Source organism: Terrihabitans aquatilis (genome assembly GCF_052542005.1).
In genome coordinates this window covers 111392-166861 of record NZ_JBOCUO010000001.1, presented here as the reverse complement: position 1 = coordinate 166861, position 55470 = coordinate 111392, and the positions used below count along the sequence as shown (strand labels likewise).

55 protein-coding genes and 2 tRNA genes (2 of these 57 only partly in view) are annotated in these 55470 nt (G+C 64.0%); 20 read left to right on the top strand and 37 right to left on the bottom strand.

What is annotated here, in order from left to right; translation table 11 throughout:
- Positions 1 to 108, bottom strand: the 5' end (the start) of a protein-coding gene (gene murJ / locus ACQ6S1_RS00840; RefSeq protein ID WP_445039282.1) for a murein biosynthesis integral membrane protein MurJ. Its footprint begins 1425 nt before the window's first position; 108 of the gene's 1533 nt are visible here — the first part of the coding sequence; its start codon is at positions 106 to 108; its stop codon lies off the left edge, out of view.
- A 343-nt stretch (positions 109 to 451) separates the two neighbouring features.
- On the opposite strand from murJ, the gene ACQ6S1_RS00835 reads away from it, so the two are divergent.
- Both ACQ6S1_RS00835 and ACQ6S1_RS00830 read left to right on the top strand, forming a co-directional pair.
- Positions 452 to 1645 (top strand): porin, encoded by a 1194-nt coding sequence (locus ACQ6S1_RS00835; RefSeq protein ID WP_445039281.1) that lies wholly within the window; start codon positions 452 to 454, stop codon positions 1643 to 1645.
- A gap of 244 nt (positions 1646 to 1889) precedes the next feature.
- Positions 1890 to 1967: transfer RNA gene (locus ACQ6S1_RS00830), tRNA-Pro, on the top strand.
- A 314-nt stretch (positions 1968 to 2281) separates the two neighbouring features.
- On the opposite strand, the gene ACQ6S1_RS00825 is transcribed toward ACQ6S1_RS00830, so the two are convergent.
- The 8 genes from ACQ6S1_RS00825 to ACQ6S1_RS00790 all read right to left on the bottom strand — a co-directional run bounded on the left by ACQ6S1_RS00825 (position 2282) and on the right by ACQ6S1_RS00790 (position 8722).
- Positions 2282 to 3100, bottom strand: coding sequence for a prephenate dehydrogenase/arogenate dehydrogenase family protein (locus tag ACQ6S1_RS00825; RefSeq protein WP_445039280.1), 819 nt, complete (start codon positions 3098 to 3100; stop codon positions 2282 to 2284).
- A 200-nt stretch (positions 3101 to 3300) separates the two neighbouring features.
- A complete protein-coding gene (locus tag ACQ6S1_RS00820) occupies positions 3301 to 4362 on the bottom strand; it encodes a DUF1963 domain-containing protein (RefSeq protein ID WP_445039279.1) in 1062 nt (353 codons plus the stop codon).
- A 27-nt stretch (positions 4363 to 4389) separates the two neighbouring features.
- A complete protein-coding gene (locus tag ACQ6S1_RS00815) occupies positions 4390 to 5058 on the bottom strand; it encodes a MerR family transcriptional regulator (protein WP_445039278.1) in 669 nt (222 codons plus the stop codon).
- 32 nt (positions 5059 to 5090) lie between these two features.
- The gene (locus ACQ6S1_RS00810) at positions 5091 to 5402 is read right to left on the bottom strand and encodes an integration host factor subunit alpha (RefSeq protein WP_445039277.1); all 312 of its coding nucleotides are present in this window, start codon (positions 5400 to 5402) and stop codon (positions 5091 to 5093) included.
- 82 nt (positions 5403 to 5484) lie between these two features.
- Positions 5485 to 6465, bottom strand: a complete 981-nt coding sequence (locus ACQ6S1_RS00805; protein WP_445039276.1) for a beta-ketoacyl-ACP synthase III — start codon at positions 6463 to 6465, stop codon at positions 5485 to 5487.
- On the bottom strand, positions 6462 to 7526 hold the full coding sequence (gene plsX, locus ACQ6S1_RS00800) for a phosphate acyltransferase PlsX (RefSeq protein WP_445039275.1): 1065 nt from the start codon (positions 7524 to 7526) through the stop codon (positions 6462 to 6464). The genes ACQ6S1_RS00805 and plsX overlap by 4 nt, the downstream gene beginning before the upstream one ends.
- A 96-nt stretch (positions 7527 to 7622) precedes the next feature.
- A complete protein-coding gene (locus ACQ6S1_RS00795) occupies positions 7623 to 8177 on the bottom strand; it encodes a YceD family protein (protein WP_445039274.1) in 555 nt (184 codons plus the stop codon).
- On the bottom strand, positions 8174 to 8722 hold the full coding sequence (locus ACQ6S1_RS00790) for a ubiquinol-cytochrome C chaperone family protein (RefSeq protein ID WP_445039273.1): 549 nt from the start codon (positions 8720 to 8722) through the stop codon (positions 8174 to 8176). Before ACQ6S1_RS00790 ends, ACQ6S1_RS00795 begins: the two co-directional genes overlap by 4 nt.
- 106 nt (positions 8723 to 8828) lie before the next feature.
- Between ACQ6S1_RS00790 and ACQ6S1_RS00785 the strand changes: the two genes are divergently transcribed.
- Positions 8829 to 9275, top strand: coding sequence for an outer membrane protein assembly factor BamE (locus ACQ6S1_RS00785; RefSeq protein WP_445039272.1), 447 nt, complete (start codon positions 8829 to 8831; stop codon positions 9273 to 9275).
- Between the two features lie 80 nt (positions 9276 to 9355).
- The gene (locus ACQ6S1_RS00780) at positions 9356 to 10282 is read left to right on the top strand and encodes a YiiG family protein (RefSeq protein WP_445039271.1); all 927 of its coding nucleotides are present in this window, start codon (positions 9356 to 9358) and stop codon (positions 10280 to 10282) included.
- Positions 10283 to 10344: 62 nt separating this feature from the next.
- On the opposite strand, the gene ACQ6S1_RS00775 is transcribed toward ACQ6S1_RS00780, so the two are convergent.
- From ACQ6S1_RS00775 to ACQ6S1_RS00735, 9 genes are all read right to left on the bottom strand, one after another.
- Positions 10345 to 12471 (bottom strand): sodium-translocating pyrophosphatase, encoded by a 2127-nt coding sequence (locus ACQ6S1_RS00775; protein WP_445039270.1) that lies wholly within the window; start codon positions 12469 to 12471, stop codon positions 10345 to 10347.
- A 113-nt stretch (positions 12472 to 12584) separates the two neighbouring features.
- On the bottom strand, positions 12585 to 13586 hold the full coding sequence (gene thiL, locus ACQ6S1_RS00770; protein ID WP_445039269.1) for a thiamine-phosphate kinase: 1002 nt from the start codon (positions 13584 to 13586) through the stop codon (positions 12585 to 12587).
- Complete coding sequence (nusB, locus tag ACQ6S1_RS00765; RefSeq protein ID WP_445039268.1) at positions 13583 to 14065, bottom strand: transcription antitermination factor NusB; 483 nt, start codon at positions 14063 to 14065, stop codon at positions 13583 to 13585. Before nusB ends, thiL begins: the two co-directional genes overlap by 4 nt.
- A 3-nt stretch (positions 14066 to 14068) precedes the next feature.
- On the bottom strand, positions 14069 to 14566 hold the full coding sequence (ribH, locus tag ACQ6S1_RS00760; RefSeq protein ID WP_445039267.1) for a 6,7-dimethyl-8-ribityllumazine synthase: 498 nt from the start codon (positions 14564 to 14566) through the stop codon (positions 14069 to 14071).
- Between the two features lie 28 nt (positions 14567 to 14594).
- Entirely contained in the window at positions 14595 to 15209 is a 615-nt protein-coding gene (locus tag ACQ6S1_RS00755) for a riboflavin synthase (RefSeq protein WP_445039266.1), read from the bottom strand.
- A gap of 1 nt (position 15210) precedes the next feature.
- Positions 15211 to 16308 carry a bifunctional diaminohydroxyphosphoribosylaminopyrimidine deaminase/5-amino-6-(5-phosphoribosylamino)uracil reductase RibD gene (ribD, locus tag ACQ6S1_RS00750; RefSeq protein ID WP_445039265.1) on the bottom strand — a complete coding sequence of 366 codons (1098 nt, stop codon included), beginning with the start codon at positions 16306 to 16308 and terminating at the stop codon, positions 15211 to 15213.
- Positions 16305 to 16778 carry a transcriptional regulator NrdR gene (gene nrdR, locus ACQ6S1_RS00745; protein ID WP_445039264.1) on the bottom strand — a complete coding sequence of 158 codons (474 nt, stop codon included), beginning with the start codon at positions 16776 to 16778 and terminating at the stop codon, positions 16305 to 16307. The genes ribD and nrdR overlap by 4 nt, the downstream gene beginning before the upstream one ends.
- Positions 16779 to 16804: 26 nt before the next feature.
- Complete coding sequence (gene glyA / locus ACQ6S1_RS00740) at positions 16805 to 18109, bottom strand: serine hydroxymethyltransferase (protein WP_445039263.1); 1305 nt, start codon at positions 18107 to 18109, stop codon at positions 16805 to 16807.
- A gap of 154 nt (positions 18110 to 18263) precedes the next feature.
- The gene (locus ACQ6S1_RS00735) at positions 18264 to 19577 is read right to left on the bottom strand and encodes a L,D-transpeptidase family protein (protein ID WP_445039262.1); all 1314 of its coding nucleotides are present in this window, start codon (positions 19575 to 19577) and stop codon (positions 18264 to 18266) included.
- A gap of 191 nt (positions 19578 to 19768) precedes the next feature.
- Here ACQ6S1_RS00735 and ACQ6S1_RS00730 point away from each other — a divergent pair, with 191 nt between their 5' ends.
- Both ACQ6S1_RS00730 and ACQ6S1_RS00725 read left to right on the top strand, forming a co-directional pair.
- On the top strand, positions 19769 to 20662 hold the full coding sequence (locus ACQ6S1_RS00730) for a TIGR02587 family membrane protein (RefSeq protein ID WP_445039261.1): 894 nt from the start codon (positions 19769 to 19771) through the stop codon (positions 20660 to 20662).
- An 8-nt stretch (positions 20663 to 20670) separates the two neighbouring features.
- Complete coding sequence (locus tag ACQ6S1_RS00725) at positions 20671 to 21087, top strand: hypothetical protein (RefSeq protein WP_445039260.1); 417 nt, start codon at positions 20671 to 20673, stop codon at positions 21085 to 21087.
- Positions 21088 to 21097: 10 nt separating this feature from the next.
- On the opposite strand, the gene ldtR is transcribed toward ACQ6S1_RS00725, so the two are convergent.
- Both ldtR and ACQ6S1_RS00715 read right to left on the bottom strand, forming a co-directional pair.
- Positions 21098 to 21610, bottom strand: coding sequence for a transcriptional regulator LdtR (gene ldtR / locus ACQ6S1_RS00720; RefSeq protein WP_445039259.1), 513 nt, complete (start codon positions 21608 to 21610; stop codon positions 21098 to 21100).
- 188 nt (positions 21611 to 21798) lie between these two features.
- Positions 21799 to 22215: a DUF6163 family protein gene (locus tag ACQ6S1_RS00715; RefSeq protein ID WP_445039258.1), complete on the bottom strand. Its 417-nt coding sequence runs from the start codon at positions 22213 to 22215 to the stop codon at positions 21799 to 21801.
- Between the two features lie 167 nt (positions 22216 to 22382).
- Here ACQ6S1_RS00715 and hemB point away from each other — a divergent pair, with 167 nt between their 5' ends.
- The 3 genes from hemB to ACQ6S1_RS00700 all read left to right on the top strand — a co-directional run bounded on the left by hemB (position 22383) and on the right by ACQ6S1_RS00700 (position 25441).
- The gene (gene hemB, locus ACQ6S1_RS00710) at positions 22383 to 23435 is read left to right on the top strand and encodes a porphobilinogen synthase (protein WP_445039257.1); all 1053 of its coding nucleotides are present in this window, start codon (positions 22383 to 22385) and stop codon (positions 23433 to 23435) included.
- 90 nt (positions 23436 to 23525) lie between these two features.
- Positions 23526 to 24788 carry a threonine ammonia-lyase gene (locus ACQ6S1_RS00705; RefSeq protein ID WP_445039256.1) on the top strand — a complete coding sequence of 421 codons (1263 nt, stop codon included), beginning with the start codon at positions 23526 to 23528 and terminating at the stop codon, positions 24786 to 24788.
- Entirely contained in the window at positions 24785 to 25441 is a 657-nt protein-coding gene (locus ACQ6S1_RS00700) for a 5'-methylthioadenosine/S-adenosylhomocysteine nucleosidase (protein WP_445039255.1), read from the top strand. Before ACQ6S1_RS00705 ends, ACQ6S1_RS00700 begins: the two co-directional genes overlap by 4 nt.
- A gap of 42 nt (positions 25442 to 25483) precedes the next feature.
- On the opposite strand, the gene ACQ6S1_RS00695 is transcribed toward ACQ6S1_RS00700, so the two are convergent.
- The gene (locus ACQ6S1_RS00695) at positions 25484 to 25747 is read right to left on the bottom strand and encodes a hypothetical protein (protein WP_445039254.1); all 264 of its coding nucleotides are present in this window, start codon (positions 25745 to 25747) and stop codon (positions 25484 to 25486) included.
- A gap of 236 nt (positions 25748 to 25983) precedes the next feature.
- Here ACQ6S1_RS00695 and ACQ6S1_RS00690 point away from each other — a divergent pair, with 236 nt between their 5' ends.
- Together ACQ6S1_RS00690 and ACQ6S1_RS00685 are read left to right on the top strand one after the other, a co-directional pair.
- Positions 25984 to 26421, top strand: coding sequence for an RDD family protein (locus tag ACQ6S1_RS00690; protein ID WP_445039253.1), 438 nt, complete (start codon positions 25984 to 25986; stop codon positions 26419 to 26421).
- Between the two features lie 64 nt (positions 26422 to 26485).
- Entirely contained in the window at positions 26486 to 27229 is a 744-nt protein-coding gene (locus ACQ6S1_RS00685) for an arginyltransferase (protein ID WP_445039252.1), read from the top strand.
- Here ACQ6S1_RS00685 and parC read toward each other — a convergent pair whose 3' ends face one another.
- From parC to rpoZ, 11 genes are all read right to left on the bottom strand, one after another.
- The gene (parC, locus tag ACQ6S1_RS00680) at positions 27230 to 29482 is read right to left on the bottom strand and encodes a DNA topoisomerase IV subunit A (RefSeq protein ID WP_445040223.1); all 2253 of its coding nucleotides are present in this window, start codon (positions 29480 to 29482) and stop codon (positions 27230 to 27232) included.
- A 31-nt stretch (positions 29483 to 29513) separates the two neighbouring features.
- Positions 29514 to 30269 (bottom strand): DNA repair protein RecO, encoded by a 756-nt coding sequence (gene recO / locus ACQ6S1_RS00675; RefSeq protein ID WP_445039251.1) that lies wholly within the window; start codon positions 30267 to 30269, stop codon positions 29514 to 29516.
- A complete protein-coding gene (gene era / locus ACQ6S1_RS00670) occupies positions 30270 to 31190 on the bottom strand; it encodes a GTPase Era (protein WP_445039250.1) in 921 nt (306 codons plus the stop codon).
- Positions 31177 to 31941 (bottom strand): ribonuclease III, encoded by a 765-nt coding sequence (gene rnc / locus ACQ6S1_RS00665; RefSeq protein WP_445039249.1) that lies wholly within the window; start codon positions 31939 to 31941, stop codon positions 31177 to 31179. Before rnc ends, era begins: the two co-directional genes overlap by 14 nt.
- Positions 31893 to 32648: a signal peptidase I gene (gene lepB, locus ACQ6S1_RS00660; RefSeq protein ID WP_445039248.1), complete on the bottom strand. Its 756-nt coding sequence runs from the start codon at positions 32646 to 32648 to the stop codon at positions 31893 to 31895. The genes rnc and lepB overlap by 49 nt, the downstream gene beginning before the upstream one ends.
- A gap of 94 nt (positions 32649 to 32742) precedes the next feature.
- On the bottom strand, positions 32743 to 33156 hold the full coding sequence (gene acpS / locus ACQ6S1_RS00655; protein WP_445039247.1) for a holo-ACP synthase: 414 nt from the start codon (positions 33154 to 33156) through the stop codon (positions 32743 to 32745).
- Positions 33153 to 33902, bottom strand: a complete 750-nt coding sequence (locus ACQ6S1_RS00650) for a pyridoxine 5'-phosphate synthase (RefSeq protein ID WP_445039246.1) — start codon at positions 33900 to 33902, stop codon at positions 33153 to 33155. The genes acpS and ACQ6S1_RS00650 overlap by 4 nt, the downstream gene beginning before the upstream one ends.
- Positions 33899 to 34441 (bottom strand): DUF2062 domain-containing protein, encoded by a 543-nt coding sequence (locus ACQ6S1_RS00645; RefSeq protein ID WP_445039245.1) that lies wholly within the window; start codon positions 34439 to 34441, stop codon positions 33899 to 33901. Before ACQ6S1_RS00645 ends, ACQ6S1_RS00650 begins: the two co-directional genes overlap by 4 nt.
- Before the next feature lie 31 nt (positions 34442 to 34472).
- On the bottom strand, positions 34473 to 35066 hold the full coding sequence (gene pyrE / locus ACQ6S1_RS00640) for an orotate phosphoribosyltransferase (RefSeq protein ID WP_445039244.1): 594 nt from the start codon (positions 35064 to 35066) through the stop codon (positions 34473 to 34475).
- A 35-nt stretch (positions 35067 to 35101) separates the two neighbouring features.
- Positions 35102 to 37303 carry a RelA/SpoT family protein gene (locus ACQ6S1_RS00635; RefSeq protein ID WP_445039243.1) on the bottom strand — a complete coding sequence of 734 codons (2202 nt, stop codon included), beginning with the start codon at positions 37301 to 37303 and terminating at the stop codon, positions 35102 to 35104.
- Between the two features lie 131 nt (positions 37304 to 37434).
- Entirely contained in the window at positions 37435 to 37815 is a 381-nt protein-coding gene (gene rpoZ, locus ACQ6S1_RS00630; RefSeq protein WP_445039242.1) for a DNA-directed RNA polymerase subunit omega, read from the bottom strand.
- 226 nt (positions 37816 to 38041) lie between these two features.
- On the opposite strand from rpoZ, the gene ACQ6S1_RS00625 reads away from it, so the two are divergent.
- Together ACQ6S1_RS00625 and ACQ6S1_RS00620 are read left to right on the top strand one after the other, a co-directional pair.
- Positions 38042 to 38650 (top strand): LabA-like NYN domain-containing protein, encoded by a 609-nt coding sequence (locus ACQ6S1_RS00625; protein ID WP_445040222.1) that lies wholly within the window; start codon positions 38042 to 38044, stop codon positions 38648 to 38650.
- 7 nt (positions 38651 to 38657) lie between these two features.
- Entirely contained in the window at positions 38658 to 39293 is a 636-nt protein-coding gene (locus ACQ6S1_RS00620; RefSeq protein ID WP_445039241.1) for a uracil-DNA glycosylase, read from the top strand.
- Here the strand turns inward: ACQ6S1_RS00620 and smpB are convergent.
- Positions 39290 to 39766, bottom strand: a complete 477-nt coding sequence (smpB, locus tag ACQ6S1_RS00615; protein WP_445039240.1) for an SsrA-binding protein SmpB — start codon at positions 39764 to 39766, stop codon at positions 39290 to 39292. The two genes, ACQ6S1_RS00620 and smpB, sit on opposite strands and share 4 nt — an antisense overlap.
- On the bottom strand, positions 39763 to 40656 hold the full coding sequence (gene dapA, locus ACQ6S1_RS00610; RefSeq protein WP_445039239.1) for a 4-hydroxy-tetrahydrodipicolinate synthase: 894 nt from the start codon (positions 40654 to 40656) through the stop codon (positions 39763 to 39765). Before dapA ends, smpB begins: the two co-directional genes overlap by 4 nt.
- Before the next feature lie 203 nt (positions 40657 to 40859).
- Between dapA and ACQ6S1_RS00605 the strand changes: the two genes are divergently transcribed.
- A complete protein-coding gene (locus ACQ6S1_RS00605) occupies positions 40860 to 42983 on the top strand; it encodes a lytic transglycosylase domain-containing protein (protein ID WP_445040221.1) in 2124 nt (707 codons plus the stop codon).
- A 108-nt stretch (positions 42984 to 43091) separates the two neighbouring features.
- Here the strand turns inward: ACQ6S1_RS00605 and ACQ6S1_RS00600 are convergent, their stop codons facing one another.
- From ACQ6S1_RS00600 to ACQ6S1_RS00590, 3 genes are all read right to left on the bottom strand, one after another.
- Positions 43092 to 44285: a porin gene (locus ACQ6S1_RS00600; RefSeq protein ID WP_445039238.1), complete on the bottom strand. Its 1194-nt coding sequence runs from the start codon at positions 44283 to 44285 to the stop codon at positions 43092 to 43094.
- Between the two features lie 291 nt (positions 44286 to 44576).
- Positions 44577 to 47651, bottom strand: coding sequence for an efflux RND transporter permease subunit (locus ACQ6S1_RS00595; protein WP_445039237.1), 3075 nt, complete (start codon positions 47649 to 47651; stop codon positions 44577 to 44579).
- A gap of 2 nt (positions 47652 to 47653) precedes the next feature.
- Positions 47654 to 48751 (bottom strand): efflux RND transporter periplasmic adaptor subunit, encoded by a 1098-nt coding sequence (locus ACQ6S1_RS00590; RefSeq protein WP_445039236.1) that lies wholly within the window; start codon positions 48749 to 48751, stop codon positions 47654 to 47656.
- Positions 48752 to 49024: 273 nt separating this feature from the next.
- Between ACQ6S1_RS00590 and ACQ6S1_RS00585 the strand changes: the two genes are divergently transcribed.
- The 6 genes from ACQ6S1_RS00585 to ACQ6S1_RS00560 all read left to right on the top strand — a co-directional run.
- Positions 49025 to 49098, top strand: a tRNA-Gln gene (locus tag ACQ6S1_RS00585).
- A gap of 175 nt (positions 49099 to 49273) precedes the next feature.
- Positions 49274 to 50296: an LLM class flavin-dependent oxidoreductase gene (locus ACQ6S1_RS00580; protein WP_445039235.1), complete on the top strand. Its 1023-nt coding sequence runs from the start codon at positions 49274 to 49276 to the stop codon at positions 50294 to 50296.
- A gap of 377 nt (positions 50297 to 50673) precedes the next feature.
- Positions 50674 to 52419 carry a type I secretion system permease/ATPase gene (locus ACQ6S1_RS00575; protein ID WP_445039234.1) on the top strand — a complete coding sequence of 582 codons (1746 nt, stop codon included), beginning with the start codon at positions 50674 to 50676 and terminating at the stop codon, positions 52417 to 52419.
- A 13-nt stretch (positions 52420 to 52432) separates the two neighbouring features.
- Positions 52433 to 53878, top strand: coding sequence for an HlyD family type I secretion periplasmic adaptor subunit (locus ACQ6S1_RS00570; protein WP_445039233.1), 1446 nt, complete (start codon positions 52433 to 52435; stop codon positions 53876 to 53878).
- An 18-nt stretch (positions 53879 to 53896) separates the two neighbouring features.
- Positions 53897 to 54166 (top strand): hypothetical protein, encoded by a 270-nt coding sequence (locus tag ACQ6S1_RS00565; RefSeq protein ID WP_445039232.1) that lies wholly within the window; start codon positions 53897 to 53899, stop codon positions 54164 to 54166.
- 575 nt (positions 54167 to 54741) lie between these two features.
- Positions 54742 to 55470, top strand: partial view of a coiled-coil domain-containing protein gene (locus ACQ6S1_RS00560; protein ID WP_445039231.1) — the beginning only. It continues 2109 nt past the right edge of the window; 729 of the gene's 2838 nt are visible here — the first part of the coding sequence; it begins with the start codon at positions 54742 to 54744; the stop codon falls past the right edge of the window.

The following is a 55470-nucleotide window of genomic DNA, read 5'->3' as shown; positions in this document are numbered from 1 at the left end:
GGCCAAGGGCCCCGCCCCCAGCATCGCCGCCATCAATACGTCGCGCACGAACCCGAACAGGCGCGACAACAAGGTAAGTCCCGCCACAGAGGCCGCATTCCGCCACACGCCATTCTCTCCCGCCGCGACTGCACGGTCATAAACGCTCGCGAGAGGTTGGTATATGCGCCTTGCCGGCACGGACTTCTGGAACGCACGCTATATTAGAGCGTCTAAAATGTTGCCGAAAATCAACACTGTTTTATTCGAACACCGTTGCGGCGCGATTGTGGCAGAAGTGTCGTGCTCCACCTGTAGACACGCCTCCAGCGTCATTCTAGAGAATTGAGAGTGACTCGACGGGGGCCTTTCGGCGGTTCAATTGCCGGATCGGCCACGTTTCGCGGGTGCATCGCATCCGGTGGGGAAGAAAGAACGGGTCTGTTCTTTCTGGGGTTAAATGGAGACGGGTATGATCAACTATAAGAGCTTAATCCTCGGCGCTGGCCTGGCCGGTGTTGCGGTGTCCGGTTCGTTCGCTGCGGACCTTCCGCTCGCTGAGCCGGTCGAATACGTCAAGGTTTGCGACACCTACGGCAAGGGATATTTCTACATCCCCGGCACTGACACCTGCCTGAAGGTTGGCGGCCTGGTTCGTATGGACCTGCGTTTCGAGCAGGACGATGCTGACGAAGCCGATGACAACTTCATCACCGACGTTCGCGCCCGCATCCAGTTCGACGCTCGCTCCGAGACCGAATGGGGCACGCTCCGCAGCTTCATCGAGTTCGAAGGCCGTTCGGACGGCCTGCAGGGCGGCTACGACGACGGCGCCAGCGCCACCACCGTCCGTCAGGCGTTCGTGCAGTTCGCCGGCATCACCGCCGGTCGCCTGTCGCGCTCGCTCTATGACTTCGTTCAGCAGAAGTCGATCGGCGACTTCTTCTCCGATGAAGGCGTGAACACCCTCGCCTACACGGCTTCGTTCGGTGGTGGCTTCGACGCCACGATCGGCATCGAAGACAAGTACTTCCGCGCTATGCCTTTCGATGAGACCCTCGATCAGAGCTGGCCGAACGTGATCGCCGCTCTTGCTGTGAAGCAGGCTTGGGGTGATGTGAAGATCTCTGCCGCTATCCAGGATAACGCAGGTGATCTCGAAGACATCTTCGTTGGCTTCGATCAGGAAGACGAAATCGGCTGGGCGGTTCAGGCCGGTGTCGGCATCAACCTGCCGGGCGGCGCCAAGGGCTCCAAGGTTTGGGTCCAGGGTGCGTACACCGAGGGTGCGCTTTCCTACATCGGTGGCGAAGAGCTCCCGAGCCTGCGTAACTTCGACCTCCAGGACGACCTGTTCGACCAGGAAATCAACGCTGACGGCGCTCTTGAGAACGTCTCGGCCTTCTCCGTGGGCGGTGGTATCGCCTGGTTCTGGAACGAGCGTTGGAACTCCCACCTGTCCGCGATCTACTACGACTTCGATCGTCCGACCGCCGGTGACCTGAGCTACCTGTTCGTCGAAGCCAGCACCTTCTGGTCGCCGGTCAGCAACCTCGACCTCGGCCTGGCCCTGCAGTACGGCTCGCTCGACGGCGACGATCTGGACCTGACGGACGACGAGGAAGATCAGTTCGCTGTTGTGGGTCGTATCGCCCGCACCTTCTAATCCAACCGATCAGACAGCTTCATGATGGAAACCCCGGCGAGCAATCGCCGGGGTTTTTCTTCGTCAGGATGCCGGTGTGCCGTTGGCAGCGAGAGCATTGGCGCACGGTCGCGATGCCCATTCCGACCTACTAGATCGGTGCTATTGTTCATGGCTACAGACGGCAAACTTCCGCCAGCTTTTCCAAGGAAAGCGCCCTTCCCCACTTGCCCGAACCGGCGAGATCGCCTAGGGAGTTTCTCGTCGGAGCGTAGCGCAGCCCGGTTAGCGCACTAGTCTGGGGGACTAGGGGTCGGAGGTTCAAATCCTCTCGCTCCGACCAGTTTTTCTCTGAGATCAGAGGATTTTGTTTCTTGCTGCATGTGCATCACGCCGCAGAAAGAAACGAGAGGCAAACAAAGCCCGTTAGGCGCCGGAAGCCTCTACAAAATCTCCCACAGCGATTTACCTTCCTGCGCGCCGAACTGCGAGTGCCAGCCATGCGCCCAAGGGGGTTCGGGGGGATTCGCTCTCTTCTCGTGAGGCGAGCACGCCTCGGAATGTCTCCTGTAGTCCACATATATTCGGACGCCAGACTATCCTATGCGCTTGCGCGTCAGTCCGCCCGGCGAATGTGGGCGGCCTATCCGGCAATTGTCATGCCGAGGTGCCGCAGAGATCCAGCACCTCCGATCCAGTCTTGCTGCCGGTTTCCGGCTCGGGCGCGGCTGAAATCGCGAACTCACGATCTACCGCCTGGGCATGACTTAAGAAGGTGTCGCGCACTGCCCGCGAAAAGGGGTTGGCCGTTTCGATCGCTGTGGTGACCTCGGGCGCGTCATCACGAACCATTTCTATCGCCTCCTGGATGAGGTCGAAGCTGCGTGTGGTCATGCGCGTCGGCAGGTTTTCCATCCGAAACAATATCTTCGCGATCAGGTGGGTCAGCCCCTGCGCCAAGGCCGCCTCCCGATCATGTTCTTCCGGTGTTGCGAGAATGACGTTCAGCCCCAACGCGCCCTCAAGAAATCGCCCGACCGCCTTCTCACCTGCCCCGCGAAGCGGACAGAGCACGATCTTCAGCCCCCTTATGCCTTGGCGCGCGCTCATCGGCCCGAACATCGGGTGTGTCGCGATGATCCGCACATCCTGCGGCAAGCCTTCGAGCATCTCGCGGGCCGGCTCCATCTTCACGGAGCCGACATCCAGGACGAGCGCGCCCTTCGTCAGGAACGGCGCAATGGCCTGTATGACCGAACGTAGTGCGCTGACGGGCACGGCCAGAATGACGATGGGCGAGGATGCGACCGTTTGCAGATCGGCGAAATCGACATCGAGGCCGGCGCAGATATCGGCTCCCCCGATATCGAAGACCCGAATGCGAAAGAACGGGCTGAGATGGTGAGCGGCCAGACGACCGAAGGCACCGAAACCGATGATTCCCAGCGGGCCACCGGGGTTTGTAAAGCGTCGCATTGACCTGTTCCGCATCTCGGCCGCGAAACAGAGGATCGCCTACAAAAGAACCGCTGTTTTCGCAGCGGTTGAAGGACACAAAGAACCCACCGCTAAAGATGCGGCGCGTAATAGCTTCCGAAGAGGGCCGGGTTCCTGTTCATGGGGACGCCTTAACGCCCCCACCGAATGGTGTCAATTTTGGCAGTGTTTCCGGAGCCTCAGGTCTGCTGATAAACGACCAGTACGGCGTCAAACCTGCGTTGTCGTAGGTCGTTCTTACGGATCAGAAAGAACACGCTGCCTTCGACGAATCTCGCCTGCATCCAGTCTGCCACGTCGATCTGCAGGAGAAGCTGCCAGTTCGCGGCCTGCGCCTTGATACGGGGATAATTACTTCGCCATTCCTCCGACGGGAGGTGCTGCTGGCCGAATTCGGAGACGACCACAGCGTCGAGGCGAGGATCGCCCTGCTCCGGCTGCGGGCTGCCCAGCACTTGCTGCCGCCGCCACCGCGCTTTCGTATCGGCGTCGTGATGTTCTTCCAGCGCCTCTTCGTAATTCGTACGGAAATCTTCGGTGTCGTCGGCGGCCTCGCCTGAACCCGCGCCCGGCTGAAACTCCGCAAGCCTCTCAATCTCAAGGGACGCCGAATGCGGCATTCTCAATATTGGAGTCAGCACCATGTCGCGCTTCGGCGCACCGTAGATCGTGCCCTCCTCGCCTGAATCGGACCAGGTTTCTCCAAACTCCGCCCGCACAGAGGCCATCTCCTCGGCCTCGCGGCGCGCAGCTTCCTTCAAGTCGTCCGGCATTTCCAGCGGAGCAAGATTCGCGCCCGGAGAATTCTCCCAGATGACGCGCGCGGTTCGGGAGCCGGTGTCCCATGGCCCAACCGCATGATCGTAGAAGAACAGAAGCCGGCCCTCCGAGGGCAGATCTCGCGCCACGTTGCCGAGCCGGGACGCCTCTTCCAGATCGATCTGCGCGATGAAGGCATAGGGGAGATTGGCCTCTATATGAGCCAGCATCGCCTTCGCGCTGTCTGAATTGCCCCTGTCCGCAATCTCCTGCGCGTCAGCTGGACGAGGCGGCCTCGGCCATTCGAATCCCGGCGGCACGTCAGGTGTACCGCCCAGATGCGTCCCTCCCGTCCGCCCGGCGCTGGGCGCGCTCGGCTTGAGAATGATCGCCGGCACCAGGGCATCGACCAGCCGCTCTACCGCAGGTGGGTCGAAGGTCTGCCCGAGAAGTTCCGCCGCCTCTGCAAGCCCGTCGAACATGGATGCTCCGGATTATGGAAGTGAGGATCAGCGGCGATCCAGCATACGACGGCATTCCACCAACTCGCGCAGAATGGCTTCCAATCGCTGCCGCGTGGCGGGTGACGGACCCGCCGGGGCTGTCGGTGCGGGGGCAGGAACGATCGTCGGGGCGCGAACCTGGGGCGGCTGGGATATGGCCGGCGCCGGGGGCGCGGCACGCGCGGCAATCGGCTGGGGCCGGATCGGTGCCACAAGCACTGGGGCGTCCATGACGTCGCCTTCGTCGTCATCTCCGTCGGCGTCGAAATCGTCCTCCGCATCGTCTGCCAGACGTGGCTCGATCCGCCGGAAGGGCTCTTGCCCCTCGTCGGATGGCGGCTCCGCACGCCGGGGCGCGACATCTGCCGGCACCGAGGCGGGAGCATCTTCGCTCTCGTCCTCACCGTCCTGCCACAGAGCCATGACATGACGTGGCCCCTGATCCTTCAGGATGCGCTGGACGCCCCGAATGGTGTAGCCCTGACCGTAAAGCAGATGCTTGATGCCCCGCAGGAGCAGGATGTCGTCAGGCCGGTAATAGCGCCGGCCGCCGCCGCGCTTCAGCGGCTTGATGTGCGCAAAGCGCGTTTCCCAGAAACGCAGGACGTGCTGAGGCAGATCGAGGTCTTCGGCGACCTCGCTGATCGTTCGAAACGCACCTGGAGACTTATCCATGCCCGCAGGATTCGAATGATTCGGCGCCAAGTTCAATCGGCTGCCGGATCCGTCCCGCCATTGATCTGGCTCTTGAGGATGTTGCTGGGCTTGAAGACCAGTACCTTGCGCGGCGGAATGGGGACTTCCTGACCGCTCTTCGGGTTTCGACCCACGCGCTGCCCCTTGGTGCGGACGACGAACGAGCCGAACGAGGACAGCTTCACCATCTCGCCGCGTTCGAGGCTGTCCGAGATCTCCTCCAGAACCGTTTCGACCAGAGCCGCCGATTCTGTGCGGGACAGACCGACCTTCTGATAGACGGCCTCGCTCAGATCCGCTCGCGTCACGGTTCGTGTGCCCATTGTTTCCTCCGGAACTTTCTTGCTTGCGTTCCTGCAATCCAGCGTAGCAACGCCGCTGCAATGGTCAACCAAGCAAGCGGCGTCACCACCGCAAAAGTGCGGAGCCCCAGGTAAATCCGCCGCCCATCGCCTCGAGCATGACGAGGTCGCCCCGCTTGATACGCCCGTCCTGATAGGCCGTGGCCAGAGCCAGCGGTATGGAGGCGGCGGACGTGTTGCCGTGTTGATCGACCGTGATGACGACTTTTTCGCGGTCGATGCCGAGTTTATCGGCGCTGGCGTCGATGATGCGCTTGTTGGCCTGGTGTGGCACGAACCAGTTCAGATCCTCCGAGGACAGGCCCGTGGCCTTGTAGGCGTCGTAGACCACGTCGGTGATCATGCCGACCGCGTGGCGGAACACTTCCCGGCCCTCCATCGTCAGCATGCCCACCGTGCCCGTGGAGGACGGGCCGCCATCGGTGCAGAGTTTCGGGCCGTGGCGGCCGTCGGAGCGGATGTGCGTGGTCAGCACTCCGCGATCGGTCTTGACGTCGCCCGGCTGTTCCTGCGCTTCGAGGATGATGGCGCCCGCGCCATCGCCGAACAGAACACAGGTGGTGCGGTCTTCCCAATTGAGGATGCGCGACATCGTGTCGACGCCGATGACGAGCACCCGCTTGTGGCTGCCGGAGAGGAGGAATTTGTCGGCGATCGAGATGCCGTAGACGAAGCCCGAGCACACAGCCTGCACGTCGAACGCCGCGCCGTGGAACATTCCGAGGCTCGACTGGATCTGCGTCGCGGTCGAGGGGAAGGTGAGATCGGGCGTGGTGGTGCCGACGATGATGAGATCGAGGTCATCGGGCGTGAGGCCGGCATCGGCCAGAGCCGCCTTGGCCGCAGCGAGACCGAGGCTGGAGGTGGTTTCGCCCTCGCCTGCCAGATAACGCTGGCGGATTCCCGTGCGCTGAACGATCCACTCGTCGGAGGTATCGACCCGCTCCGCGAGCTCGGCATTGGTGACGACCTGAGCGGGCAACGCACTGCCCATGCCCACAACGACCGAACGCAAAAATGTCACGATAACGCGGCTCCCCCTGCGGACGCGGGATTGGCCTCACGGGTCCGGTCGTAATCTGCAAGACCGGCGGAAATCCGGGTCAGCAATTCATAGCGGGCCATGTCATGCCCGAGTTCGATGGCGGCGGCAAATGCTTCGGCGTCCGATCCACCGTGGCTTTTGATGACGATGCCGTTCAAGCCGAGAAACACGCCGCCGTTCGAATTGCGCGGATCGAGCTTCTCACGCAGGGCGTCGAACGCAGGTTTCGCCAGCAGGTAGCCGAGCTTGGTGCGCCAGGTGCGCGACAGGGCGCTGCGGAGAAAATGCGAGATCTGCCGGGCCGTACCCTCGGCTGTCTTCAGAGCGATGTTCCCGGAGAAGCCTTCGGTGACGACGACGTCGACCGTGCCCTTGCCGATGTCGTCGCCCTCGACGAAGCCCTTGTATTCGAGGCCGAGACTGCCGCCCTCGCGAAGGATCTGCGCGGCGGCCTTGACCTCCTCCACGCCCTTCATCTCCTCGACGCCGACATTCAGCAGCCCCACCGTGGGACATTCGAGATCGAACACAATGCGGGCCATGGCACTGCCCATGACAGCGAAATCGACGAGCTGGCGGGCGTCGGCACCGATGGTGGCGCCCATATCGAGCACCACGGATTCGCCGCGCAATGTGGGCCACAGGCCGGCAATGGCCGGACGGGCGACACCTGCCATGGTGCGGAGATTGATGGTCGACATCGCCATGAGGGCGCCGGTATTGCCCGCCGAGACGGCGATATCGGCCGTGCCCGTCTTCACGGCGTCCACCGCCATCCACATGCTGGAGCGGCGGCCGCTGCGCAGAGCCTGGCTGGGCTTGTCTTCCATGCGCACGATGTCGTCGGCGTGGATGCGCTCGGACGCGGCCTTCAGCGCGGGATAGCGATCGAGCAGCGGATCGACGTCGGCGCTGCGGCCGAAGAACACGAAGAAGCTGTCGGGTTTTCGCTCAAGCGCCAGAGCGGCGCCCGCCACGATAGCGTCCGGGGCGTGGTCTCCGCCCATGGCGTCCAGGGCGATGCGAATGACTTTTGACATAATTGGCTGACGATGCGCCTCACACGCGGAAACGGCATGGCCGGAAAGGCGCGGGACAATACCGCCTCCGCGCTGCGGCGCAAGCCCAGTCCGCGTCTATTCGCCCTTGTCCTTCCGGCCGAGCATCAGGCGGTCGAGCGCGGCGAAGGGGCGATGCGTGCTGTCATCACGGTCTTCGGGAGCGGCCTCCACCTGCCGTGACGTGGCTTCCGGGCGGATCGGATAGGGATCCATGGCGAGCGCAAGATGTTCGCTTGCCAGCGCGCCAAGATCCACCCCGCCGTTCACGAGGAGATCCGGGGCGTCGAGGTTCGCCTCGTACTCGGCACCGGCCTGCTGCTCCACCGGAGGAAGATCGGCGGGATCGGTGAAATTGGCATCCACCTCATCCTGGACGCGGGCGGGGAACGGCTCCAGCGTGACGCCACAGATCTGCACGATCTCGGCATCGATCTCACCGCGCACCGAAAGGCCTGTGCGCCCCCATGGCTTGACGTGGAATTTCGCTTCCAGCCTTTGGATTTCCGGCAGATCGAGAAACGCCGCCAGGCGGGCGCGTTCGTCTTCATTGGCGGAAATGGCGAAATGGCTGCCCTGCCCCGGCACCTCGTTCACATTGACGGGACGGCTGAAGATGACGGGATCGCTCATGCCGGGATCTCCAGAGACGAGGTGAACGAAGCGGGATCCGGAAAGCGTGGAGGACTGCCCGAAAGTTCCGCGCCGGTCTGCGCGGCCAGATGATCGACGCAGGCGCGAACGTAATCCGCCATGGCAGCCCCACCCGCGTCCGTCACGCCGATGTTGCGAACCAGGGCCTCGGGGAGCGTGCCGCCGCCGCCCGCCAGCGCCTCGTCGTAGGCGGCGGTGCGGCCGTAGAAGGCGCTCGCCATGGCCTTGATCTTCTTGGGGACCGTCAGATCGCCCACGCCCATCTCGCGCAGGGAGCGGTCCATGTCCTTGAACATCATGTCGAACACCGCCTGCCCCCGGGCGCGGATCTCCGTCGGCTCGCTCTTCAGGCGGTGCAGATAGAGGAACAGGTGCAGCACGAGCATCTCGTAGCGCCCCTCCAACGTGTCGGGCACCCCGAAATCGGTGTAGAGAACCGGCTGCCGCGCCTGCGCCACGATTGCGGCATACACGCCGTGGGCGTGGTCCTCCTCCGAGGAGCGACGAAATAGGCCAAAGATCATTACGATGTCCCTGCAAGTCCAAAGGGACGTTGCACCATGCATCAAGCCGGGTTAGGCCATGGCGGCGTTGTCGGCAAGTCCGTGCTGGCGTGTGAAGAGGTATCGCATGTTCGAGAGTGGTTGTGGTCGCCGGCTCGCAGTCTCTGCTCTGGTGCTGGGATGCGCGCTGACATTGGGCGCCTGCAGTGCCGTCTCCACCACGCAGACCCGCGGTTACATGATCTCCGAATCGGCGCTGGACCAGATCCCCGTCGGATCGAGCCAGGAGCAGGTGCAGATCGTGCTGGGCACGCCCTCCACCACCGCGACCATCGATGGCGAGGTGTTCTATTACATCTCGTCGACGGAAAAGCGCACGATGCGGTTCATGAAGCCGCAGACCGTCGACCAGCGCGTGCTGGCAGTCTATTTCGACAAGGATCGCCGCGTCGCCCGGGTCGCCAATTACGGCCTGCAGGACGGCAAGGTGTTCGATTTCATCAGCCGCAAGACGCCGACCTCCGGTGTCGAGAAGAACTTCGTCAGCCAGTTGCTGGGCCTGCTCCAGTTCTGAGCCTTCGCTCCGAGCTTGCGTGAACCGGGCGGCGTACGCGCCGCCGTCGAGGAATTGTGTCGATCTTCTGGGGGATGTCGATGAAGTGGTTCCTGCCTGCCGCGCTGGCTGCCGGCCTCGCCGTATCATCACCCGCTGTGGCCCAGACGGAGCCGGCCGACGCGGCCCAGATCGCCGCCTCACAGGCCGCGATCGTCAAGCTCAATGCCTATGTGGGCCTGTTGAACCGCACCTTGCGCGCCGAGGATTCGCTCCAGCGCTATGAGGAATGGGTCGACATGAAGAAGGGCCCGACCGGGCGCGAGAAGATAATCTACGGCCTCTATTCCGTGTACGATGTGCGCTCGGAGATCGCCGAGGCGCGCAAGGTGGTTCCATTGGAACCAGCGATGCCGGATCTGGATGCGGCGGTCGAGCCGTACATCACGGCCTATGAGGCGCTGGCGCCCATTCTCAACAAGGCCGAGGCCTATTACGAGCGCCAGGACTACAAGTCCGACAAGATGGCCGAGGGCAAGGCGCTCCACCAGCAGATCGCTTCCGCCGCGTCGGAGTTTCGCAAGGCGCGGGAAAACATCGACGTTCTGTTCGCGGCCGAGAAGGCGAAGAGCGACGATGCCGAACTGGCGGCAATCGAGAAGCATGAGGGCCGCAAGGCGCGCTGGCACCTGACGAACGTCATGATCAAGGCCCGGCAATTGTCCGACCTGCTGCCCAGCGAGAAGAAACCCGTTGTGGACATGAAGATCTTCGACGAGGCGCTCGACACCTATGCCGTCGCTGTGCGCGGCATGGACGAGTTCTCACAGGAAAATCCAAACTCGTTCTTCGTGTTCGAAGGTCGTCCGCGCAGCTGGCTGGGCAAGATGCGCGAGTTCCGCGACAAGCTGGCCAAGACCAAGGGCGATGCACGACGCGGCAGTGCGGGCCGCGACCTGACCTGGATCGTCAACGATTACAACATGATGATCTCGACCGCCGATTCCGCTCTGAGCTTTTCGCGCTGAGTCGAGAGGGCTGAACGAGAAACCCTCCGGAGCCGTTGGCCCGGAGGGTTTTCCATGCTGTCTCAGATGTGGGCGAGGACCGCCAGCATCAGCAAGGCCACGATGTTGGTGATCTTGATCATGGGATTGATGGCCGGACCCGCCGTGTCCTTGTAGGGGTCGCCGACGGTGTCGCCGGTGACGGCTGCCTTATGGGCGTCCGAGCCCTTGCCGCCATGATTGCCGTCCTCGATGTACTTCTTCGCGTTGTCCCAGGCGCCGCCGCCCGCCGTCATGGAAATGGCGACGAACAGGCCCGTGACGATGACGCCCAGCAACATGGCGCCCAGAGCCGCGAAGGCCGCCGACTTCCCGGCCACCAGCAGGATGATGCCGAAGGCGATGGGCGGCGACAGGACAGGCAGCAGCGAGGGCACGATCATCTCGCGGATGGCGGCACGCGTGAGCATGTCGACGGCCCGGCCGTAATCCGGGCGCTGCTCGCCCGTCATGATGCCGGGATTGGCGCGGAACTGGCGCCGCACCTCTTCCACCACCGCGCCGGCTGCCCGGCCGACCGCCGTCATGCCCATGGCGGCGAACAGATAAGGCAGCATGCCGCCGAACAGGAGGCCGGCAACGACGAACGGGTTGGCCAGCGAGAAATCGAGCGTGACGCCCTGGAAGTAGGAGAACCGCTCGGCGCTGGCATTGCCGATGAAGAAGTTGAGATCCTCGGTGTAGGCGGCGAACAGGACGAGCGCGCCGAGGCCGGCCGAACCGATGGCATAGCCCTTGGTGACGGCCTTGGTGGTGTTGCCGACCGCATCGAGCGCGTCGGTGGTGTGGCGCACCTCATCCGGCAGGCCCGCCATTTCGGCGATGCCGCCGGCATTGTCCGTGACCGGGCCGAACGCGTCGAGCGCCACGACCATCCCCGCCAGAGCGAGCATGGTGGTGACCGCAATGGCAATGCCGAACAGGCCGGCCAGGCTGTAGGTGACGATGATGCCGGCGATGATGACGAGCGCAGGCAGCGCCGTCGATTCAAGCGAGATCGCCAGGCCCTGGATGACGTTGGTGCCATGGCCGGTGACCGAGGATTCGGCGATGGACCGGACAGGCCGGAAGCCCGTGCCGGTGTAATATTCGGTGACCCAGACGATGAGGCCCGTAACGACGAGACCTGTGGCACCGCACAGGAAGAGGTCCATGCCGGTGAAGCTGACCCCGCGCGACGTGGTCATTTCCACGCCGAAACCGAGCAGAGCCCACGTGACCACGCCGAGACCCACGAGCGACAGCACCGCCGTGGCGATAAGGCCCTTGTACAGCGCGCCCATGATGGACTGGTCCGGCCCCAGCCTGACGAAGAAGGTGCCCGCGATGGAGGTGACGATGCAGATGCCGCAGATCGCCAGCGGATAGATCAGCATGCTCTCAAGGATCGACGTGCCGGCGAAGAAAATCGAGGCCAGCACCATGGTGGCGACGACCGTGACGGCATAGGTCTCGAACAGATCGGCCGCCATGCCGGCACAATCGCCGACATTGTCGCCCACGTTGTCGGCGATGGTGGCGGGATTGCGGGGATCATCCTCTGGGATGCCGGCCTCGACCTTGCCGACGAGATCGCCGCCGACATCGGCCCCCTTGGTGAAGATGCCGCCGCCGAGACGTGCGAAGATCGAGATGAGGGAGGCGCCGAAGCCCAGCGCCACCATGGCGTCGATCAGAGCGCGGTCGCCCGGGGCATAACCGAAGCCAGCGGTGAGGACAGCATAGCTTCCAGCCACCGACAGGAGCGCGAGGCCGGCCACCAGCATTCCGGTGACAGCACCTGAGCGAAAGGCGATGTCGAGACCGCCGGCCAGGCTGCGGCTGGCCGCCTGCGCAGTGCGAACGTTGGCGCGCACGGAAACGTGCATGCCGATGAAGCCGGCGAGGCCGGACAGAGCCGCGCCGACCACGAAGCCGAGAGCGACCGGCAGTGACAGCAGCCACAGCAGAACGAGGAAGATGACCGCGCCGACGGCGGCCACCGTGGTGTATTGCCGGGTGAGATAGGCCTGCGCGCCTTCCTGAATGGCGCCGGCGATTTCCTGCATCCTGACGCTGCCCCGGTCGGCGGCCATGATGCTGCGAATGGTCCACGCGCCATACGCGATCGACAGCGTTCCCGCTGCGATGATGCCCCAAAGTGCAAGCATGTTTCGACGTCCCCTCTCCGCCCGCTTTTTTGTTTATGGCGCAGGCGGTTTAGCGAGGCAGAGTGCCGCATGTTCCGGACGGCCGCAATGAGGCTGCTCCGTGCGGGAAAATGTCAGAAATGACGGAAGGCCAGCCGGTCGAGCACGAGAGGCTGGCCGCGACGCTCGATGCGCAGCCGCGTGGAGAAGCCGGGCACGATGGTGCCGATCTCGGTGACGCGCACGCCACGATCCAGCGCGGCGCGTTCGAAGGCATCGGCGCTGTCGGGGTCAATGGTGGCGAGGATCTCATAATCGTCGCCGCCCGTGAGGACTGTGGAGAGCGCGGACGGGTCGGCCTTGACCGCCTTGGCCGCGGCGGCGGACAGCGGCACGCGCTCGGCATCCAGCACGGCACCTGCGTCCGACGCCGAACACATGCGGCCGAGATCACCGGCCAGACCGTCCGACACGTCCATGGAGGCCGAGGCGAAATTTGCCATCAAAGCCGCGGCGCGCAGGCGTGGCTCCGGGAGGAGGTAACGGTCGAGCAGGTGCTCGATCTCGGCGTCGGAGAGCTTCCAGCGACTGGCGAGCGAGCGATCGAGGCGGATCTTCAGGCCGAGCGCCGCGTCACCGATCGTGCCCGTGACGTAGAGCTTCTGGCCAGAAATGGCACGATCGCGGCGGGGGATCTGGCCTTCCGGCGTCAGCCCGAACGCGGTGATCGAGATCCAGAGTGGGCCGGGCGTGCGCACGGTGTCTCCACCGAACAGGGAGATGCCGAATTCTTCCTGATCGGAGCCGAGGCCTTCGGTGAAGCTCTCCAGCCAGTCTTCCGACCAATCCTCGGTCAGCGCGAGCGAGACGAGATATCCGACGGGCCGCGCGCCCTTGGCGGCAAGGTCCGACAAGTTGACGCGCAGCGCCTTGCGGGCAATGGCATCCGGCGGATCTTCGGCGAAGAAATGGACCCCGGACACGAGCGCGTCCGTGGTGAGCACGAGCTCGTGCCCCTCCGGCGGGGTGTAGGCGGCGGCATCATCAAGCAGACGCGCCGCGCCGGGCGCGGTGGCAAGCGGGCGGAAGAAGCGGGCGATCAGGCCGTCTTCATCGGGACGCCCGCCGCGGCTCATGCGCCGATCCCGCGCGCGGGGCGATCCTCAAACTCGGCGGCACGGAATTCACGGGCCAGCTTATCCAGCACCGCATTGGTCATCCCGGCCTCTTCGCGGTCGACGAAGGCGTGGGCGACATCGACATATTCGGTGATGACCACACGCGCCGGCACGTCGCGCCGGTTCAGCAATTCGTAGGCTCCGGCGCGGAGGATGGCGCGCAGGATGGCCTCGACGCGCTTCAGCGGCCAGCCGGTCGAGAGCACATGATCGATCCGGGGATCGAGCTGGCGCTGCTCGCGGACGACGCCTTCGACGATGTCGCGGAAGAAGGCGACTTCCGCCGGCTTGTATTCCTCGCCCTCGACTTCGCGGCCCAGCCAGAACGTCTCGAACTCGGCCAGCACGTCGCTCATGCCGGCGGCGGAGATGTCCATCTGGTAGAGCGCCTGCACCGCGCCGAGACGCGACGACGAACGTTTTTCTCCCCGGGACATGGCTCAGGCCTCACTCAGCTGGACGGCGAACCGGCGCCGCGTACGGATCAGGCTTAGCACGGCCTCGGCCGCGCCGCCGCCCTTGTCGCCTTCGGAAATCCTTGCGCGCGCCCAAGCCTGCTCCTCGTTCTCGACGGTGAGGATGCCGTTTCCGACAGGCAGCGTGCGCGCCACGGAAAGATCCATCAAGGCCCTCGAGGATTCACCTGCGACGATTTCGAAATGGTAGGTCTCGCCACGAATGACGCAGCCGAGCGCCACGACGCCGTCGAAGGGACGGCCCTCACGCTCGGCGATGTCCAGCGCGATGGCGGCGGCGGCGGGGATTTCCAGCGCGCCGGGCACGGTGATCACGACACAATCGGCGCCGGCACGCTCAAGCTGCCCGCGAGCGCCCGACAAAAGTTCATCGGCCAGCGCGTCATAATAGCGGGCCTCGACGATAAGGATGAACGCGCGTGTCGGCTCGGCGGCCATTTCGCGGCGCGGTTCGGTAATCATGATGTTCCTCGACCAATGGGCTCGGGGCTTAGCCGAGGGAGCCCGCCTCTGCAAGACGCGCGGCATAACGCGCCATCAGATCGACCTCAAGGTTGACGCGGTCACCCGCTTTGCGGTCGCCCCAGGTTGTGACATCGAGTGTGTGGGGGATGAGGAGGCACGAGAAATGCGCGGCATCCACCTCGTTGACCGTGAGGGACGTGCCGTCGAGGCAGATCGACCCCTTCGGCGCGATGAAGCGGGCAAGAGCGGGCGGTGCGGCGAAGGTGAAGCGCACGGCGTCTCCGATCTCGTCGCGCGCCAAAATCTCGGCGACGCCATCGACGTGACCTGCCACCAGATGACCGCCGAGCTCATCTCCCATCCGGAGAGCACGCTCGAGGTTGAGGCGGGTGCCTGCCTGCCACGTGCCGGCGGTCGTGACCTTCAGCGTTTCGGGCGCCGCATCGAACGAGGTGATGGTGCGCCCTCCCCCGTCCACCTCCACGCTCGTGACGGTGAGGCAGACGCCGGAACAGGCAATGGACGCGCCGATCGCGATGCCCTCGGGCGCGTAACCGGACGCGACCTCCAGACGAACGACGGCATTGCCGGGCTCGGCGGACAGGACCTCGCCTATGTCGCTCACGATGCCGGTGAACATATCAATCTCGCTCGTAGAAGAAGGCTGTATCGGCGCCCATGCGGGTGCCGGACGCAAGGCGGAAACCAAGGGAATGCAGAAACACCTCGTGCGCCTTCGGCAGCGCCGCGAGAGCGCCGGACCCGAGAACCCGCTCGCTTTCGAAGATCACGCATTCATCGGCCAGATCGGCATCGAGGAAGGCCGACGCAAGCGCCGGGCCGCCCTCCACCATCAGGCGGGTGATGCCGCGCTCGTACAGAACACGCATGGCGGCGTTGAGATCGAGATGCGCTTCGGAGGCAGCGCACCGGACGATGTCGACGCCCGATTGGGTCAGCGCGTCGAAATTCGCGGCCGATTCACTGGAAAGCGCCCAGACGGAAACGTCCCTTGCCGTCCGGACGAGCCGGGATGTGGGTGGAAGCTGCAGGCGCGTGTCGAACACGACGCGGATCGGAGACCGGCTTTCCATGCCAGGCAGTCGGCAGGTGAGCGCAGGATCGTCGGCAAGGACCGTGCCGATGCCCACCGCGATGGCGTCAGAGGTGGCGCGCATCATGTGGACGTGGCGGCGGACCTCCTCGCCCGTGATGGCGACGGATTGACCCGGAAAACCTGCGGCGCCATCGGCGGAAACCGCAAGTTTGAGAATCACATGCGGACGCTTCTTCAGAATGCGGGCGATGTGGCCGGCATGGGCGCGGCGGGCCTCCTCGGCCAGGACGCCGTCGACGACCTCGATGCCGGCCTCCCGCAGGCGACGATAGCCCTGCCCGGCGACGAGCGGGTTGGGATCAGGCAGGGCCGACACGACCCGCGCTATGCCGGCTGCGATGATGGCGTCCACGCAGGGCGGCGTCTTGCCGATGTGGGAGCAGGGTTCGAGGCTGACGTAAAGATCGGCGCCGCGGGCGCCCTCGCCTGCCTGCGCCAGCGCCAGCGGCTCCCCATGGGGGCGGCCGCCCTTTTGCGTCCATCCCCGCCCGATGACCTGCCCCTCTCGCACCACGAGCGCGCCAACCGCCGGATTTGGCCAGGACTGGCCCAGCTCACGCATACCAAGGTTGAGGGCAGCGGCCATGAAGCGGGTGTCTTCACGGCTCCGGGACTGGGTCATGGCTTGTTCTGCGTTTCCTGCCGTTCCGCGATCTCCGCGAGAGCGGCCTCGAAATCGCGCGCCTCGCGAAAATCCTTGTAGACGGAGGCGAACCTCACATAGGCCACGTCATCGAGCGCCTTCAGCTCTTCCATGACGTATTGGCCGATGACGGCAGTCGGTACATCCGTCTCGTTGAGGGATTCGAGACGCCGCGCGACGGTGCTGACGAGTTCCTCGATCTGCTCGGCGCTGACGGGGCGCTTGCGGACGGCGATGCCGACCGATTTTTCGAGCTTGTCGCGATCGAATGGAATGCGGCGGCCGGAACGTTTGATGACGCCGAGCTCGCGCAGCTGGACGCGTTCGAACGTGGTGAAACGCCGCTCGCAATCGATGCAGACCCGCCGCCGACGGATGGCGGTTTCATCTTCCGTCGGCCGCGAATCCTTCACCTGCGTGTTGAGGGACATGCAATAAGGACACCGCATTCAGCCCTCCGAATTGTCTTGTCGCCTCACGAATAGATCGGGAAGCGCCGCACCAAGGCCTTGGCCTTTTCGCGGACCGCGGCCTCGACCAGGCTGTCCTCGTCGGTGCCCTTCTGCGACAGGACGTTCAGCACCTCGGCGATGAGATCGCCAACCTCCTGGAACTCCGCGATGCCGAAACCGCGCGTGGTGCCGGCCGGCGTACCCAGACGGATGCCCGAGGTGACCATGGGCTTTTCGGGGTCGTCGGGGATGCCGTTCTTGTTGCAGGTGATGTGGGCGCGACCAAGGGCCGCCTCGGACGTCTTGCCCGTGAGGCGCTTGGGACGCAGATCGACCAGCATCAGGTGCGAGTCGGTGCCGCCGGAGATGATGTCGAAGCCATGTCCCTTCAGGTTCTCGGCCAGAGCGCGGGCATTGGCGATGACGTTGCGCTGATAGGTCTTGAATTCGGGGCGGAGCGCCTCGCCGAACGCCACGGCCTTGGCGGCGATGACGTGCATCAGGGGGCCGCCCTGCATGCCGGGGAACACCGCCGAATTGATCTTCTTGGCGATGGCCTCGTCATTGGTCAGCACCATGCCGCCGCGCGGGCCGCGCAGGGTCTTGTGCGTCGTGGTCGTGACGACATGGGCGTGATCGACCGGATTGGGATGCTCGCCCGCCGCGACGAGGCCGGCGAAGTGCGCCATGTCGACGAATAGGATGGCGCCGACCGCGTCGGCAATCTGACGGAAGCGGGTGAAATCGGGATGGCGCGAATAGGCCGAATGGCCGGCAATGATCATCTTGGGACGATGCTCATGCGCCAGACGCTCAACCTCGTCGTAGTCGATCAGATGATCTTCCGGCCGAACGCTGTAGGAGATCGGCTTGAACCATTTGCCGGACACATTGACCGGCGCGCCATGCGTGAGATGGCCGCCCGCCGCCAGATTGAGACCGAGAAAGGTGTCGCCCGGCTGGAGCAGCGCAAGGAACACCGCCTGATTGGCCTGCGAGCCGGAATTCGGCTGGACGTTCGCGAACTTGGCGTTGAACAGCCGGCAGGCGCGGTCAATCGCGATGCTCTCGGCGATGTCGACATATTGGCAGCCACCATAATAACGACGGCCCGGATAGCCCTCGGCGTATTTGTTGGTGAGGACGCTGCCCTGCGCCTCGAGCACCGCGCGCGAGACGATGTTCTCGGAGGCGATCAGCTCGATCTCTTCGCGCTGACGGCCGAGCTCCAGATCGACGGCGCGGGCGATTTCCGGATCGGCTTCCGCCAGAGACGCGGAAAAGAACTCTGTCATACCGTTGCCGGCATTGATCTCGGGGGCGGACATCAAGCTGCTCCTGGCCGCGCGCGGTTCACCGGCGGCAAATCGTCAAGGCAGCGCGCTTACCATATCCGGGTGCTGTCCGCAAAGCAGGCACGAGGTGTGGAGGTGCGCCCCTTGCCGATGCGGGGGCAGCCGGAGACCGGCTGCCCGCGAGGGATCATTGAGACTGGCGGCCGTAGGACACCGTGTCGTGCGGCGCGACGCTCATTTCGGCCGAGGCCAGCTGGCCCACGCCGTCCTGATTGTAGATGTCGTCGCGGAACTGAACGACGCCGTCGGCATCGGCCCAGGCCGTGATGTAAACCCAATGCACAGGAACCGCTGCCGAGAGCTTGGCATCGATTCGCTTGCCGGAGCGAATGGCGGCGTCGATCTGCGGACGTTCCCAATTGGGCGTGCCGCGCAACAGCCAATCCACGAGCTCGCGCACGTTCTGCACGCGGACGCAGCCCGAGGAATGGAAGCGGTTGTTTTCGCCAAACAGGCCTTTGGACGGCGTGTCGTGCATGTACACGCCCTCGGTGTTGGGCATGTTGATGCGGATCGAACCCATGGAGTTGAGATCGCCCGGATCCTGCGTGAAGCGATAGCCCATGGCCTCGGTGGAATTCCAGTTCACCTGCTCCGGCTGCAATTCCTCGCCGCGCTGGGTGTAGATCCGGATGTTGTTCTTGGTCAGATAGTCCGGCTCCTGCTGCATCTTCGGGATCAGATCCTTGCGGATGATCGATGCGGGCACCGTCCAATAGGGATTGAAGTTCACTTCCTGAATCTTGACCGCGAGCTGCGGCGACTGACGGTCGGCCTTGCCGACCACCGCCGTATGCCGCAGATCGACGGTGCCGCCCGACACCGCCTCGATCTGGGCGGCCGGAATGTTGACCATGACGAAGCGGTTTTCGATCTTCCGCGTCAGCGCGGCCAGGCGGCCGAGGCTCGTCTCCATCTGGTGACGGCGCGTGGAGGCCGGCACGTTCATGGCGGCGCGGCTGTCGGGGCCGACGGCGCCGTTGACGATCAGGCCATGGCGAGCCTGGAAGCGCCGCACGGCCGCATCGACATAGGAATCGAAGACGTCCGGAGCGCCGGCATTGACCGGAAGGTCGCCGGAAACGGCAAGGCGCTCACGGATGGCGCGCACGGCCGGGCTGCGAGAGCCGAGCTTCAGCATCGGACCATCGGGGATCGAGGGCCAGCCGCCCGCACTCTCGATTTCGATATAATGCTGCAGGGCCTGCTGCGTGGATTCGAGCGTCTGCGTGCTGAGGATCGGAACGGAGGTTTTGGGCATCCGCGCCGCAGCGGGAGCGCTGTCGAACCGCTGCTCCCATTCGGCAGCCGCCGTCTGCACGCGGGCGTTTTGCGCCGCCGCGACATCGATCAGAAGAACGGACACAATTACGCCGGCAGCGCCGCGAACAAGTGCGCGCGAGGTGCGTTTCATAGGCATCAATGGCAGCGGTGAATTCATCGCCCAAACTTCCTCGGCACCACGCTGGGAGCAAACCCGCAGGCCGCCAGCTAATCATGCACAGGGTTAATGAAGTGCGACCAAAGGATGCATGAATCCCCGGCCCTTTCCGTGTGCGAAACATCATTGATTTGGGGCAGAACCATGTCGTACGGCGGCTTTTTCATGCACGGTGAACAAGGTGTGACCGAATGACGACAATGCCCGGCCCGGCGAGTGGCGGCGGTCTCGAATTCGGCGCTTCACATGGCCGGGTTTCATTCGTGCTGGATGAGAAGAACAGGGATTATGCCCGCGAACTGGCCCGGGGGGCCGGCGGCGCCATTCTGTTCGCGTTTCCGCTGATGATGACGATGGAGATGTGGTGGCTCGGCTTCTACATCGAGCCTCACCGCTTCATCATCTTCGTGCTGGCGGGTTTCGCGCTGCTGCTCGGCATTTCCCGCTTCGCCGGCTTTCGCGAACAGGACACCTGGCACGACATCGTGCTCGATGCGCTGTCCGGCTTCATGCTGGGCTGCCTCACGTCCGCGATCCTGCTGGCGCTGTTCGGCGTGCTGCAGCCGGAAATGCCGTTGCGCGAGATCGTGGGCAAGATCGCTCTCGTGGCGATCCCGGCCACGATCGGGGCGCTGGTGGCGCGCAAGCAGTTCGGGGGCGACGACGAGGCGTCGCATCCCGAAGGCCAGGCAGCGCCCTATGCCAATGAATTGTTCCTGATGCTGGGTGGCGCCGTCTTCGTGGCCTTCAACGTGGCGCCGACCGATGAGATCGAGCTTATCAGCCACATGATGACCTGGTGGCAGAGCCTGTTGCTGGCCGCCTTCACGGTCTTCGTCCAGCACGCCATCGTCTACAATGTCGAATTCGCCGGGCAGGAAGCCTGGCCGCAGGAGCGCCGCTTCCTGTTCGTGTTCTTCAGCTACACGATCGCCGGATACGGCATTGCGCTTGCCGTCAGCCTTTATGTGGTGTGGACGTTCGGCCGCGTGGATGGCGCCTCCATACACGAGATCGCCAATATGCTTGTTGTGCTCGGTTTCCCCGCGGCTCTCGGCGCCGCAACCGCCCGCCTCGTGATCTAGGGATGGACATGCCCGACAAGACAGGCCCCGCTTCCGATGCCAACGACGATGCACGCACAACCGATCAGGGCACGCCCTGGCTGGAATATGTTGCGGGCACGATCGGAGCGATCTTCGCCCTCGCGGTTCTGGGCATCATCGCCTGGGACGGGCTGACCGGCGATAACGCGCCGCCGGATCTCGTGGTGGAGATTGTGGGCACCCGCCCCGCCGCCAACGGCTTTGCGGCCGACATCCGGATCCGCAATCTGGGCACCCAGACCGCGAGCGATGTCACGGTCGAAGGAAGCGCGGGTGAGGACAAGGCCGAGGCGCAATTCGATTTCGTGCCCGGCAGCAGCGAGCGCAAAGGCACGCTGGTGTTCCCCGGCGACATGCCGCAAGCGGATGTCGCCCTGCGGGTGCTGGGCTATCGCGAGCCCTGACCCGCTCCGCTCAGAGGCGGAAGCGGATCTGGTCGGTCCAGAAGCGCTCGAGCCGCACCAGGGCCTTGTTGATGACCTGGAAATCGGCCGGGCCGATGCCGCCTACCTGCTCGATCGAGCGGACGTGCTTGGCGTAGAGCTGGTCGATGATGTCGTGCACCTCCTGCCCCTTCGGCGTCAGGCTGATGCGGACCGAGCGGCGATCCATGCGCGAACGCTGATGGTGGAGGAAACCGGCTTCCACCAGCTTCTTGAGATTGTACGAGACGTTGGAGCCCAGATAATAACCGCGCGTGCGCAGCTCACCGGCCGTCAGTTCCGCATCGCCGATGTTGTAGAGCAGGAGCGCCTGCACGCTGTTGACGTCGGACCGGCCGCGACGGTCGAACTCGTCCTTGATCACATCAAGCAGGCGACGGTGAAGGCGCTCGACGAGCGTCAAGGCTTCCAAATAGAGCGGGCGGACGTCGTCCCCCGGGGCCGTGCTTTCGGTCGGCTGCATTGCGCGAGCGAGGTTGGTCATCTGCGCCTCTTCAGTTGATCGTGGCCGCGTTGCCCTGCGAACCACTCTTGCACTGAAATTTAGACGCGTCGGCTAAAAATGAGCTTAAAAGCCTTGGCTAAATTTGTATTTATTTCTCGTACTTAATGACTCGTAACCTCACAGCCTTAACCGGCGTTTACCTGAGAACCTCGGACATTACTTAATGTTTATTCATCGGATATCTGGGCAACGCGCCAGGTGAGATAAATATAGACCGCAATGACGATCAATTCGAACGCGAGAAGCGGCCAGACGATCCCGTAGACCTCGATGAAACCCACGCAGACGGCGATCTGACTGATGGCGGCCAGCAGCCACAGGACGGCGCCCCAGGACGACGTCATCCAGAGGCCGACGCCGGCCACCGGATCGAGAACCGCGAAATAAATGTTGGCGGCCTGATATTCGAGATCCTCCCCGGTGAAGGGCTCGGCGGCGGAGCCGAGCAGCAGGGTCCAGTGCAGAAGACCCTTGAGCAGCTGAACAACCGCCATAACACGAAAGAAGAGGACGAGGATCGCGGTCCAATCCAGACCTTCGGTCTCGTCAATCAGTCCCAGGCGGGTCTTCAGCAAATCGATCAAGAGCCACTCCTCGAAAGGGGCGGCAGGATTAGGAGCGTGTCGCCGCGCCGTCAACGCCGGCCGGGCCGTATCGGCATTGCGTAGTGCCAATCGCAGCCCTGCGTGATAACACTTCCGGCACGACGCGCGACGCTGCGCACACATTCCCGAAGCAGGATTTATCCGACATGCGCGATACGGTGGAACGTCTTCCATCTGGCGGCACGGTCGCAAGCAACGACCAGAATTGTCCGGCGCTCGACCTGACAACACGCGCCCGCCGCAACCGCAAGACCGAATGGAGCCGGCGGCTGGTCCGTGAGAACCATGTGTCTGCCGACGATCTGATCTGGCCGATATTCGTCATCGAAGGCACGGGACATCGCGAACAGGTGCTGTCGATGCCGGGCGTCGAGCGGCTGAGCGTCGACGAGGCCGTGGCAGAGGCACAGCGCGCTACCAGCCTGGGCGTACCGGCGCTGGCGCTGTTTCCCTACACCGACCCCGACCTTCGCGACGAGATCGGATCGGAAGCACACAATCCGAACAATCTAGTGTGCCGCGCCATCCGCGCCATCAAGAAGGCTGTGCCGGAGATCGGCATCATGTCGGATGTCGCGCTCGACCCCTATACCAGCCATGGCCATGACGGGCTTCTGAACGGCTCCGAGGTGATGAACGACGCCAGCGTGGACGTGCTCGTCCGGCAAGCGCGGCTCCACGCCGAAGCGGGAGCCGACATGGTGGCGCCGTCCGACATGATGGACGGTCGCATCGGCGCCATCCGCAGGGGGCTCGACGCCGACGGACGCAGCGACGTGCAGATCGTGGCCTACACCGCGAAATACGCCTCGGCCTTCTACGGCCCGTTCCGCGATGCGATCGGCACCTCGGCCTGCCTGGTTGGCGACAAGCGCACCTACCAGATGGACCCGGCCAACACCGACGAGGCGCTGCTGGAAGCGCAGCTCGATCTGGCCGAGGGCGCGGATGCGCTCATCGTGAAGCCGGGCATGCCCTATCTCGACGTGCTGTGGCGCCTGAAGGAGACTTTCAAGCGGCCGACTTTCGCCTATCAGGTGTCGGGCGAGTACGCGATGATCGAAGCTGCGGCCCGCAATGGCTGGCTGGACCACGACCGCAGCATGATGGAGAGCCTGCTGGCTTTCAAACGCGCGGGCGCGGACGCCATCCTGACCTATTATGCACCGGTCGTTGCCGAGCGCCTGAAGCGCGGCTGACGGCATCCCCCGCTTCCGGTTCGACGCACCGCGCCATCGCGCCCCGTGATGGCGCGATATATGCTTGATGGCACCAAAGAGAGGATTCTCATGGCGCTTCCGCACGACACGACGGCACCGATGCCCGTTTCCCTGGCCGACATCCGGAAGGCGCAAGACGCCCTCGTCGGGCAAGCCGTGAGGACACCCACCTTGCCGGCGCCCAAGCTCTCGGCCCTGACGGGCGCCGAGGTGTGGGTGAAATACGAGAACATGCAGGTCACCAACAGCTTCAAGGACCGCGGCGCATATGTGCGCATGTCGCGGCTCGACGAGGCGCAGCGCAAGACAGGCGTCATCACCATGTCGGCCGGCAATCATGCCCAGGCCGTGGCCTATCACGCCCAGCGGCTCGGAATACCGGCCACCATCGTCATGCCGGAGCAGACGCCGCAGGTGAAGGTGCGCTCGACCGAGGCTTTTGGCGCGCAGGTGGTGCTGTGCGGCGAGACGCTCGCGGAATCGCAGATCCGCGCGCTGGAGATCGCGGAAGCCGAAGGCCTGTGCCTGATCCATCCCTACGACGACCCCGACATCATTGCGGGACAGGGCACCGCCGCGCTGGAAATGCTGGAGGATGCGCCGGAGATCGACGTGCTGATCGTGCCGATCGGCGGCGGCGGGCTGATATCGGGGATGGCGATCGCGGCGAAGGCGATCAACCCGGAAATCGAGATCGTGGGCGTCGAGTCGGCGCTCTACCCGTCGATGATCAATGCGATGCAGGGCCTGCCGAAGCCGGCGGGCGGCCCCACGTTGGCGGAGGGCATCGCGGTCAAGAATGTGGGCAAGCTGACCCTGCCCGTGGTCGAGGCGCTTATCGAGGAGGTTCTTCTCGTCTCGGAATCCGATCTGGAGCGGGCGGTGAATGCCTTCGCGGCGCACCAGAAGACGATGGCGGAAGGTGCCGGCGCGGCCGGCCTTGCGGCCATGCTGGCGCATCCGGAGCGTTTCGAGGGCCGCAAGGTGGGCCTCATCCTGTGCGGCGGCAACATCGATCCGCGCATTCTCGCATCCATCATGGTGCGCGAACTGGAACGCGAGAGCCGCATCGCCGCTTTCCGCCTCACCATCAACGACACGCCGGGCGTGCTGGGCCGCATCGCGACGAAGCTCGGCGAACTGGGCGCGAATATCCTTGAGGTCGAGCACAGCCGGGTGTTCCTGAACGTGCCGGCCAAGGGGGCCACGCTCGACATCACCGTGGAGACGCGCGACGCCGCGCATGCCCGCCAAGTGCACGAGGCGCTGAACGGCTTCGAGGGTATTCCGTGCCGGCGCATAGATGCGGGCGGCCAGCAGATTTCATTATGATTGCGACGTACGAGGCGGCGGACGGCCCGCTGCGTGTGCTGTTCCAGATGGCGGCGGAGTCCGAATACGGTCCGGCGCTTCGTTCGCTTATCGATCCGGTGATCACCGGCGTGGGCCCCGTGGAAGCGGCCGTGCAAACGGCTCTCGCTTTGACGCGCATGCCAGCCGACCTCGTGGTCAGCCTGGGCTCGGCCGGCTCGCGGAGCCTGCCGCAGGGCGGGATTTTCCAGGTGGCGGCGCTGAGCTATCGCGACATGGACGCAAGCCCGCTCGGTTTCGAGAAAGGCCGCACGCCTTTCCTCGCTTTGCCCGCCCTCGTTGTGCTGCCACAGCAATTGGCGGACGTTGCACGGGCAAGCCTCGGCACCGGCGCGAGCATCGTCAGCGGTGACGCCTATGACGAGATCGACACCGATATGGTGGACATGGAAAGCTTCGCCGTGATGCGGGCCGCGGCTTTGTGCGGCGCCGGGATGATCGGGCTGCGTGGGATCTCCGACGGTGCGGAGCCTCTGTCGAAATTCACCGATTGGTCGGATTATCTCGCGACCGTGGATGCCGGCCTTGCCGACATCGTGGCCACGCTTCCGGAGCGGTTCGCCACACGGCCTCGTGCCTATTGGTCGTCCGTCGCGACGGAGGCCCACACATAAAAAGGCCGCCCCGAGAGGCGGCCTTTTTCATCGCTCATGCGATCAATTGGCGTTCGGATCGCTGCCGGCACTGGCCTGGTCGAAGTAATACGGCTCGTGTGCCTCCGGAACGGCGTGGACGCGGACATCCTCCTGTGCCGAAGCGCGGCCTTCGCGCAGAACGGGGCGTTGGTCGTGACGCTGGGCTTCGTAAATGCCGGCCTGGATGCGGGCGGAATCATGCGTGCGTGCCGCCTCGTTGGCCAGGGCTGCATTGGCGCCAAGCGCGACGACGCCCGACAGGATCAGGGTGCGAACAAGGTTCATAACAATCTCCCTTGATCTCCGTGCCTTGCACAGGCGCAAAGATCGAATACAGGTTCATAAAAGCGGGCGGCGGTGTTCTTGGGAACGTGTCGTCCTGCAAACCAATATGTATCCTAAGATACAGATTTAAATATGCAGGAATGCATGATGCATGTGCCCTTGGCGCATGGAACCGCTTTGGCTTTCTTGTCGCCGCAGGGTGCGATTGCCATATCCTTCCCATGGAAGGACACAGCATGAGCACGACTTACGACGTTTACGACGCCCAGCGCCTCGACGGCGTCCGCCGCAAGCGGATCTTCGCGTTCCTGATGGATTTCACGGCCGTGCTGCTGCTGAGCTTCGGAGCCGGGATCATCGTGTTCTTCCTCGGCATTGTCACTTTGGGACTGGCCTGGGGCCTGTACGGCGCGATCATTCCTATCGTAGCCGTGTTCTATTCCGGCTTCAGCATTGCCGGCAGCAGCGCAACGCCCGGCATGCGCGCCATGGGTCTGGTCTTCCGCACCGAGAGCGGCGCACCGCCGAACTTCCTGCAGGGCGGCGTGCACGTCATCCTGTTCTATCTGACGGCCACGTTCCTGACCCCGCTGGTCCTGCTGGTCAGCCTGTTCAATTCCCGCAAGCGGCTGCTGCACGACATGCTGATCGGCGCGACCGTCGAAAACGTGTAGTCGCACGCATTTACGTGAGGCGGCACGGTGTTATCGTGTTCGTGCAATCAATGCTGAACGGGCCGTGACCGAGCATCCTCGCGATACACCGCAATTCTATCTGACGGCTCCGTCCGCCTGCCCCTACATTCCCGGGCAGATCGAACGGAAGGTGTTCACCCATCTCGTCGGCAACAATGCGCCCGGCCTGAACGATCTTCTCAGCCAGGGCGGGTTTCGCCGCAGCCAGACCATCGCCTATCGTCCGGCGTGCGAGACGTGCCGGGCGTGCGTTTCGGTGCGCGTTCTCGTCAACGAGTTCGACTGGACGCGCGGCTTCCGCCGCATCCGCAAGGCCAACAGCGATCTCGTGGGCGAGATGAAGCCCTCCTCCTCGAATTCCGAGCAATATGCCCTGTTCCGGCGCTATCTCGACGCGCGCCATTCGGAAGGCGGCATGGCGTCGATGAGCGTGCTCGATTACTCGCAGATGGTCGAAGAGAGCCATGTGCGCACGCAGCTGGTGGAATATCGCAGGCGCGGGCCCGATAGCGCAATAAATGGGCGCGGCAGCGGACCTCTCATTGCCGTGGCGCTGACCGACGTACTCTCGGACGGGCTGGCGATGGTGTATTCGTTCTACGACACCGACGACGCCCAGCGCAGCCTTGGCACCTTCATCATCCTCGACCACATTGCCCGCGCCCGTGCGATGGGGCTGCCCTATATCTATCTCGGCTATTGGATCCACGGGTCGCAGAAGATGGCCTACAAGAGCCGCTTCCTGCCGCAGGAGCGCCTGATGCCGGGCGGGTGGGAACGCGCCTGATCAGCCCGGCTTGAAGCGATTGGTGCGCGGGAAACCCTTGGGCGCGAGGCGGCCCGCATCCGCACGATTGCCGGCCCAATCCCGCAATTCTTCCTCAGTGAGCGTCCAGGTCCGGCCGGACGTATCCAGCCAGGTCAGGCCCTTCTCGCGCTCGAAGGTGCGGGCATCGGCTACGCCGCCGTCCTTGTATTTCTGAAGGCGGACGCCCCGACCGCGCGACAATTCCGCAACCTGGGAGATGGGAAACACGAGGAGCTTGCGGTTGTCGCCGACGATGGCGACCATCTCGCCCTCGACGGGGGGCACGGCCTTCACGCTTGCGCTGGTATCGAGGTTGAGGACGTTGCGGCCCTTGCGGGTGGAGGCAAGCAGATCGTCTTCGCCCACCACGAAACCGCGGCCATCGCTCGCCACGAACAGGCGTCTGCGCCCGGGCACGTAAGGCCACGCGAAGGCGATCTCGGCATCCTCCTCCAAATCGGCGTGGTGGCGGATGGGATCGCCCTGTCCGCGCCCGCCGGGCAGCTTGGACGCGTCGAGCGTGAAGACCTTGCCGTTCGTGGCGACCAAGAGGATCTTCGCCGTGGTCTCGGTCTGGAACGCGGTGAGGAGCCGATCGTCGGCCTTGAAGGACAGGCCCGCGAAATCCTGAACATGGCCCTTGAGCGCGCGGAGCCAGCCTTTTTCGGAGACGATGACCGTGATCGGCTCGCGCTCGATGAAGGCCTCGGTGAAGGCGGCCATGGGCTTGTCCGGCGCCTCAGCGAAATCAGACCTGCGCTTGCCGAGCGCGGTCTCCGGACCGAAGCTCTTGCGGACCTCCGCGATCTCCCGCTTGACCTTGCTCCATTGCCGCGCGTCGGAACCGAGCAGCGCCTCGACCTTGGCCTTCTCCTCGCTGAGTTCGCCATGTTCCTTGCGGATGGCGATCTCCTCCAGCTTCGCCAGAGCGCGCAGCCGGATGTTGAGGATGGCCTCGGCCTGAATGTCCGTCAGATCGAAGCGGCGGATCAGCTCGGCCTTCGGATCGTCCTCCTCGCGGACGATGCGGATCACTTCGTCCAGATTGAGGAAGGCGATGAGGAGGCCGCCCAGAATCTCCAGCCGTCGGTCGATGGCCGCCAGGCGGAACCGGGCGCGGCGCACCACCACGTCGCGGCGATGGGCCAGCCATTCGCGCAGAACAGGCGCAAGGCCGAGAACCTGCGGCACGCGCCCCTTCACCAGCACGTTCATGTTGAGGCTGATGCGGGATTCCAGATCGGTGAGCTTGAACAGGCTCTCCATCAGGATCTCGGGATCGACGGTGCGGGCGCGCGGCTCGAGCACGATGCGGATGTCGTCGGCGCTCTCGTCACGGATGTCGGCGAGGATCGGCACCTTTCGATCGATGACCATGGAGGCCAGCTGCTCGATCAGCCGGCTCTTGGGCACGAGATACGGGATCTCGGTGACGACGATGACCCAGGTGCCGCGGCCCGTGTCTTCCTTGTGCCAGCGCGAGCGCACGCGAAAGCCGCCACGCCCCGTGCGATAGGCATCGCCGATAGCGGCGCGCGGTTCCACGATGATGCCGCCGGTCGGAAAATCCGGGCCCGGCACCAGATGGAGAATGTCGTCCGTGCCCGCCTGCGGATGGTCGATGAGATGCACGGCGGCGTCCAGCAATTCCGCCGCGTTGTGGGGCGGAATCGAGGTGGCCATGCCGACCGCGATGCCCTGAGAGCCGTTGGCGAGCAGATTGGGAAAGGCGCCGGGCAGGACAATCGGCTCCTCCTCGGAGCCGTCATAGGTCTCGCGGAAATCGACCGCGTCCTCGTCAAGCCCATCGAGCAGGAGGCGGGCGACCTCGGTCAGCCGCGCTTCGGTGTAGCGCATGGCCGCCGGATTATCGCCGTCAACATTGCCGAAATTGCCCTGGCCTTCGATCAACGGCCAGCGCTGGGCGAAATCCTGGGCGAGGCGGACGAGAGCGTCATAGACGGATTGGTCGCCGTGCGGATGGTATTTGCCGATGACGTCGCCGACGACGCGGGCCGATTTCTTGAAGGCCTGCCCGGGATCGAGCCGCAGGAGCCGCATGGCATAGAGCAGCCGGCGATGAACCGGCTTCAGGCCATCGCGCGCATCCGGCAGAGCGCGCTGGGTGATGGTGGACAGCGCATAGGCGAGATAACGCTCCTCCAGCGCGGAGCGAAGATCGACAGCCTCGATGCCGTCGCCACCGGACGGCGTGTTCACCTTTTCACCCATGCCCATGGGCTAACCCGGACATTGAGTCGAATCAATCGCTTGTGGCGCGTTGTCCAGAAAGCGATTCAAGTCCGACGGCTGAAACGTAAGCGGCCCTGGCGTCCGGCACGCGCACGCCGCGCGGCTCGTAGACATCGCGCTCCAGGAAATAGCCGGTGAGGCGGAAGCCGGAGAGGATGTCGCTCAGCGCGGGATAGGCGTTCTGGCCGGAGGCGACGAGGAAGGCCGGCAACGGCAGCAGCTTCGCGGCATAGGGGCCGCCCGCCTCCGCACTGACGGCACGCGATGATTTCGGCGACACCCAGGCGAGATCGTCGGTGCGCCCTGTGGCGGCGCAGGACGACAGATCGAGACCGAAGCCGAGCTCCGCCAGCATGGCCAGTTCGAACCGGACGAGAAGTGCTGGACCGATGTCCGTCTCGGCCAGATTGTCGAGCACGATGCCGAGCGCCTCGAACACCGCCGGATGCGGATCCCGCTCGGGCAGGAGACGTGCGAGGGAGGACAGCCAGGAAAGCCCGAAGACCGACGCGCGGCTTTCCATGAGCCTCGCCGCCCGAAGGCTGACGCCTTCAAGCGCGAAATTCCCGAGATGATCGTCGAGACGGGCCCGCCATTCCGCGCGGACGTGGTTGCCGGGCTGAAGTGTGGGACGCTGCTTGCGCGAGCGCCCGCCCCGCACAAGGCCGAGATGGCGGCCGTGCGCCTTGGTCAGCAATTCGACGATGACGCTGCTCTCGCCGTGAGGCCGGGCAGAGAGGATGATGCCGTCGTCGATCCAGTGCATTCAGCGCGGGAATTCCAGACCCATTTCGCGATAGCGCTCGGGATCATCAGACCAGTTTTCACGCACCTTCACAAACAGGATGAGATGTATCGGATGTTCGGCCACATCCGCGATGTCCTGCCGCGCCGCCATCGAAATGGCCTTGATGGTCTGCCCACCCTTCCCGATCACGATCTTCTTCTGGCTTTCGCGCTCGACATAGATCGTCTGCTCGACGCGGGCCGACCCATCGGGCCGGACTTCCCAGAGTTCGGTTTCCACCGTCGAGGAATAGGGCAATTCCTCGTGCAGGCGCAGGAACATCTTCTCGCGCGTGATCTCGGACGCCAGCATGCGCATGGGCAGGTCCGACATCTGGTCTTCCGGATAGAGCCATGGCCCTTCCGGCATTTCGCCCGCAAGCCAGGCGCGCAGATCGCCCACGCCGTCGCCGTTCTGCGCCGAGATCATGAAGACACGGACGAAGGGGTGCAGTTCGGAGGCATCCTGCGCGAGCTTCAGCAGGCGATCGCGCGGCATCAGGTCGATCTTGTTGAGCACGAGGAAGACCGGGCGTTTCAGCTGACCGAGCCGCTCGATGATCCCACGCACCTCGTCGTCGAGGCCTTTCTTGGCATCGATCAACAGGCCGGTCCGATCGGCCTCCTTCGCGCCGCCCCAGGCGGTGGACACCATTGCGCGGTCCAGCCGGCGCTTGGGCGAGAAAATGCCGGGCGTGTCGACAAAGATGAGCTGGCTGTCGCCTTCCGCCACGATGCCGCGCACCAGCGCACGCGTCGTCTGAACCTTGTGAGTGACGATGGAGACCTTGCCGCCGACCAAAGTGTTAAGAAGCGTCGACTTGCCGGCGTTCGGCGCACCGATCAGCGCCACGAAACCGCAATGGGTGGGTGCGGAACCTGCCTCGTCATCCATGTTCATCGCCTTCCGTCCATGCCCCTTCCCGCTCCAGCAAAACCTTGGCGGCGCTCTGCTCGGCGACACGCTTCGGCCGCCCTTCGCCCTGAGCCGTGCCATGGCCTCCGATCGAGACCTCAACGCGGAACAGCGGATGATGATCCGGGCCCGTGCGCTCGACCTCGCGATAGACCGGAATCGGAAGGCCGCGCCCCTGCGCCCATTCCTGCAAAGCCGTCTTCGGATCGCGCAGCGGACGGCGCGGATGCATCATGCGTTCGCGCCAATAGCGCTCCACGAGGGGCCGAGCCGCCGCAAAACCACCGTCGAGATAGACGGCCGCGATGACCGCTTCACAGACGTCGGCGAGGAGCGCGCGTTTGCGGCGACCGCCGCTGCTGGCCTCGCCGGCACCGAGGCGGATGGCCGCTCCGATTTCCAACTCATCGGCCACCTCGGCGCAGGTTTCCGCCCGCACGAGCTCGGCCAGACGGCGTGACAGCTCGCCTTCCGGTACGTCCGGAAAGGTGGCGTAGAGCATGTCGGCAACGATGAGCCCGAGCACGCGGTCGCCCAGGAATTCGAGGCGCTGATAGCTTTCGGTGCGCGCGCGCTCCGTGCTCGCCGCGCTGATATGGGTCAGCGCACGATCCAGGACCGAGGGATCGGAGAAGCTGTGGCCGAGGCGCTGCTCAAGCGCCGCGCGGGCGGCGGCGCGCGGGTTCTTCATGAAAGCCAGGTCATCAGCCGCGACCAGCGGATGGTCCACGGCCATTTCCAGAACGCCCAGGCATGCTCGCCCTCCTCTACGGAGAAGAACAGCAATTGCGCCTTACCCACGAAGTTCTCTTCGGGCACATACCCCACGGCTGAGAGCACGCGGCTGTCGGTCGAGTTGTCGCGGTTGTCGCCCATCATGAAGTAATGGCCCTGCGGCACTTCATAGACAGGCGTGTTGTCGTAGAAACCGTTCTCGATCAGATCGAGCGTCTCATAGACCACACCGTTCGGCAGCGTCTCGCGATAGCGCGGCACCCGCACGGTCTGGCCACCTGGCTCGCGCTCCACGAAGTCGTCGATGCGCTCCTTCGGCACGGCCTGCCCGTTGATGTGCAGCACGCCGTCGATCATCTGGATGCGATCACCCGGAAGGCCGATCACACGCTTGATGTAATCGGTCGAATTGTCGGTCGGCAGCTTGAAGACCGCGATGTCGCCGCGCTCGGGCGTGGCCGACCAGATGCGACCCGAGAAGATGTCGGGCGAGAACGGGATGGAGAACCGGCTGTAGCCGTAGGAGAACTTCGACACGAACAGATAATCGCCGACCAGAAGCGTGTCCTTCATCGAGCCCGACGGGATCGAGAAAGGCTGGAACAGGATCGTCCGGATGATGACGGCAATGATGAGGGCGTGAGCGATGACGCGCAGGGTTTCGAGAAACCCGCCCTGCTCCGCGTTCTTTTCTGTGGCCACGCTCATTCGCCTCTCGCCGTGCCGTGCCGCGGCATGGTCTTCACTGTTTCGGAGAAATGCCGCTTCGGACGGGCACCCTGATAGCCGCTCACGCGCGCCGTCACAACCGGCCATCCGTCTTCGGCACTGCGCTGATGATCACGAACGCCTGCGCCAGGGGATATTCGTCGGTGATGGTCAGATCGATGCGGGCTTCGTGGCCCGGGGGCGTCATCCGTTCGAGGTGTTCCTTCGCGCCGCCCGTGAGTTCGAGCGTCGGCCGACCGCTCGGCAGGTTCACGACACCCATGTCGCGCCAGAAGGTGCCGCTGCGGAAACCGGTGCCGAGTGCCTTCGAGCAGGCCTCCTTGGCCGCGTATCTCTTGGCGTAGGAGGCGGCGCGCTCGGCCCGCCGGTTTGACCGTGCCTGCTCGACGGGCGTGAAGATTCGCTGGATGAAGCGGTCACCATAGCGCTCGAGCGTTTTCTCGATGCGGCGGATATCGATGAGGTCGGAGCCGGTGCCCAGGATCATCGCGCCTGCTCCATCCGTGCCTGCCCGCGCTCCATGGCACCCCGCATGCGGGCGATGGCGTTGCCGAGGCCGACGAACACCGCCTCGCCGATCAGGAAATGGCCGATATTGAGTTCGGCGATGCCCGAGACGGCGGAAATCGTCTCGGCGCTCGCATAATCGAGACCATGGCCGGCGTGAATTTCGAGGCCAATCGCCTGCCCGAAGTGGGAGGCGCCTTCGAGCCGCGCGAATTCGGCATCGGCGGCCACAATATCCCGGTGCGCCAGAGCTTCGCACCATGATCCGGTGTGCAGCTCGACAACGGGTGCGCCCAGTTGTTTCGCGGTTTCGAGAACCGGCTCCGACGGCTCGATGAACAGCGACACGCGAATGCCCGCATCGCTCAAGCGGGCGATGGCCGGCTTGAGCACGTCTTTCTGGCCGATGATATCGAGCCCGCCTTCGGTGGTGCGCTCTTCCCGACGCTCGGGAACCAGGCAGCAGGCGTGCGGCTTCAGCCGGACGGCGAGCGCAACCATCTCTTCCGTGGCCGCCATTTCGAAATTCAGCGGAGCCTCAAGATCGCGGAGCCGCACGATGTCGGCATCGCGGATGTGACGCCGGTCCTCGCGCAGATGGGCCGTGATGCCATCGGCGCCCGCCTCGATGGCGGCGCGGGCGGCGCGTAGCGGATCGGGCAGATCGCAGCCGCGCGCATTCCGGAGCGTGGCGACATGATCGATGTTGACGCCGAGCCGGATCACGAGATTGCCTGCTGCGCGCGGACCGCGATGCGTTCCATCTTGGTCGAGTGATGCCGTGCGACCAGCGAGCGAACCAGCACATAGACCGTGACGCCGAAAATGAGGCCCAGCACGACGCTGCCCATCAGCAACGGCTCAATAAAGGGCTCCACGCTGTGCCAATTGTGCTGTTCCAATATCTCACGGGCGGAGAAACCCTGCTGGCCGCCGATGAGCATATGGCCCACCTCGTAGGAGGCTGCCCAGAACAGGGGCAAGGTGACAGGATTGGCGAGCGTGGTGACCGCAGCCGACGCGAGTATGCTGCCGTTCATCACGAAAGCGAGACCGGCGGCGATCAGGTAATGCAGGCCGAGAAGCGGGCTGAAGGCGGCAAAGATACCGGCGGCTGCGCCGGCTGCGACAGCGTGCGGCGAACCGGACAGACGCGTCAGTTGCAGGCCGCGATAGCGCAGCGCGCGCCGCCAGCCCATGCGCGGCCAGACAAGGTCCTGCATACGCTGGGAGATGGGCTTGGGAGCGCGCCGCCGGAAGTTCATTCGAGGCCTATGGATGGGGCCGATGGCAAAGTCATGACCGTGCCGAATTGAGGCTGCGCGATCCGGGCTTCGTGGCCGGGATGGCGGCAAGTTCGGGTGGCAAGGCATCCGGCGCGAAGTTCGGGATGTCCAGGGTTGCAAGCGCCACCAGTGGAACGCCGAGATTGGCATTGCCCGCCGAGCGGTCGATCAGGCAGGCCGCGCCGACGATGTCGGCCCCGGTATCCGCGATCGAGGCCAGGCACTCGCGCGACGACAGGCCGGTGGTGATGATGTCTTCCACCATGATGGTCCGCGCGCCATCGGGGATCTGGAAGCCGCGGCGCAGGCGGAAGGTGCCCTCCTCACGCTCCACGAACACGGCCATCGCACCGAGATGGCGGGCCGTCTCATACCCCGGCACGATGCCGCCCACGGCCGGGGACACGACATAGTCGATCTTGCCGAACGCCGCCTCGATCTTCCCGGCAAGGGCGCGGCACAGGGTTTCGGTGCGCGCTGGGTCCTGGAAGATGAACATCTTCTGCAGGAAGACCGGGCTGTGCAGCCCCGAAGAGAGAACGAAATGCCCTTCCAGAAGCGCCCCCGCATCACGGAAGTTCTGCATCACCTCGTCCTGGGTCATCGTCTGCCTTTCTGTCTGCCTGCGGGGCGGCGCGATCATCCGTTGATCCGCTCGACGCTGTTGATGACGTCCGAGCGCTTCAGATCGCGAATGATGTCCATCAGATGTTTGAGATCGTGGACACCGAGGTCGATCGTGACCTCGTGAAAATCGGAGGATGGCGCAACAAGGGAGATGTTGTCGATATTGCCATCGTGCTCGGCGATCGTGCCCGTGATGTGGGCGAGCGATCCCGGCTCGTTCATGCAGGTGACCTTGAGACGCGCCGGAAAGCGCAGGATCGCGGCGTTGTCCATGTCCCAGCGGACGTCGAGCCAGCGATCGGTCTCGTTCTCGAAATCTGCGAGCACCGGCGACTGGATCGGGTAGATCGTGACGCCCTGCCCCGGCGTGACGATGCCGACGATGCGATCTCCCGGGACCGCGCCTCCATCCGGCGCAAAATGAACGGCCAGATCCGAGCGCACGCCGCGGATGGGCAGCATCGGCCCTTCGATGCCATTGATCGCGCCGGGCTCGATCATGCGCAAGGTGGCGCCATGCTTGAGTGCCTGTCCGCCCGACACCTTGCCGCGCACGGCCAGACGATCCGGCTTCACCTCCGGATAGACCGCGCGGACGACGTCGTTGGCCAGGATTTCGCCGCGTCCGACCTCCGCCATGACCTCTTCGACGGAATGACGAGCAAGACGGGGCAAAGCGCCCTTCAGAAGTTCGTCCGAAACATTCTTGTCGGCACGCGCGAATGCCCGCTCCACGATCTGACGGCCCAGGCCGGCGAATTGCGAGCGCACGGCTTCGCGGGTAGCACGGCGGATAGCGGCACGCGCCTTGCCGGTGCGCACGAGCGATTCCCAGGCTGCCGGCGGCTGCTGCGTTTCGGCCCGGATGATCTCGACCTCGTCACCGTTCTGAAGCTCCGAGACGAGCGGCGCGGTACGGCCGTTGATCTTGCAGCCGACGCAGGAATTGCCGACCTTGGTGTGCACCTCGTAGGCGAAATCGATCGGTGTCGCGCCGCGCGGCATGGCAATGAGGCGGCCCTTCGGGGTGAAGCAGAACACCTGATCCTGAAAGAGTTCGAGCTTGGTGTGCTCGAGAAATTCTTCGGGGCTGTCGCCTTCCGCCACCATCTCGATGGTGCGCCGCAGCCATTCATAGGCGCGGCTGTCGCGGGTGAGCTTGCCGCGCTCCTCCTCGCTTGCGCCATCCTTGTAGAGGGGATGCGCGGCGATGCCGTATTCGGCGACCTGATCCATGTCCGAGGTGCGGATCTGGAGTTCGACGCGCTGGTGGCCGGGTCCGATCACCGTGGTGTGCAGCGAACGGTAATCGTTTTGCTTCGGGGTCGACACGTAATCCTTGAAGCGGCCCGGCACCATTGGCCACGTGGTGTGGACAACACCCAGCGCGCGGTAGCAATCGGCCATGTTCGGCACCAGCACGCGGAAGGCGTAGATGTCGGACAATTGCTCGAAGGCCAGCGCCTTGCGCTCCATCTTGCTCCAGATGGAATAGGGTCGCTTCTCACGCCCTTTGATCTGGGCCGGGATATCGTTCTCGGCGAGCTTGCGGACGAGATCGCTCTCGATCTTGAGGATGAGATCGCTGGACCTCTCGCGCAGCGTGTGCAGCCGGTCCACGATGGTCTTGTGCGCCTCGGGAAACAGATGGCGGAACGCCAACTCCTCCAGCTCCTCGCGCATTTCCTGCATGCCCATGCGGCCCGCGAGCGGCGCATAGATGTCGAGCGTCTCCTCGGAGATGCGGGCGCGCTTGGCTTCCGGCACGTAATGCAACGTGCGCATATTGTGCAGCCGGTCGGCCAGCTTGACCATGAGGACGCGCACATCCTCGGAGATCGCGAGCAGGAGCTTGCGCAGATTTTCCGCCTGCGCCGCCTGCTTCGATACGAGGTCGAGCTTCTTGAGCTTGGTGAGCCCCTCCACCAAAGCGCCGATCTTCGGGCCGAACAGGCGGTCGACCTCCTCCTTGGTGGCGCTGGTGTCTTCGATCGTGTCGTGCAGCAGGGCCGCCACGATGGAGGCGTCGTCCAGCCGGAATTCCGTGAGGATCGCCGCCACTTCGAGCGGATGGGAGAAGTAGGGATCGCCGGAAGCGCGCTTCTGATCGCCGTGCGCCTGCATCGCGTAGACGTAAGCGCGATTCAGCAGTGCTTCGTCCGTGTGCGGATTGTACTTCCGGACGCGATCAACAAGCTCGTATTGACGGATCATGCCTGAACCAGCGGCGCCAGTGCCGCTTCATCCCCGGCGGTATATGGGGGCGGCCCCATGGTTTCGGCAAGAAGAAACGCCGCGCGAGACCGCGCGGCGTTGGATATCTTTCGTTGCAGAAAAGCGGGCTGTTACTCGCCCTCGTCCTCGGTGGTATCGACCGGCGGAGCAAGGCCTTCGAGACCGCGCAGAAGATCCTCTTCCGTCATGCGGTCGAACGCGATGTCCCCCTCGTTGCCATCGCTGGTCAGCAGCGGCACCGATTCCGGCTCCGGCTCATCCACCTCGACATGCTTCTGCAGCGAATGGATCAGGTCTTCCTTCAGGTCGTCGGCCTTGATGGCCTCGTCCGCGATCTCGCGCAGCGCGACGACGGGATTCTTGTCGTTGTCACGGTCGACGAGCAGCTGCTGGCCGCCGGCGATGAGACGGGCGCGGTGGCCTGCGAGCAGAACCAGCTCGAAACGGTTATCGACCTTGTCGATGCAATCTTCGACGGTGACGCGGGCCATGGGCGGCCTCTCCTGCGAAAAGAAATGTGGGAGCTTGGCGTTTCACATACTCTTCATGCCGTCCGGGTTCAAGGCTGCCTTGACTTCGCGCTCCTCGCGCTTCCATCTAATCGGCCGCGCTCGCGTGCGAAGTGGCCCTTCAGAGTCCCGGCCGGATCGCCTCGCCTGTGCCGCCCTCCGGATGTCTGGTCTCGACCTGGCGGATCTGCGAAACTAGATGGCTATGATGAACCAGATGCCGCGCATTGCCCTCTTCATCGACGGCGCCAATTTCTATTCCACGGCCAAGGCGCTCGGCTTCGATGTCGACTACCGCAAGCTGCTGAAGGAATTCGGCACCTATGGCAGCATGGTGCGTGCCTATTATTATACGGCGATGGCTGAGGATCAGGAATATTCCTCGCTGCGCCCACTGGTCGATTGGCTCGACTACAACGGCTACACCGTGGTGACGAAGCCGACCAAGGAATACATCGACTGCGTGACCGGGCGGCGCAAGTTCAAGGGCAATATGGACGTCGAGCTGACCGTCGACGCGCTGGAGCTGGCCGACCGCCTCGACCATGTGTTCCTGTTCTCCGGAGACAGTGACTTCCAGGCCCTGATCGCCGCGCTGCAGCGTAAGGCGGTGCGCGTGAGCGTGGTTTCCACGGTGACGACACAGCCCTCGATGGCGGCCGATTGCCTGCGCCGCCAGGCCGACGAGTTTCTCGATCTCGCCGACCTCGCCAGCAAGATAGGGCGTCCGCAGGCCGATCGTGGGACGGCCGAGCCGCGGATCGACCGGCTGCCGCGCTTTATCCGCGGCCCCGCCGAAGGCGACGTCGACGCCTGATCCACAGATGTTTGTTCCACCTTCCCCCGATTGTCCGCTGTGTCCGCGGCTCGTGTCGTTTCGCGAGAAATGGCGTGCCGAAGCGCCCACCTGGCACAACGCGCCCGTGCCCGGCTTCGGGCCGTGGGATGCGCGCCTCCTCATCATCGGCCTGGCGCCCGGCCTACAGGGCGCAAACCGCACGGGCCGGCCGTTTACCGGGGATTGGGCGGGCGATCTGCTCTATGCCACGATGCTGGATTTCGGGTTTGCGCGCGGAACCTACGATGAGCGCCCCGATGACGGGCTGGAACTGGTAGATGCACGGATCGTCAACGCGGTGCGTTGCGTGCCGCCGCAGAACAAGCCGGTGGGCGCGGAAATCGCAACCTGCCGGCAATTTCTGATCGAGGAAATGGCGGAGCTCGGCTCGGCGCAGGCCATCATCGCGCTGGGTCGGATCGCCCATGAAAGCGTGGTGCGCGCGCTGGGCGCTTCAGTGCCGAGAACGGTGTTCGGGCACGCAGCCGAACACCAGATCGGCGCGATCCGGCTTTTCGACAGCTATCATTGCTCGCGCTACAACACGAATACAGGCCGGCTGACGGAAGAAATGTTTCGGGCGGTGTTCGCCCGCGTGCGGGAATATCTGCCCGCGCGCTAACCCTTGTCGCGCAGCAGGCGCGCTTTCTCACGCCCCCAATCGCGCGCCTTCTCGGTCTGGCGCTTGTCGTGCAGCTTCTTTCCCTTTGCGAGCGCGATCTCGACTTTCGCCCGGCCACGGTCGTTGAAGTAAAGCTTCAACGGGACGACCGTCATGCCCTCCCTCTGGACGGCGGCGACCAGCTTCTCGATCTGACGGCGATGGAGAAGCAATTTGCGCGGCCGTTTCGTCTCGTGGTTGAAGCGGTTGGCTGCCAGATATTCGGGAATGTAGGCGTTGTAGAGGTAAAGCTCCCCGCCATATTCGCCGGCGTAGGATTCACCGAGCGTGGCCTTGCCCACGCGCAAGGATTTCACCTCGGTGCCGCTGAGCGCGATGCCCGCCTCGAACACATCCCCAATCGCGTAATGAAACCGGGCCTGACGATTGTCGGCAACGACCTTTCGATTCGGATCCGCCTTGGCTGCGCTCATGCCGCGATCAGCCCTGCATGGATCATGGCGGCGCGCATGGCCTCACGAGCCTTGTCGGTGGCCGGCAGGAGCGGCAGGCGCACCTCGTCCTTGATACGGCCGAGAATGGACAGGCCGACCTTGGCGCCAGCGACGCCAGGCTCAAGGAAGATGGCGTTGTGAAGCGGAATAAGTCGGTCCTGAATTTCCAGCGCGCGGGCGTAATCGCCTTCCAGCGTGGCGCGCTGAAGCTCGGCGCACAGGCGCGGCGCGACATTGGCGCTGACGGAAATGCAGCCATTGCCGCCGGCTGCATTGAAGGCGAGCGCGGTCATGTCCTCGCCGGACAGCTGGTTGAAGCCCGCGCCCATGGCCGCGCGCTGCAGGCTGACGCGAGCAACGTTCCCCGTCGCATCCTTGACGCCGACGATGTTCGGCAAGGCCGCGAGACGCGTCATGGTCTCGACCGACATGTCGATGACGCTGCGCGGCGGGATGTTGTAGATCACGATCGGAATGCCGACGGCATCGTTGATCGCCTTGAAGTGCTGGTAGAGCCCTTCCTGGGTCGGCTTGTTGTAATAGGGCACGACCGCGAGAACGGCGTCGGCACCCGCCTTCTCCGCCAAACGGCCCATCTCGATCGCCTCGCGCGTCGAGTTCGACCCGATGCCCGCGATCACGGGAACACGGCCGGCCGTTTCCTCGATGCACATGCTGATGACGGATTTATGCTCGTCATGCGTCAGTGTCGGCGTCTCTCCGGTGGTGCCGACCGGAACGAGGCCCTGCGTGCCTTCCTCGATCTGCCAGCTGACCAGATCCCGAAAGGCGGCCTCATCCACGGCGCCATCGCTGAACGGCGTCACAAGGGCGACAAGAGAGCCCGTGAAGGGGGCACGGAAGGACATGACCAAACCTCGTGAAACCTGACGGCCTGTTCTATCGCCGGAAGACCTTATGGAAAGCCACAGCTTGGCATGAATATGCAAGCCTTGGTTTCGCCGCCATTGCGGAACACACACATGGTGCAGCGCCGCAGGCATCGCAATTATCTTTTCATAAAGATTACCGCGTAAGAATTGGGCAACTCTTTCGGAGATCCTGCGTGACCATGAGACCGCTTGTCGCCGGCCTCTCGTTCCTGATGCTGTCCACCGCTCTTGCTTCGGCTCAGGGGGTTCCCCTCCCCGCGCCGAATCCGTGGGCTTCGGCATCGTCGGGCATCGCACCCGCATTGCCGGAGGTGTCGGCCACGCCAGCGCTCCGCGCGGACGCTTTCGCCGCTCCCCAGACCACCGGGTCTATCACTTCCCTCGTAGGTCCCTCGGCCGGTGGATCATCGGGTTCGATCAGCGCCGATGCTCCCGCGATGAAGCAGGCCATCGCGCTGCTGGATAAGGGGCAGCTGTCGGCGGCCCGGGAGATTCGCGGCCGGCTGCGTGACCGTGCATCGGTGACCCTGTTCGACTGGCTAACCATCCGCTCGGCATCACGCCAGATCGGCTTTTCCAACATCGCCGCCTTCCTGCGGGACAACCCGGACTGGCCCGCACGCACGCTCGCCACACGACGCGCGGAAGAGGCACTTTATCTCGAGGATATCGACGCCGGCACGGTCCGTGCGTTCCTCGGCAATCGCATGCCCGACAGCGGCATGGGCCAGCTGGCGCTGGCGCGCATCTCGCCGCGCCCGCAGGCGGCTCAGCTGGTCAAGTCCGTCTGGCGCAGCGAGGATCTGTCGCCGGATATCGAGAAGAAGGTGCTTTCCGAATTCGGCGGCCTGCTGAATGCCGACGATCACGCCGCTCGCGCCGAATATTTCTTCTTCCAGCGCGAAGTCGGCGCGGCGCAGCGCAATGCCAGCCGCGCGAGCGCGGCGTATCAGGCCATCGCGAAAGCCCGCACGGCCGTGCTGCGCAAGACGAAGGACGTCGATGCGGCGCTCGCCGCCGTGCCGTCCTCGGCGCGCAAGCATCCCGGCTATCAATACGCCATGATCGATCGGCTTCTGCGGCAGGACAAGCACAAGGAAGCCGCGCAGGTCATGACCCAGGTGACGCGCGACCCCGCGGCTTTGGTCGACACCAAGGCCTGGTGGGAAAAGCGGCGCTGGCTCGCGCGCGACATGCTGGATCTGGGCGATGCACGCATGGCCTACCGCATCGCCGCCGGCCATGCGAACACCCGGCCTGCCGACGTGGCGGACGGCGAATTCCATGCCGGCTGGATCGCTTTGCGCTTCCTCAACGACCCCGCCACCGCGCGCAAGCATTTTGCGCAGGTGTCCCGCGTCGGGTCCACGCCGCTCACGCGCTCGCGCGGGGATTACTGGCTGGGCCGCACCGAAGAAGCTTCGGGCAATCGTGCGGCCGCGCAATCCTATTATGCTTCGGCCTCGGCCTATGGCTCGACCTATTACGGTCAATTGGCCAAGGCCCGCCTCGGTGGCGGCGCCGTGCCGGTTCAGACCGTCAAGCCTTCCACGTCCGCACGAGCGTCGTTCGAACGGACCTCGATCGCGAAGGCCATCCGCCTGCTCTATTCGGTGGACGCCAAGGAAAAGACGATCCCGTTGTTCGCCGATACCGCCGAGCGGTTGCGCGATGCCGACAGCCTGGCGCTTCTGGCGGAGCTTGCGGACCGCAACCGCGATCCGCGCGGCCTGCTGATCGTGGGCAAGGCCGGCGTCTCGAACGGTTTTCCGCTGGAGGCGGCTTCCTGGCCGACCAATGGCGTGCCGAAATTCAAGCCCGTGGGTCCGGCAATCGAACCGGCGGTGGTCCATGCCATCGCTCGCCAGGAAAGCGCATTCCATCCCACCGCCCGCTCCGGCGCCGGCGCGCGCGGCCTCCTGCAGATGCTGCCGGAAACGGCCAAGCGCACAGCCGGCAAGGTGGGCATGCCGTTCGACACGGCCAAGCTGAACGACCCGACGTTCAACGCCACGCTCGGCGCCGCCCATCTCGGCGAACTCGCCAACAATTATGATGGCTCCTACATCCTCACCTTCGTGGCCTATAATGCGGGCCCCGGACGGGTGCGCGAATGGGTTCAGCGCTATGGCGACCCGCGCAATGCCTCGGTCGATCCCATCGATTGGGTGGAGCGCATTCCGTTCACCGAGACGCGCAATTACGTGCAGCGGGTGATGGAGAATGTGCAGGTCTATCGTTCGCGCTTCAACGTGCGTGCGCCGCAGAACATCGAAGCGGATCTCCGGCGCGGGCGGGGCTAGATCCCGGATCTAGGTTTGCTATCCTTGTGAAAGATAAGGCCCCGGTGGTTTCACCGGGGCCTTATCTTTTGGGAGGTATGAGCCCGGCGAACCGGGCTCATCAGATGATCAGAAGCTGCGCTGGATACGACCGGCGAACATCAGGTCGTCCTGCTCTTCGACAAGGATGACGTCGCCGGGTCCGTCGCTCTCGAGAACCGAGCCGTAGATCACGGCCAGGCCGAGATCGAGGTTCTTGACCGGGGTGTAGAACACGTTGGCTTCAGCGTGCAGGTAATCAAAGCCGCCATCGACGCCCTGATCGACGCTGCTGTAGGTAACCGCACCCGTCAGAGCAACCTTCGCGGTTGCCTGGAAGGTGATGCCGCCGCCGACCTGCCACATCTCGGTCGCTTCACCAGCGGAACTGGTGTCGAACACGCCCGTGAAATCGAAGTCGAAGCCGTTGCCGAACACATCCTCAGCGCCGGCATACGAGATCGCGCCTTCCGAGTAAGCGCCCTGGGCCCAGACATAGCTGCCCGAATTGGCGGTCGGCAGGTTGATCTTCACGCCGGCCTGAACGGCCCAGCCGATTTCGTCGTCCACAAATCCATCGAGAACGTCGCCCTCATTGTCCTGAATCGCGCCGGAGATCTGGGCCGAACCCCAGGCCTGATCGACGCGCACCGCAGCGATGACGTTCGGGTAGGTCTGATCGAGGTCGGTATCGAACGGAACCGCACGGAAGTACTTATCTTCGATGCCGATGGTTGCGGCGAAGCCGGAACCGAACGTGGCAGTGTAGGCCAGGGTGTTGACCTGCTCGGCCGAGAAGAAGTCGGAAATGGTCGCCGCGTTCACGAAGTCGAAGAACGAGGAAGCCTTACCGGCCGTGATGCCGGCGAACTGAACGAAGGCGGCTTCGATGTGAAGCTCGTTGTCGCCGTTCGGGTAAGCGCCGGACGAGGAATTGCCCTCGAACTCGATGTACGAGCGCAGGGTGCCCCATTCGGTTTCCGAGCGCGCGTCCGCAGCGATCGTGCCACGGGCGTTGGTGGCAAAGCTGTCAGCGCCCGGACCGCCGGCGAAATCGTCGTCATCGTCATCGCCGTTGACGCGGCCCAGCATGTCGAAGCGGACGTAACCGGAAATCTGCAGGCAGGTGTCGGTGCCGGGAATGTAGAAGAAGCCCTCACCATAGGTGGAGCAGACCTTCACGTACTCAACCGGTTCCGCCAGCGGGAGGTCGGCAGCCTGTGCCCCCGTAAAAGCTGCCAAGCCAGCGGCGGTACCGAGAAGAAGGGTTTTCACCGTCTTCATGTGTGTTCTCCAAAGTTTCGAGACCCTCAGGGAACCGGTTCACCTGCACCCAGGCCCGCCTTCCCCCCCAATCCCCACGCCTTTCGGCATCGGGGCGACCTTAGTCGTAAGGAATCATCAACGAAGTGCCCCCTGCACCGCAACCGCTGCGAGCGGGTTTAGGGTGTTCAGCGACCGCATTGCTGGAGAGTGTGTCTGAAGAGACACGCAGGGCGGGCCCTGCCCAAGTCTTGGGTGTCGAAAACCTGGGCTGTTCGCACATTTACTAGGCAAGTAACTTCCAGAGCTCGACTATTCGGCCGGTTGTGCCGCCAGACTATCCACGGGCGTGGAGACCTCATGCCGCTTCCCGAGGAAGGAATACGCGACGGGCACGATGAGAAGCGTCAGAATCGTTCCGAGCGACACGCCGCCGACAATAACCCATCCGATCTGCTGCCGGCTTTCCGCACCGGCGCCCGAGGCCAGCGCGAGCGGGATCGCACCGAGAACCATGGCGCCCGTCGTCATCAGGATAGGACGCAGGCGCAGCGCCGCAGCCTCCACGACCGCCTCAATGCGCTCGCGGCCCATTTCCTGTTGTTGATTGGCGAATTCGACGATCAGGATACCGTGCTTCGTAATCAGCCCGACCAATGTCACCAGCCCGATCTGGGAAAAGATGTTGAGTGTGCCGCCTGCGAAATAAAGCGCAGCCAGAGCGCCCGTAAGAGACAGCGGCACCGTGAGCAGAATGATGAAGGGATCGACAAAGCTCTCGAATTGCGCGGCGAGCACCAGATAGATGAACAGGATCGCCAGCACGAACACGAGGATGATACTCTGGTTCGATTGCAGGAATTCGCGGCTCTGACCGGAATAATCCTTCTGGACGGTCGCGGGGAGCACATTCGAGGCCTGGGCCTCCACCTCGGCCAGCGCATCGCCCAAAGTGACCCCCGGCGCCAGATTTGCGGAGATCGTGGCCGCGCGAAGCTGATTGAAGCGCCGCAGTTCACGGGGAGCCAGCGATTCGCGCACCTGCACGATGTTCGACAGCTGGATCATCTCGCCCTTCGATGAGCGCAGATAGATGGTGGACAAGGTCTGTGGCGATGCCCTGTCCTCCGCGGCCAGCTGGACGATGACGTCATATTGCTCGCCATCCCGCTCGAAGCGCGTCACCTGACGACCGCCGAGCAGAGATTCGAGCGTGCGCCCGGCCGTCGACACGTCGATACCGAGATCGGCCACCTTCTGGCGGTCGATGGACAATTGCAGCTCCGGCTTGTTGAGTACGAGGTCGCTCTCGACGTTTTCAAGCAAGGCCGAACCTGACAGCGCCTCCACCAGGCGATCCGCGATTTCGCGCAGGTCCTCATAGGTGCCGGAACTCTGAACGACGAAATTGACCGGCTTGCCGCCCAGCCCACCGCCCCCGCCCAGAGAGGGCGGATTGGTGGCGAAGGCGTCCATGCCCACGATCGACCTCAAATCGCCTTGAACCTCTTCCCGGATCTCCTGCTGCTTGCGAGTGCGCTCTTCCCAGTCCTTCAGCAGGAAGATGCCGAACATGTTCGTCACCTCCGGCGAGCCGGAATTGATCGTGTAGAAACGTGCCTCGGGAATTCCGGCAAGGATCTTTCCGGCCTGATCGGCATAGCGCGTGGTGTATCCGATCGTGGCGCCTTCCGGGCCCCGGCCGAACACCCGGAGAACACCGCGATCCTCCACCGGCGCCGTCTCCGACGACAATTGAGTGAAGAAATAGCCGCTGGCGCCCGCGACGATGACACCGAAGAGGATAACCACGAACCGCATGGAGAGCGCGCCGCGCAGAAGACGCCGGTAGCCGTTCGTCATGCCCTCGAAGAAGCGTTCCAACAGCATGTAGACGCGGCCATGGCTGTCCTGATGCTTGAGCAGCTTGGAACACATCATGGGCGTCAAGGTCACCGCCACGAAGCCCGAGATCAGCACCGCGCCGGCCAGCGTCAGCGCGAATTCCAGGAACAGACGCCCGGTGCGTCCCTCCGCGAAGGCGATCGGAGCGTAAACCGCCGCCAAAGTGATCGTCATCGCGACGACAGCGAAGAAGATCTCGCGTGAGCCCTTCATCGCCGCCTCAAACGGCTTCATCCCCTCCTCGACGTAGCGATAGACATTCTCCAGCACGACGATGGCGTCATCGACAACCAAGCCGATGGCCAGCACCATGGCCAGCAGCGTGAGCGTGTTGATGGTGAAGCCCATCGCATACATCAGCGCGAACGTGGTGATGAGCGAGACCGGGATCGTGACCACGGGAATGATCGACGCCCGCATGGAGCGCAGGAAGAAGAATATGACCAGCACGACCAGCACAACGGCCTCGGCGATGGTGGTAAACACCGCCTTGATCGACCGGTCGATGAACACCGCGCTGTCGTAACCAACTTCCGCGGACATGCCTTCTGGCAGACTGTTTCTCAGATCCGGCAGCATTTGCTGAGCGGCGTTCGACACGTCCAGCGGGTTGGCAGTCGCCTGTTTGATGACGCCCACCGTGATCGCGTTCTGACCGTTCAGCTTGCTCGATCGCCGCTCATCGGCGGCTCCGAGCTCGACGCGCGCCACGTCGCGCATCTTCACCTGATAGCCATCCGCCAGCTTGACGACGATGTCCTCGAATTGCTGCGGCGTGACCAGACCCGTGCGCGAGAGCACGTTGAATTCCCGGTCCGAGCTTTCGATGCGGCCGGAGGGTATCTCCACATTCTGTGCCGAGAGCGCGGCCTCGACGTCCTGTACCGTCAGATCGTAGGCGGCGAGCCGATCACGATCCACCCAGATCCGCATGGCGTAGAGACGCTCGCCATAGATCTGGACATCGGCCACGCCCGTCAGGTTCTTGAGGCGATCCACGACATAGCGGCTGACATAATCCGAAATTTCCAGCGGCGACATGCGATCGCTGGTGAAGGACATGAACAGAACGGGCTGCGCATCCGCCTCGACCTTCGACACCGTCGGCTCATCGACTTCGTCCGGCAGGCGGCGGCGAACGCGCGATACGCGATCGCGCACGTCGCTTGCCGCGACATCGGGATCGACGTCGAGATGGAAGCGGATGGTGATGCGGCTGGTTTCGGAACGGCTCTGCGATTCGATGGTGTCGATGCCGGCAATGCCTGCGATCGAGCCCTCCAGCACCTGCGTGACCTGGGTCTCGACGATCTCGGCGGAGGCGCCGGTATACGTCGTCTGCACGGAGACGACCGGTTCGTCGATATTGGGATATTCACGCACCGTCAGCCGGTCATAGGCCACCACGCCGATCAGCAGCAGGAACAGGCTCATCACCGTCGCGAAGACGGGACGGCGAATGCAGAGCTCCGAGATACCCATGGTCAGACAGGACCTGCGGTGTCGATGACCTCAACGGAGGCGCCGTTTTTCAAACGTGCCTGCCCGGCCGTCACGACCATGATCTCGGGTTTTAGCCCCTCCAGGATCTCGACGGAGCCGGCCCAGCGGCGCCCCAACGTGACGCGCGCCTCTTCAGCCTTGCCGCCCTGGATCATGTAGACGATCGTCTCGTTGCCGCGCGGCACCACCGCGCCTTCCGGTATCGTCACAACGTCGCCGCGCGCCGCGCCGCGCACCTTCACGCGGGCAAACAGGCCCGGACGCAGACGTCCATCCTCATTGGCAACGCGCGCCCGTATGCGGATTGCCCGGCCGTTCACGTCGACCTGGGGATCGATGGCGTAGATCGATCCCTCGAAGGTTTCACCGGGAAAGGCGTCGGCCGTTATCTCGACCTTCATGCCGACGGATACGTCGCGAAGATTGATCTCGGGCAGGCGAAAATCGAGCTTCAGAGCGTCGATCTTTTCGAGATTGACCAGGGCCTGTCCGATCTGGGCATAAGCTCCCGGCGAGACAGCACGCAGGCCGACAACGCCGTCGAACGGGGCGCGGATCTCTGTCTTTTCCAGACGAACTTTCGCGAGTTCGATCGTGGCGGCCGATGTCGCCAATGCAGCCTTCGCTTCATCCAATGCCCGGGTCGTGCCGGCGCCCGAGCGCGAGAGCGTGGAGGCGCGTTGGAAATTGGCCTGCGCCAGAACCTGGCCTGCCTCGGCTTCGGTGACCTCGGCGCGAGCGAGCGCGTCATCGAGCTTCACCAAGACATCGCCGGCCTTCACCGTCTGGCCTTCCTGGAACTGAAGCGCGGCCACCCTGCCCGCGACCTCGGCGGCAACGCTGACGGATTCGTCGGATGTCAGAGTGCCGACCGAGAGGAATTCCGCGACCGCAGGCACGCTCTTCGATGTCGCGACCTCAACCGGGGACGGGCGTCGTGAGGATTCCGTTGCGGGGGCGGCGTTGGCCTGCGCAGCGACCTGGCCGGACATGGGGGCCCGGTCCTGCCAGCGCATGGCCGCATAGCCGCCCGCACCTGCCAGAAGAAGGGCCGTGAGAGCGATGAAAGACTTGCGCATGCAAGGGTCCTGCCTAGCCATATCAATCTGAATGAACCGCGGGCACAGAGCAATGGCGCCCCGCAGCAATCACCGAACCTTGTTCCCACGCATTCGGTGACAGCACATTAACGTCCCGCACCGGGAGGCCCTGCGCGCCATCCGGCATATTTTTCGACGTGGGTTTCAGCGGCCGGTTTTCCCTTGCGATCCGCAATGTGGCACTTGCAAAGCGTGAAACGGGCGGCTATGTCCCTCGCACCGATCGGCGGCCCGCTCCTGCAGGCAGCCTGTTGGGGGATAGTTCAACGGTAGAACCGCGGACTCTGACTCCGTTAATCCTGGTTCGAATCCAGGTCCCCCAGCCAACACAATCCTTCGAAATCGTCATTTCCTTCTCGCCTCGGGCCGTTAGCTCTCCGGCTCACAGGCGATCGCGGCCGCGTCACGGGCATCCATGCACAAACGCCCGTGCAAGGAAGATCGACCTTTCTTCGCCATCGCGCGTATTCTTCACGGATCATATTTCTGCGCGGCAGGCCCATGAAGAAGATCGGTTTTCTGTCTTTCGGACACTGGAATCCCTCGCCCCATTCCCAGACCCGCTCGGCGGGCGATGCGCTTCTGCAATCCCTCGATCTTGCGATTGCGGCCGAGGAACTGGGAGCGGATGGCGCGTATTTCCGGGTGCATCATTTCGCCCGGCAGCTTGCCTCGCCCTTCCCGCTGCTTGCGGCCGTCGGCGCCCGGACGAAACGCATCGACATCGGCACTGCCGTCATCGATATGCGCTACGAGAACCCGCTCTACATGGCCGAAGATGCCGGCGCGGCGGATCTGATCGCCGGCGGGCGGCTGCAACTCGGCATCAGCCGTGGGTCGCCGGAACAGGTCATCGATGGCTGGCGGCATTTCGGCTACGTACCGGCCGAAGGGCAAACGGAAGCGGACATGGCCCGCGACCATGCCGAAAGATTCCTCGACATGTTGCGTGGCGAAGGATTCGCGCAGCCCAATCCGCGCCCGATGTTTCCCAACCCTCCAGGGTTACTGCGCGTCGAGCCCTATTCCGAGGGTTTGCGCGAACGCATCTGGTGGGGTGCCAGTTCGAACGCCACGGCGGTGTGGGCGGCGAGGTTGGGCATGAACCTCCAGAGTTCCACGCTCAAGAACGACGAAACAGGCCTCCCCTTCCACGTGCAGCAGGCCGACCAGATCCGAGCCTATCGCGAGGCCTGGAAGGCGGCCGGCCATGAGCGGGAACCGCGCATTTCGGTAAGCCGCAGCATCTTCGCCCTGATGGACGACCGCGACCGGGCCTATTTCGGCCGAAGCAATCAGGGTGAGGATTCAATCGGGTTCATCGACGACCAGACGCGCGCCATCTTCGGCCGAAGTTACGCCGCCGAGCCCGATGTGCTTGCCCGCGAATTGGCAAGCGACGAGGCCATCAAGGAGGCCGACACCCTGCTTCTGACGGTGCCGAACCAGTTGGGTGTCGAATACAATGCCCATGTCATCGAGGCGATCCTGACCCACGTCGCCCCGGCTCTCGGCTGGCGCTGAGAGCCAAGACCCCGAACAAAGGGCGCGCGGGGCATCTCGCGTGCTGCATTGGACTGTGTCCGATCGGGCGATAGAGCGCGCGCCCTTTTCCGGAACATCTGCAGCCGTCGACGCGCGCAGGGCGCGTCCGGTTCCGTTCCCGACCAGCGATCTTCTGAAGGCTTTACCGAATTCTTGGATCGGCGCGGCGCAAAGGCGTGTGCCGGCGCGCTCGCCTTTTGAGAGATAAAAATACGATAGCAACCTAGTGTTGTATTTTTTAGGCGGATCGGCCAAAATATCGGCAGTTTCCGGACATCGGCCTGCGCTCAAACCCAGACATTCTTGTTCAAGTTGCCGGACGCGATCCAACCAATTGCTGCAGGGCCACCCGTCGAATGAATTCCTCCCGCCCTCTCAATACATCGCCCTCCGTATCCTTGGACGGCACAATAAAGAAGCTGAAGATCAATATTATATGGGTAATTGTATTTAGCTTTTTTATTAATTCTCTTCTTTTCGTAGGTCCGCTGTACATGCTGCAGGTCTACGATCGCGTTTTGACCAGCCGCAGCGAAATGACCCTCCTGATGATCACCCTGATCGCGGTGATGATGCTTCTGGTCTACGCCGCGCTGGAAGCCGTCCGGTCGCGCGTTTTGGTGCGGACGGGCGCACGGTTCGACCAGCTCCTCGCCAGACAGCTGTTCCACATCGCCTTCCGCAGCCACATCAATCGCTCCACCGATAATCCGGGCCAATTGCTCAAGGATCTCGACAGTCTTCGGGAGTTTCTTTCAGGCGGCGCCATCATTGCCATGTGCGATGCACCCTGGGTGCCGATCTTCCTTCTGATCTGCTTCATCCTGCATCCGCTTCTCGGATTCGTGGCACTGTTCGGCGCCATCGCCATCTTCGTGCTGGCGCTGATGAATGAGCTGACGACCCGCCGGAACCTGAACGAGGCCGGCTCCGCCACGCGCGCAGCCAATCATTACATTTCGTCGACGCTGCGGAACGCCGAAACCGTCCATGCGCTCGGCATGATGGGCGCCGTCCTGCATCGCTGGATGGACGTTCACGCCCGCGCGCTCGGCTATCAGGCCAAAGCGAGCGACCGGGCCGGGGCGATCCTCGCAATGTCGAAGTTCACCCGCATGGTTTTGCAGGTCGCGATATTGGGGGTCGGCGCCTATCTCGTGCTCGAGATCGAGGTCACACCCGGCGTGATGGTGGCCACCTCCATCATGATGGGCCGCGCCCTGTCGCCGGTGGAGGCGCTTGTCGGCCAGTGGAAATCGCTGATCAACACACGCGGCGCCTACCACAGGGTGAAGCAGATCCTGGAGACTGCGCCGGGGCTGGATGTCTCCATGTCGCTGCCCGCTCCGCAGGGCCGGGTGACGTTTGAACAGGTGTCCGTGGCCCCACCGGGCGGGCGGGCGCCGACGCTGCGAGGCGTCAGCCTCGACATCCAGCCAGGTGAGGCCGTTGGAATCATCGGGCCATCGGGTGCAGGGAAATCGACACTGGCGCGCGCGGTGGTCGGGGTGTGGCCCACCATTTCGGGTCAGGTCCGGATCGATGGCTCCGACGTGCGGACCTGGAACCCGGACGAATTGGGACGCCATCTCGGCTATCTGCCGCAGGACGTCGAGCTTTTCGCAGGCACCGTCGCGGAGAACATCGCCCGGCTGGGCAAGGTCGATTCCGAAATGGTGGTAAGGGCCGCGCAGGAAGCGGGCGTGCACGACGTCATCCTCAAACTTCCCGAGGGGTACAACACGCTTCTCGGTGAGAACGGCATCGGCCTTTCGGGTGGCCAGCGGCAGCGCATCGCGCTTGCCCGTGCGCTCTACGGCGACCCCAGGATCATCGTTCTGGACGAGCCGAACGCGAGCCTGGACCACGAAGGCGAAATGGCCCTGACCGACGCCATCGGACGGATGCGCGACCGAGGACGCACGGTGATCGTCGTCAGCCATCGCACGACCCTCCTGTCAGCCATCGAGAAGCTGGCGGTGTTCGCGGGCGGCACGCTCACGCTCTACGGCCCCAAGGACGCGGTGCTGAACCACATGAACAAATCTCCCGTCAGCCTGACCCAGGCGCGCGGGCAGATTTCGCCCCTGAAACCAGCCTGATCGCGAGACGACGATGATGCGGCTTCTGACGCAAAAGGCATCGGCCATCTCCGTTCCCGCAGCCCGGGAAGAGGTGGCGAAGATCCCGGACCGGCTGATCGAACTCAGCTCCCATCTCGTTACCCGGCTGGGGCAACTGGCCGAGCCCGAACAGGGCGATGCGCCCACCGCGCCCACGAGCATTCGCGGGCCGGTGGTCGTTGGCTCGGCGATCGTGTTCGTCGCATTTTTCGGGTTCGGGCTCTGGGCGGCCATCGCTCCGCTGGCCGGCGCGGTTGCCGCCTCAGCCACGCTTGCGGTCGAGGGCCAGCGCCGGGCCGTGCAGCATCTGGAGGGCGGTATCGTGCGCCAGATCGCGGTGCACGAAGGCGATCTCGTCAATCAGGGCGACGTGCTGATACGCCTCGACCGGATCGCGCCCACTGCGCAGGTTCAGCGCCTGCGGACGCAGCTCGACATGCAGACCGCGCTGCAATCACGCCTTCTGGCCGAGCGATCGGGCGCGCTGATGCTGACGTTCCCGCCGGAATTGTTGCAGCGCGCGGCGAACGATGCGGATGTCGCGGCCATCCTGCAGGGCCAACGCCAGCAATTCGACGAACGCCGCGCCACGTTGCAGGGCCAAATTGCCATCCTGCATCAGCGCATCAAGCAGCTTCAGTCGCAGGTCCGGGGCCACGAGCAGCAGCAGGTGGCGAATTCTTCGCAGGTACGGCTGTTGCAGGACGAACTCGGCGCCCTGCTCCCGCTGCTGGAGCGCGGCCTGGTGTCCAAGCCGAGGGTGTTCGTGCTTCAGCGCGAGGTCGCCCGCCTCGAGGGCATCATGGCGACCACCGGCACCTCCATCGCCGTGGCGCAGCAATCCATCGGCGAGGCGGAGCTTCAGATCACGCACACACGTCAGCAGAGGCTGGACGAGGTGACGGTGATGCTGCGCGAGGCTGAGGCGCAGATCGCCGATCTCGGGCAGCAATACCATGTGGCTCAGGACATCATGAAGCGCCTGGATATCACGGCGCCTCAGACGGGCGTGGTGCAGAACGTGCGCGTGACGACGGAGGGCGGCGTCATCTCTCCCGGCGAGACCCTGATGGAGATCGCACCCTCGTCCGACAAGCTGCTGATCCAGGCGCGGGTCTCGCCCAACGACGTCTCGCACGTCTCGGTCGGCCAGGAAGCCGAAGTCCGTTTCATCGGCCTCGATCTGCGCCGCACGCCGGAGATCATCGGCACCGTCATCACGCTCTCCGGGGATCGGCTGGTCGATCAGGCCACCGGCACCCCCTATTTCCTCGCCCAAGTCCAGACCGGGCCGGCCGAGATGGAGAAGCTTGCGGGCCAGCGTATCCACGCCGGCATGCCCGCCGAGGTCTTCATCCAGACGGGGAAGCGCACGCTTCTCCAATATCTTACCAAGCCGCTGACCGACGCCGTCGCACGCGGCCTGAACGAGCGCTAACCCAGCAAGGAAGAGACCATGACCTACAAGGATTCGATCCTGCCGCCGCAGGATAATGAGCGCGTGGACCGGCTGATGCGCGATGTGTTCACGCCGCATCTGCAGAAGGCGCTTGAAGAGGCCCGCTCTATGGACGCCCCCTTCAACGAATTGCTCAGCGCGTCGGCCATGTCTTACGCGACCATGCTGGAAATGACGCTCGGCAAGCCGGCGGCGTGCGGCATTCTGCGGCAACTGGCCACTCATTTGGAGCTGACCGATCGAACCGCGCCGTCTCCGGCCAATTAATGCCTCTTTAAATTGCACACGGGACCGGAGGGGCGGCGAATACGCTCCTCCGAAAGCCGCCAAAGACCTGTTGCCAAAAGCGCACAGAAAAAGCAGCCAAGACCGACTCATCAACCTTTGGTTGTATGATTCTGACAGTCGCAGCAGAGATTTAGCCACCCTCGCTCTTTCGGATTGCATATTTTTTTATCTGTCAATGAATCTTTGGTTGAGTGCTCATAATTTTTCTCTTGTCCGGTATGGCCTGCCTGCATCAAATGCAACCTGCTCGCATAAGTTGCGCGCATCGACCTCTTTAGGGCGAAGACATCTATCGAGCTTCTGTTGCGTGGCAGGGGCGGGGCTAATCAACGATTAGGGGAATAACCATGAGCGTGGTCACCTTTGACGCCGCATTTTACCTTGAGCAGAACGCCGATGTGGCCGCCGCCGTCGCGGCCGGCGATTATCCGGACGCCTACGCTCATTATCAGCGGTGGGGCCGTCAGGAAGGGCGCGATCCGAACGCCTATTTCGACACCTCCTATTATCTCGAGAACAACCCCGACGTTGCGGCTGCGCTGATCACCGGCGAAGTGACGAGCGCCTTCGACCATTTCGTGCAGTACGGCCAGCTCGAAGGTGCGACCCGCACGCCGAACGCTGATTTCGTCGACTTCGACGAAGCCGCCTATCTCTCCAACAACCCCGACATCGCTGCCGCGGTTGCCGCCGGCGATTACGTGGACGGCTTCCACCACTTCGTTCAGTGGGGACATCTGGAGAACCGCGTCGGCGCTCCGAACTACGACCCCGGCACTGATCCGATCGATCCGACCATCGAGGCTGTCGCGATCTTCCAGCAGGCCGTCGCCGCGCGCGATGCTTTCGTGGAAGAGAATGGCGATGCCGATGCTCTCCAGGCGGCCCTCACCCAGGCCCGCGCCGCGCTTGCTGCTGATCGCGCTTCGGAAGGCTCAGACCGCCGGCTTCAGGCCAATCTCGGCGATGCGCAGGATCGCCTTGCCGCGGCTGAAGCTGCCGTCGCCGCCAATCCCGACCTCGCCGCAGCCGGCCAGGAACTCATTGCCGCCCGTGCAGCGCTGACCGCTGCGCAGGAAGCGCTGCAGGCCGACCAGACCGCGAACGGTACTCCTGCCGAGCTCGCCACCGCTCTGGCGGATGCACAGGCTGAAGTGACGGCCCGCACGGCGCTGGAAGAAGCCGTGACCGACGCCGAGGCGGATGTCGCCGACGACGTCACTGCCAACGGCACGACCGCCGAGCTTCAGCAGGATCTGTCGGACGCCCAGGCAGCTGTCGAG

What these genes read in the sequence shown, in the direction of transcription:
- ACQ6S1_RS00790 (WP_445039273.1), bottom strand. Translation starts at nt 8,722, where the DNA reads ATGATCTTTGGCCTATTTCGTCGCTCCTCGGAGGAGGACCACGCCCAC.
- ACQ6S1_RS00620 (WP_445039241.1), top strand. Translation starts at nt 38,658, where the DNA reads ATGTTTGTTCCACCTTCCCCCGATTGTCCGCTGTGTCCGCGGCTCGTG.
- ACQ6S1_RS00825 (WP_445039280.1), bottom strand. Translation starts at nt 3,100, where the DNA reads ATGCGACGCTTTACAAACCCCGGTGGCCCGCTGGGAATCATCGGTTTC.
- rpoZ (WP_445039242.1), bottom strand. Translation starts at nt 37,815, where the DNA reads ATGGCCCGCGTCACCGTCGAAGATTGCATCGACAAGGTCGATAACCGT.
- ACQ6S1_RS00780 (WP_445039271.1), top strand. Translation starts at nt 9,356, where the DNA reads ATGAAGTGGTTCCTGCCTGCCGCGCTGGCTGCCGGCCTCGCCGTATCA.
- ACQ6S1_RS00810 (WP_445039277.1), bottom strand. Translation starts at nt 5,402, where the DNA reads ATGGGCACACGAACCGTGACGCGAGCGGATCTGAGCGAGGCCGTCTAT.
- ACQ6S1_RS00605 (WP_445040221.1), top strand. Translation starts at nt 40,860, where the DNA reads ATGAGACCGCTTGTCGCCGGCCTCTCGTTCCTGATGCTGTCCACCGCT.
- ACQ6S1_RS00835 (WP_445039281.1), top strand. Translation starts at nt 452, where the DNA reads ATGATCAACTATAAGAGCTTAATCCTCGGCGCTGGCCTGGCCGGTGTT.
- ACQ6S1_RS00565 (WP_445039232.1), top strand. Translation starts at nt 53,897, where the DNA reads ATGACCTACAAGGATTCGATCCTGCCGCCGCAGGATAATGAGCGCGTG.
- pyrE (WP_445039244.1), bottom strand. Translation starts at nt 35,066, where the DNA reads ATGACCCAGGACGAGGTGATGCAGAACTTCCGTGATGCGGGGGCGCTT.
- dapA (WP_445039239.1), bottom strand. Translation starts at nt 40,656, where the DNA reads ATGTCCTTCCGTGCCCCCTTCACGGGCTCTCTTGTCGCCCTTGTGACG.
- ACQ6S1_RS00625 (WP_445040222.1), top strand. Translation starts at nt 38,042, where the DNA reads ATGAACCAGATGCCGCGCATTGCCCTCTTCATCGACGGCGCCAATTTC.
- ACQ6S1_RS00595 (WP_445039237.1), bottom strand. Translation starts at nt 47,651, where the DNA reads ATGGGTATCTCGGAGCTCTGCATTCGCCGTCCCGTCTTCGCGACGGTG.
- ACQ6S1_RS00570 (WP_445039233.1), top strand. Translation starts at nt 52,433, where the DNA reads ATGATGCGGCTTCTGACGCAAAAGGCATCGGCCATCTCCGTTCCCGCA.
- ACQ6S1_RS00815 (WP_445039278.1), bottom strand. Translation starts at nt 5,058, where the DNA reads ATGGATAAGTCTCCAGGTGCGTTTCGAACGATCAGCGAGGTCGCCGAA.
- parC (WP_445040223.1), bottom strand. Translation starts at nt 29,482, where the DNA reads ATGGGTGAAAAGGTGAACACGCCGTCCGGTGGCGACGGCATCGAGGCT.
- plsX (WP_445039275.1), bottom strand. Translation starts at nt 7,526, where the DNA reads ATGTCAAAAGTCATTCGCATCGCCCTGGACGCCATGGGCGGAGACCAC.
- ACQ6S1_RS00575 (WP_445039234.1), top strand. Translation starts at nt 50,674, where the DNA reads ATGAATTCCTCCCGCCCTCTCAATACATCGCCCTCCGTATCCTTGGAC.
- ACQ6S1_RS00775 (WP_445039270.1), bottom strand. Translation starts at nt 12,471, where the DNA reads ATGCTTGCACTTTGGGGCATCATCGCAGCGGGAACGCTGTCGATCGCG.
- nusB (WP_445039268.1), bottom strand. Translation starts at nt 14,065, where the DNA reads ATGTCCCGGGGAGAAAAACGTTCGTCGTCGCGTCTCGGCGCGGTGCAG.
- ACQ6S1_RS00785 (WP_445039272.1), top strand. Translation starts at nt 8,829, where the DNA reads ATGTTCGAGAGTGGTTGTGGTCGCCGGCTCGCAGTCTCTGCTCTGGTG.
- hemB (WP_445039257.1), top strand. Translation starts at nt 22,383, where the DNA reads ATGCGCGATACGGTGGAACGTCTTCCATCTGGCGGCACGGTCGCAAGC.
- ACQ6S1_RS00730 (WP_445039261.1), top strand. Translation starts at nt 19,769, where the DNA reads ATGACGACAATGCCCGGCCCGGCGAGTGGCGGCGGTCTCGAATTCGGC.
- lepB (WP_445039248.1), bottom strand. Translation starts at nt 32,648, where the DNA reads ATGAGCGTGGCCACAGAAAAGAACGCGGAGCAGGGCGGGTTTCTCGAA.
- ACQ6S1_RS00600 (WP_445039238.1), bottom strand. Translation starts at nt 44,285, where the DNA reads ATGAAGACGGTGAAAACCCTTCTTCTCGGTACCGCCGCTGGCTTGGCA.
- acpS (WP_445039247.1), bottom strand. Translation starts at nt 33,156, where the DNA reads ATGATCCTGGGCACCGGCTCCGACCTCATCGATATCCGCCGCATCGAG.
- ACQ6S1_RS00580 (WP_445039235.1), top strand. Translation starts at nt 49,274, where the DNA reads ATGAAGAAGATCGGTTTTCTGTCTTTCGGACACTGGAATCCCTCGCCC.
- ACQ6S1_RS00795 (WP_445039274.1), bottom strand. Translation starts at nt 8,177, where the DNA reads ATGAGCGATCCCGTCATCTTCAGCCGTCCCGTCAATGTGAACGAGGTG.
- ACQ6S1_RS00695 (WP_445039254.1), bottom strand. Translation starts at nt 25,747, where the DNA reads ATGAACCTTGTTCGCACCCTGATCCTGTCGGGCGTCGTCGCGCTTGGC.
- ribD (WP_445039265.1), bottom strand. Translation starts at nt 16,308, where the DNA reads ATGACCCAGTCCCGGAGCCGTGAAGACACCCGCTTCATGGCCGCTGCC.
- ACQ6S1_RS00705 (WP_445039256.1), top strand. Translation starts at nt 23,526, where the DNA reads ATGGCGCTTCCGCACGACACGACGGCACCGATGCCCGTTTCCCTGGCC.
- ACQ6S1_RS00755 (WP_445039266.1), bottom strand. Translation starts at nt 15,209, where the DNA reads ATGTTCACCGGCATCGTGAGCGACATAGGCGAGGTCCTGTCCGCCGAG.
- glyA (WP_445039263.1), bottom strand. Translation starts at nt 18,109, where the DNA reads ATGTCCGCCCCCGAGATCAATGCCGGCAACGGTATGACAGAGTTCTTT.
- ldtR (WP_445039259.1), bottom strand. Translation starts at nt 21,610, where the DNA reads ATGACCAACCTCGCTCGCGCAATGCAGCCGACCGAAAGCACGGCCCCG.
- ACQ6S1_RS00725 (WP_445039260.1), top strand. Translation starts at nt 20,671, where the DNA reads ATGCCCGACAAGACAGGCCCCGCTTCCGATGCCAACGACGATGCACGC.
- recO (WP_445039251.1), bottom strand. Translation starts at nt 30,269, where the DNA reads ATGCACTGGATCGACGACGGCATCATCCTCTCTGCCCGGCCTCACGGC.
- smpB (WP_445039240.1), bottom strand. Translation starts at nt 39,766, where the DNA reads ATGAGCGCAGCCAAGGCGGATCCGAATCGAAAGGTCGTTGCCGACAAT.
- ACQ6S1_RS00820 (WP_445039279.1), bottom strand. Translation starts at nt 4,362, where the DNA reads ATGTTCGACGGGCTTGCAGAGGCGGCGGAACTTCTCGGGCAGACCTTC.
- thiL (WP_445039269.1), bottom strand. Translation starts at nt 13,586, where the DNA reads ATGAGCCGCGGCGGGCGTCCCGATGAAGACGGCCTGATCGCCCGCTTC.
- ACQ6S1_RS00700 (WP_445039255.1), top strand. Translation starts at nt 24,785, where the DNA reads ATGATTGCGACGTACGAGGCGGCGGACGGCCCGCTGCGTGTGCTGTTC.
- ACQ6S1_RS00735 (WP_445039262.1), bottom strand. Translation starts at nt 19,577, where the DNA reads ATGAATTCACCGCTGCCATTGATGCCTATGAAACGCACCTCGCGCGCA.
- era (WP_445039250.1), bottom strand. Translation starts at nt 31,190, where the DNA reads ATGAACATGGATGACGAGGCAGGTTCCGCACCCACCCATTGCGGTTTC.
- rnc (WP_445039249.1), bottom strand. Translation starts at nt 31,941, where the DNA reads ATGGCCGTGGACCATCCGCTGGTCGCGGCTGATGACCTGGCTTTCATG.
- ACQ6S1_RS00690 (WP_445039253.1), top strand. Translation starts at nt 25,984, where the DNA reads ATGAGCACGACTTACGACGTTTACGACGCCCAGCGCCTCGACGGCGTC.
- ACQ6S1_RS00590 (WP_445039236.1), bottom strand. Translation starts at nt 48,751, where the DNA reads ATGCGCAAGTCTTTCATCGCTCTCACGGCCCTTCTTCTGGCAGGTGCG.
- ACQ6S1_RS00635 (WP_445039243.1), bottom strand. Translation starts at nt 37,303, where the DNA reads ATGATCCGTCAATACGAGCTTGTTGATCGCGTCCGGAAGTACAATCCG.
- nrdR (WP_445039264.1), bottom strand. Translation starts at nt 16,778, where the DNA reads ATGCGGTGTCCTTATTGCATGTCCCTCAACACGCAGGTGAAGGATTCG.
- ribH (WP_445039267.1), bottom strand. Translation starts at nt 14,566, where the DNA reads ATGATTACCGAACCGCGCCGCGAAATGGCCGCCGAGCCGACACGCGCG.
- ACQ6S1_RS00645 (WP_445039245.1), bottom strand. Translation starts at nt 34,441, where the DNA reads ATGAACTTCCGGCGGCGCGCTCCCAAGCCCATCTCCCAGCGTATGCAG.